The sequence below is a fragment of the Microbacterium sp. genome, assembly GCF_047606385.1.
GTDB lineage: Bacteria > Actinomycetota > Actinomycetes > Actinomycetales > Microbacteriaceae > Microbacterium.
This window is the reverse complement of record NZ_JASGEL010000008.1, coordinates 1-46,827: the sequence shown is the minus strand read 5'-3', so window position 1 is coordinate 46,827 and position 46,827 is coordinate 1. Positions and strand designations below refer to the sequence as shown.

The 46,827-nt window shown below is 69.8% G+C and carries 44 protein-coding genes and 2 tRNA genes; 20 read left to right on the top strand and 26 right to left on the bottom strand.

All coding sequences use genetic code 11. From position 1 onward, the window contains the following. The 6 genes from QM626_RS00950 to pknB all read left to right on the top strand — a co-directional run. Window positions 1–400 (top strand): FHA domain-containing protein (locus QM626_RS00950; protein WP_415072972.1); only part of this gene is annotated, 400 nt, incomplete at its 5' end. Between the two features lie 9 nt (window positions 401–409). After that, complete coding sequence (locus QM626_RS00945) at window positions 410–1,648, top strand: PP2C family protein-serine/threonine phosphatase (protein WP_415072970.1); 1,239 nt, start codon at window positions 410–412, stop codon at window positions 1,646–1,648. Further along, window positions 1,645–3,027: an FtsW/RodA/SpoVE family cell cycle protein gene (locus tag QM626_RS00940; RefSeq protein ID WP_415072968.1), complete on the top strand. Its 1,383-nt coding sequence runs from the start codon at window positions 1,645–1,647 to the stop codon at window positions 3,025–3,027. The genes QM626_RS00945 and QM626_RS00940 overlap by 4 nt, the downstream gene beginning before the upstream one ends. Further along, entirely contained in the window at window positions 3,024–4,481 is a 1,458-nt protein-coding gene (locus QM626_RS00935) for a peptidoglycan D,D-transpeptidase FtsI family protein (protein ID WP_415072966.1), read from the top strand. The genes QM626_RS00940 and QM626_RS00935 overlap by 4 nt, the downstream gene beginning before the upstream one ends. After that, window positions 4,478–6,190, top strand: a complete 1,713-nt coding sequence (locus QM626_RS00930; RefSeq protein ID WP_415072964.1) for a serine/threonine-protein kinase — start codon at window positions 4,478–4,480, stop codon at window positions 6,188–6,190. The genes QM626_RS00935 and QM626_RS00930 overlap by 4 nt, the downstream gene beginning before the upstream one ends. Before the next feature lie 68 nt (window positions 6,191–6,258). Then, window positions 6,259–7,965 (top strand): Stk1 family PASTA domain-containing Ser/Thr kinase, encoded by a 1,707-nt coding sequence (gene pknB, locus QM626_RS00925; protein ID WP_415072962.1) that lies wholly within the window; start codon window positions 6,259–6,261, stop codon window positions 7,963–7,965. On the opposite strand, the gene QM626_RS00920 is transcribed toward pknB, so the two are convergent. Genes QM626_RS00920 through QM626_RS00910 form a run of 3 tightly spaced genes read right to left on the bottom strand, consistent with a single transcriptional unit; the run spans window position 7,940 to window position 9,545 of the window. Then, window positions 7,940–8,608, bottom strand: coding sequence for an anthranilate synthase component II (locus tag QM626_RS00920; RefSeq protein ID WP_415072960.1), 669 nt, complete (start codon window positions 8,606–8,608; stop codon window positions 7,940–7,942). The two genes, pknB and QM626_RS00920, sit on opposite strands and share 26 nt — an antisense overlap. Further along, entirely contained in the window at window positions 8,605–8,760 is a 156-nt protein-coding gene (locus tag QM626_RS00915; RefSeq protein ID WP_415072958.1) for a hypothetical protein, read from the bottom strand. The genes QM626_RS00920 and QM626_RS00915 overlap by 4 nt, the downstream gene beginning before the upstream one ends. Beyond that, window positions 8,760–9,545, bottom strand: coding sequence for a class E sortase (locus QM626_RS00910; RefSeq protein WP_415072956.1), 786 nt, complete (start codon window positions 9,543–9,545; stop codon window positions 8,760–8,762). Before QM626_RS00910 ends, QM626_RS00915 begins: the two co-directional genes overlap by 1 nt. A gap of 52 nt (window positions 9,546–9,597) precedes the next feature. On the opposite strand from QM626_RS00910, the gene QM626_RS00905 reads away from it, so the two are divergent. After that, complete coding sequence (locus tag QM626_RS00905) at window positions 9,598–9,828, top strand: cell division protein CrgA (RefSeq protein ID WP_415072954.1); 231 nt, start codon at window positions 9,598–9,600, stop codon at window positions 9,826–9,828. Between the two features lie 55 nt (window positions 9,829–9,883). On the opposite strand, the gene QM626_RS00900 is transcribed toward QM626_RS00905, so the two are convergent. Together QM626_RS00900 and QM626_RS00895 are read right to left on the bottom strand one after the other, a co-directional pair. Beyond that, on the bottom strand, window positions 9,884–10,762 hold the full coding sequence (locus QM626_RS00900; protein WP_415072952.1) for a rhomboid family intramembrane serine protease: 879 nt from the start codon (window positions 10,760–10,762) through the stop codon (window positions 9,884–9,886). 13 nt (window positions 10,763–10,775) lie between these two features. Further along, a complete protein-coding gene (locus QM626_RS00895) occupies window positions 10,776–11,333 on the bottom strand; it encodes a peptidylprolyl isomerase (protein ID WP_415072949.1) in 558 nt (185 codons plus the stop codon). Between the two features lie 61 nt (window positions 11,334–11,394). Here QM626_RS00895 and QM626_RS00890 point away from each other — a divergent pair, with 61 nt between their 5' ends. Together QM626_RS00890 and QM626_RS00885 are read left to right on the top strand one after the other, a co-directional pair. After that, window positions 11,395–12,021, top strand: coding sequence for a DNA helicase (locus tag QM626_RS00890; RefSeq protein WP_415072947.1), 627 nt, complete (start codon window positions 11,395–11,397; stop codon window positions 12,019–12,021). 5 nt (window positions 12,022–12,026) lie between these two features. Beyond that, window positions 12,027–12,494: an aminoacyl-tRNA deacylase gene (locus tag QM626_RS00885; RefSeq protein WP_415072945.1), complete on the top strand. Its 468-nt coding sequence runs from the start codon at window positions 12,027–12,029 to the stop codon at window positions 12,492–12,494. A 39-nt stretch (window positions 12,495–12,533) separates the two neighbouring features. Here the strand turns inward: QM626_RS00885 and QM626_RS00880 are convergent, their stop codons facing one another. Together QM626_RS00880 and ilvD are read right to left on the bottom strand one after the other, a co-directional pair. Beyond that, window positions 12,534–12,974, bottom strand: coding sequence for an NUDIX hydrolase (locus QM626_RS00880; protein ID WP_415072943.1), 441 nt, complete (start codon window positions 12,972–12,974; stop codon window positions 12,534–12,536). Window positions 12,975–13,021: 47 nt separating this feature from the next. Continuing rightward, window positions 13,022–14,920, bottom strand: coding sequence for a dihydroxy-acid dehydratase (gene ilvD, locus QM626_RS00875; protein ID WP_415072941.1), 1,899 nt, complete (start codon window positions 14,918–14,920; stop codon window positions 13,022–13,024). Between the two features lie 77 nt (window positions 14,921–14,997). Between ilvD and QM626_RS00870 the strand changes: the two genes are divergently transcribed. Next, window positions 14,998–15,849 carry a helix-turn-helix transcriptional regulator gene (locus QM626_RS00870; RefSeq protein WP_415072939.1) on the top strand — a complete coding sequence of 284 codons (852 nt, stop codon included), beginning with the start codon at window positions 14,998–15,000 and terminating at the stop codon, window positions 15,847–15,849. 33 nt (window positions 15,850–15,882) lie between these two features. Here QM626_RS00870 and QM626_RS00865 read toward each other — a convergent pair whose 3' ends face one another. The 6 genes from QM626_RS00865 to QM626_RS00840 form a co-directional block, all read right to left on the bottom strand. Beyond that, window positions 15,883–16,242, bottom strand: coding sequence for a hypothetical protein (locus QM626_RS00865; RefSeq protein WP_415072937.1), 360 nt, complete (start codon window positions 16,240–16,242; stop codon window positions 15,883–15,885). Window positions 16,243–16,309: 67 nt separating this feature from the next. Continuing rightward, a complete protein-coding gene (locus tag QM626_RS00860; protein WP_415072935.1) occupies window positions 16,310–18,472 on the bottom strand; it encodes an alpha-galactosidase in 2,163 nt (720 codons plus the stop codon). Window positions 18,473–18,588: 116 nt separating this feature from the next. Beyond that, window positions 18,589–20,850: an Ig-like domain repeat protein gene (locus QM626_RS00855; protein ID WP_415072933.1), complete on the bottom strand. Its 2,262-nt coding sequence runs from the start codon at window positions 20,848–20,850 to the stop codon at window positions 18,589–18,591. A gap of 138 nt (window positions 20,851–20,988) precedes the next feature. Continuing rightward, the gene (locus tag QM626_RS00850) at window positions 20,989–22,320 is read right to left on the bottom strand and encodes an ABC transporter substrate-binding protein (RefSeq protein ID WP_415072931.1); all 1,332 of its coding nucleotides are present in this window, start codon (window positions 22,318–22,320) and stop codon (window positions 20,989–20,991) included. 105 nt (window positions 22,321–22,425) lie between these two features. Next, window positions 22,426–23,361, bottom strand: a complete 936-nt coding sequence (locus QM626_RS00845) for a carbohydrate ABC transporter permease (protein WP_415072922.1) — start codon at window positions 23,359–23,361, stop codon at window positions 22,426–22,428. Next, on the bottom strand, window positions 23,358–24,206 hold the full coding sequence (locus tag QM626_RS00840) for a carbohydrate ABC transporter permease (RefSeq protein ID WP_415072916.1): 849 nt from the start codon (window positions 24,204–24,206) through the stop codon (window positions 23,358–23,360). Before QM626_RS00840 ends, QM626_RS00845 begins: the two co-directional genes overlap by 4 nt. A 275-nt stretch (window positions 24,207–24,481) precedes the next feature. Between QM626_RS00840 and QM626_RS00835 the strand changes: the two genes are divergently transcribed. After that, a complete protein-coding gene (locus QM626_RS00835) occupies window positions 24,482–25,702 on the top strand; it encodes an ROK family transcriptional regulator (RefSeq protein ID WP_415072914.1) in 1,221 nt (406 codons plus the stop codon). Here QM626_RS00835 and QM626_RS00830 read toward each other — a convergent pair. The 9 genes from QM626_RS00830 to dnaA all read right to left on the bottom strand — a co-directional run bounded on the left by QM626_RS00830 (window position 25,676) and on the right by dnaA (window position 35,691). Then, window positions 25,676–25,748, bottom strand: a tRNA-Ala gene (locus QM626_RS00830). The genes QM626_RS00835 and QM626_RS00830 overlap by 27 nt on opposite strands. 13 nt (window positions 25,749–25,761) lie before the next feature. Continuing rightward, window positions 25,762–25,835: transfer RNA gene (locus QM626_RS00825), tRNA-Ile, on the bottom strand. A gap of 71 nt (window positions 25,836–25,906) precedes the next feature. Then, window positions 25,907–26,311 (bottom strand): DUF3566 domain-containing protein, encoded by a 405-nt coding sequence (locus QM626_RS00820; RefSeq protein WP_415072912.1) that lies wholly within the window; start codon window positions 26,309–26,311, stop codon window positions 25,907–25,909. Beyond that, window positions 26,308–28,839 (bottom strand): DNA gyrase subunit A, encoded by a 2,532-nt coding sequence (gyrA, locus tag QM626_RS00815; protein ID WP_415072910.1) that lies wholly within the window; start codon window positions 28,837–28,839, stop codon window positions 26,308–26,310. The genes QM626_RS00820 and gyrA overlap by 4 nt, the downstream gene beginning before the upstream one ends. A gap of 30 nt (window positions 28,840–28,869) precedes the next feature. Further along, on the bottom strand, window positions 28,870–30,897 hold the full coding sequence (gyrB, locus tag QM626_RS00810) for a DNA topoisomerase (ATP-hydrolyzing) subunit B (RefSeq protein WP_415072908.1): 2,028 nt from the start codon (window positions 30,895–30,897) through the stop codon (window positions 28,870–28,872). 120 nt (window positions 30,898–31,017) lie between these two features. After that, window positions 31,018–31,500, bottom strand: a complete 483-nt coding sequence (locus QM626_RS00805) for a DUF721 domain-containing protein (RefSeq protein WP_415072906.1) — start codon at window positions 31,498–31,500, stop codon at window positions 31,018–31,020. Next, window positions 31,493–32,647: a DNA replication/repair protein RecF gene (gene recF / locus QM626_RS00800; protein WP_415072904.1), complete on the bottom strand. Its 1,155-nt coding sequence runs from the start codon at window positions 32,645–32,647 to the stop codon at window positions 31,493–31,495. The genes QM626_RS00805 and recF overlap by 8 nt, the downstream gene beginning before the upstream one ends. Window positions 32,648–32,676: 29 nt before the next feature. Next, window positions 32,677–33,819 carry a DNA polymerase III subunit beta gene (gene dnaN / locus QM626_RS00795; protein ID WP_415072902.1) on the bottom strand — a complete coding sequence of 381 codons (1,143 nt, stop codon included), beginning with the start codon at window positions 33,817–33,819 and terminating at the stop codon, window positions 32,677–32,679. Window positions 33,820–34,263: 444 nt separating this feature from the next. Next, on the bottom strand, window positions 34,264–35,691 hold the full coding sequence (dnaA, locus tag QM626_RS00790) for a chromosomal replication initiator protein DnaA (RefSeq protein WP_415072900.1): 1,428 nt from the start codon (window positions 35,689–35,691) through the stop codon (window positions 34,264–34,266). A 275-nt stretch (window positions 35,692–35,966) separates the two neighbouring features. Between dnaA and rpmH the strand changes: the two genes are divergently transcribed. The 9 genes from rpmH to QM626_RS00745 all read left to right on the top strand — a co-directional run bounded on the left by rpmH (window position 35,967) and on the right by QM626_RS00745 (window position 41,457). Further along, window positions 35,967–36,104, top strand: a complete 138-nt coding sequence (rpmH, locus tag QM626_RS00785; RefSeq protein WP_022879826.1) for a 50S ribosomal protein L34 — start codon at window positions 35,967–35,969, stop codon at window positions 36,102–36,104. Between the two features lie 4 nt (window positions 36,105–36,108). Continuing rightward, window positions 36,109–36,444, top strand: a complete 336-nt coding sequence (gene rnpA / locus QM626_RS00780; RefSeq protein ID WP_415072897.1) for a ribonuclease P protein component — start codon at window positions 36,109–36,111, stop codon at window positions 36,442–36,444. A gap of 41 nt (window positions 36,445–36,485) precedes the next feature. Next, a complete protein-coding gene (yidD, locus tag QM626_RS00775) occupies window positions 36,486–36,797 on the top strand; it encodes a membrane protein insertion efficiency factor YidD (protein WP_415072895.1) in 312 nt (103 codons plus the stop codon). A 5-nt stretch (window positions 36,798–36,802) separates the two neighbouring features. After that, window positions 36,803–37,876, top strand: coding sequence for a membrane protein insertase YidC (gene yidC / locus QM626_RS00770; RefSeq protein ID WP_415072893.1), 1,074 nt, complete (start codon window positions 36,803–36,805; stop codon window positions 37,874–37,876). 15 nt (window positions 37,877–37,891) lie between these two features. Further along, a complete protein-coding gene (locus tag QM626_RS00765) occupies window positions 37,892–38,389 on the top strand; it encodes a protein jag (RefSeq protein ID WP_415072891.1) in 498 nt (165 codons plus the stop codon). After that, on the top strand, window positions 38,389–39,030 hold the full coding sequence (gene rsmG / locus QM626_RS00760) for a 16S rRNA (guanine(527)-N(7))-methyltransferase RsmG (RefSeq protein WP_415072974.1): 642 nt from the start codon (window positions 38,389–38,391) through the stop codon (window positions 39,028–39,030). The genes QM626_RS00765 and rsmG overlap by 1 nt, the downstream gene beginning before the upstream one ends. Window positions 39,031–39,142: 112 nt before the next feature. Beyond that, the gene (locus QM626_RS00755) at window positions 39,143–40,063 is read left to right on the top strand and encodes a ParA family protein (protein WP_415072889.1); all 921 of its coding nucleotides are present in this window, start codon (window positions 39,143–39,145) and stop codon (window positions 40,061–40,063) included. Then, window positions 40,063–41,028, top strand: coding sequence for a ParB/RepB/Spo0J family partition protein (locus QM626_RS00750; RefSeq protein ID WP_415072887.1), 966 nt, complete (start codon window positions 40,063–40,065; stop codon window positions 41,026–41,028). Before QM626_RS00755 ends, QM626_RS00750 begins: the two co-directional genes overlap by 1 nt. Window positions 41,029–41,109: 81 nt before the next feature. After that, window positions 41,110–41,457, top strand: a complete 348-nt coding sequence (locus tag QM626_RS00745; protein ID WP_415072885.1) for a tryptophan synthase subunit alpha — start codon at window positions 41,110–41,112, stop codon at window positions 41,455–41,457. A gap of 20 nt (window positions 41,458–41,477) precedes the next feature. Here QM626_RS00745 and trxA read toward each other — a convergent pair whose 3' ends face one another. From trxA to QM626_RS00725, 4 genes are all read right to left on the bottom strand, one after another. Then, window positions 41,478–41,801: a thioredoxin gene (gene trxA, locus QM626_RS00740; RefSeq protein ID WP_415072883.1), complete on the bottom strand. Its 324-nt coding sequence runs from the start codon at window positions 41,799–41,801 to the stop codon at window positions 41,478–41,480. A 64-nt stretch (window positions 41,802–41,865) separates the two neighbouring features. Next, window positions 41,866–42,843 carry a thioredoxin-disulfide reductase gene (gene trxB, locus QM626_RS00735; protein ID WP_415072881.1) on the bottom strand — a complete coding sequence of 326 codons (978 nt, stop codon included), beginning with the start codon at window positions 42,841–42,843 and terminating at the stop codon, window positions 41,866–41,868. A gap of 67 nt (window positions 42,844–42,910) precedes the next feature. Further along, on the bottom strand, window positions 42,911–44,512 hold the full coding sequence (murJ, locus tag QM626_RS00730) for a murein biosynthesis integral membrane protein MurJ (protein ID WP_415072879.1): 1,602 nt from the start codon (window positions 44,510–44,512) through the stop codon (window positions 42,911–42,913). After that, window positions 44,509–46,635, bottom strand: a complete 2,127-nt coding sequence (locus QM626_RS00725) for a DUF6049 family protein (protein ID WP_415072877.1) — start codon at window positions 46,633–46,635, stop codon at window positions 44,509–44,511. The genes murJ and QM626_RS00725 overlap by 4 nt, the downstream gene beginning before the upstream one ends. Between the last annotated feature and the right edge of the window lie 192 nt (window positions 46,636–46,827).

Sequence of the window (46,827 nt, the reverse complement as noted above, 5' to 3'; positions counted from 1 at the left end):
GTCCCCCGCCGCCCCGACCGCTCCGGTCGCCCCGGTGCTCGCCCCGCCGGCGCCCGCGCGCGCGGCCACGAAGGCGAAGCCGGGCAAGGGCGCCAAGGCCACGACCGAGACCGCGCACCGCATCGTCATCACGAGCGGCCCGAAGGCGGGGCTGGAGATCCCGCTCGGCACCGAGCCGCTCACGATCGGCCGGTCCAGCGAGTCGGGCCTCGTGATCCGCGACGACTACACCTCGAGCCATCACGCCCGTCTCATGCTCTGGGGCGAGCAGTGGATGCTGCAGGACCTCGACTCGACCAACGGCACCTGGCACGACGGGCAGCGGGTCGCCGCGCCCGTCCCCGTCGTCATCGGCGCACCGATCAAGGTCGGCGCCACGACCTTCGAGCTGCAGGGCTGACGGCAGCCGATGGTCTTCCAGGGCTCGAGCGCCGCGCTCTCGCACACCGGCAAGGTGCGCTCGAACAACCAGGACTCCGGCTACGCCGGCTCCAACCTGTTCGTCGTGGCCGACGGGATGGGCGGACACGCCGGGGGCGACGTCGCCTCCAGCCTCGCGATCGCGCGCATCGCCCCGCTCGACGAGCCGTTCGGCTCGACCGCCGAGGCCGAGCACGCCCTGCGTCACGCGGTCACCGAGACCGCCGGCGACATCATCGACACCGTGCGCGTGCGCCCCGAGCTCGCCGGCATGGGCACGACCGTGAGCGCGTTGCTGATGGTCGACGACTACGCCGTGATCGCGCACATCGGCGACTCGCGCATCTACCTGTACCGCGACGGCGCCCTCACCCAGATCACCACCGACCACACGTTCGTGCAGCGCCTGGTCGACTCCGGGCGGATCACGCCGGAAGAGGCCCGCTACCACCCGCGCCGCTCGGTGCTCATGCGGGTGCTCGGCGACATGGACCCCGACCCCGAGGTCGACACGTTCATCATGCCGACCCGCCCCGGCGACCGATGGCTGCTGTGCTCCGACGGCCTGTGCGGCGTCATCGACGACGCGCACACCGCGAAGGCGCTCGGCGGGGGCATCGCCCCCGCCCGCGCGGCCGACCATCTGCTGAAGCTGGCGCTGGACGCCGGGGCGCCCGACAACGTCACGATCGTGATCGTCGACGTCGGCGGCCACCACCCGGTCTTCTCCGGCACGCCGACCATCGTCGGCTCGGCGTCCACGCCCTCGGGGATCGAGGTGCCGGCCGCGCGCGCCGGGCGCTCGTCGTGGCTGCACCCCAATCGCCAGGCCGCGAACGAGCCGACGCACTTCGAGCCCGCCCCCGAGTTCCTCGAGGAGCTCATCGAGGAGGACCGTCGCCGAGCCCGACGACGCCGCGTCGGCTGGCTCGTGGGGCTCGTCCTCGTGCTCGCCGCGATCGGCGGCGCGCTGTTCGCCGGCTACAGCTGGACCCAGACGCAGTACTACGTCGGCGTGAACGACGAGTACGTGGTCATCTACCGCGGCATCCAGGCCACCATCGGGCCGATATCGCTCTCCAGCGAGTACGAGGTCACCGACGTCGCCGTCAGCTCCCTCACCCCGTTCGAGCTGCAGACGCTGCAGACGCGGCCGATCACGGCGGGATCCCTCGAGGCCGCCGAGGAGATCGTGTCGCGACTGACCACCGAGGAGAGCACCGGATGACCGCCGCATCGACTCCGGTCTCCACCGACACGGCCGTGCTGCGCGCGCTCAAGCGCATCCGGATGCCGCAGAAGCAGCGCAACCGCGAGCTCGCACTGCTGCTGTTCGCCCTGGTCATCAACGGCGTCGCCGTCGCGCTCGTGCAGCTGGGCGTGGAGGCCGAGATCGACCCGAGCTTCCTCTACTACTGCGGCGTGCTGGCCCTGCTCGCCATCGCCATGCATGTCGTGCTGCGCTTCGTCGCGCCCGCCGCCGACCCGTTCCTGCTGCCGATCGGCACGATCCTCACCGGCGTCGGGCTCGCCATGATCTACCGCATCGACCTCGGGGACGCCGCGACGGGCTGGTCGGCGGCCTCCACCCGCCAGCTCGCGTGGGCCGCCATCGCCTATGCGCTCGCGCTGGCGGTGGTCATCGGCCTGCGCAACTACCGGGTGCTGTTCCGCTACACCTACATCTTCGGCTTCGTCGGCATCCTGCTCCTGCTCCTGCCGCTCGTGCCCGGCCTCGGAACCGATGCGAACGCCGACGTGTGGGTCTCGCTGGGCTTCTTCTCGTTCCAGCCGGGCGAGCTGGCGAAGATCTCGCTGGCGATCTTCTTCGCCGGATACCTGGTGCGCACCCGTGAGAGCCTCACCTCCGTCGGCACGCGCTTCCTGGGCATGACATGGCCGCGCGCCCGCGAGCTCGGCCCGATCCTGGTCATCTGGCTGGTCTCGCTCGCGATCATCGTCCTGCAGCGCGACCTCGGCACCGGACTGCTCATCTTCGGGATGTTCGTGGCGATGCTCTACGTCGCCACCGGGAAGACCAGCTGGGTGCTCCTCGGCGTCGTACTGGCCGTCGGCGGGGCCCTGGCCGCCTCGCAGGTGCTGCCCTACGTCGGTGCCCGCTTCACGAACTGGCTGGACGCGTTCAACCCGGAGCTGATGGACAACAGCAGCTATCAGCTCGTGCAGGGCATCTTCGGCCTCGCGCACGGCGGGCTCATCGGCACCGGTCTCGGTCAGGGCCGGCCCGGGCTGACCCCGCTCGCGCAGAGCGACTACATCTTCCCCAGCCTCGGCGAGGAGCTCGGCCTCATCGGCGTGTTCGCGATCCTCTGCCTGTACCTGGTGTTCACCAGCCGCGGCATCCGCATCGGCGTGGCCGGGCAGGACGACTTCGGCAAGCTGCTGGCCACCGGCATGGCCTTCACGATCGCGCTGCAGGTGTTCATCATGGTCGGCGGCGTCACGCGGGTGATCCCGCTGACCGGGCTCACGACCCCGTTCCTGGCCGCCGGCGGCTCCTCCCTGGTGGCGAACTGGATCATCGTCGCGATCCTGCTGCGCATCTCGGATGCCGTGCGCAACCAGCCCCGGGTGGTGATCGGATGACGACGCAGCTGCGGCGGCTCAGCATCCTGATGCTGGTGATGTTCCTCGTCCTGTTCGCCTCGACGAGCTTCATCCAGGTCGTGGCGGCGGGCTCCCTCGCCGACAACCCGGAGAACAAGCGGGCGCTGTACGACTCGTACGAGGTGCAGCGCGGCTCGATCATCGCGAGCGGCTCCGCGATCGCGACCTCGGTGCCCTCCGACGACGTCTACAGCTGGCAGCGCGTCTACACCGATTCGGAGATGTGGGCGCCCGTCACGGGCTACATCAACGCGGCTCTGGGATCTGCGACCGGCATCGAGCAGGCCATGAACCAGGAGCTCAGCGGCACCGGCTCGTCGCAGTTCCTCTCCCGGGTGCAGCAGATCTTCACCGGGCAGTCGGCGCAGGGCTCCAACGTCGTGCTGTCGCTGGATGCCGACGTGCAGCAGGCCGCGTACGACGCGCTCGGCGACCTGCAGGGCGCGGTCATCGCGATCGAGCCGTCGACCGGCCGGATCCTGGCCATGGTCACCAGCCCCAGCTACGACACCAACCTGCTGGCCTCGCACGACACCGTGGCGGTGAACCAGACCTACGACGAGCTCGTGTCGGCCGCGGTCAACCCGCTCTACAACCGGGCCATCGCCGGCAACCTCAACCCGCCCGGCTCCACGTTCAAGCTCGTGGTGGTCTCGACCGCGCTCGCCTCCGGCGAGTACACCCCGGAGTCCACGCTGCCGAACCTGTCGTCCTACACGCTGCCGGGGACCTCGACCTCGATCCAGAACTTCGGCGGAGGCACCTGCGGCTCGGGGGACACCGTGACGATCGCCGACGCGCTGCGGCTGAGCTGCAACATCCCGATGGCCGAGCTCGCCGCCGAGCTCGGCGACGACGCGATCCGCGCCGAGGCGGAGAAGTACGGGTTCAACAGCTCGTTCTCGACGCCGCTGGAGTCGACGGCCTCCAGCTACCCGACCGGCCTCGACGACGCGCAGACCGCGCTGACGGGCTTCGGCCAGGGTCAGGTGACGGCGACGCCGCTGCAGATGGCGATGGTCTCGGCCGGCATCGCGAACGGCGGCGTCGTGATGAACCCGCAGATGGTGGACGAGGTGATCGGCCCCGACCTGTCGGTGCAGCAGACCTTCGACCCCAGCGAGTACGGCACCGCGCTGGATTCCACGCTGGATGCGGAGCTGGTGGAGATGATGATCGCCAATGTCAGTGATGGCGCAGCGTCCAATGCAAGAATAGACGGCGTCGAGGTGGCGGGTAAGACCGGCACCGCGGAGAACGGTGACAGCGAACCGTACACCCTGTGGTTCACGGGATTCGCGCCCGCCGATGATCCGCAGGTCGCTGTCGCGGTCGTCGTCGAGAACGGCGGAGGCGAAGGGCAGTCCGGGACGGGTAACACCATCGCGGCGCCGATAGCGAAGAAGGTCATGGAGGCGGTGCTGGGCAAATGAGACCGACGCAGGGTGCGACGTTCGGCGGACGGTACGAGCTCGACTCGCGGATCGCGATCGGCGGCATGGGCGAGGTGTGGGAGGCCACCGACCACGTCATCGGCCGCACCGTCGCCATCAAGATCCTCAAGGACGAGTACATGGGGGACCCCGGGTTCCTCGAGCGGTTCCGCGCGGAGGCGCGGCACGCCGCGCTCGTCAACCACGAGGGCATCGCCAGCGTCTTCGACTACGGCGAGGAGAACGGCTCCGCGTTCCTGGTCATGGAGCTCGTGCCCGGCGAGGCGCTGTCGACGATCCTCGAGCGCGAGGGATCGCTGTCCACCGACAAGACCCTGGACATCGTCGCGCAGACGGCGTCCGCCCTTCAGGCCGCCCACGCCGCCGGCCTCGTCCACCGCGACATCAAGCCGGGGAACCTGCTGATCACCCCGGACGGCCGGGTGAAGATCACCGACTTCGGCATCGCCCGCATCGCCGACCAGGTGCCGCTGACGGCGACCGGCCAGGTGATGGGCACGGTGCAGTACCTCTCGCCGGAGCAGGCATCCGGCCATCCGGCATCCCCCGCCACCGACATCTACTCCCTCGGCATCGTCGCCTACGAGTGCCTGGCCGGCAAGCGGCCCTTCACCGGCGAATCGCAGGTCGCGATCGCGATGGCGCAGATCAACGAGCAGCCGCCGCCGCTGCCGCCGACGGTCGCCGAGCCGGTGCAGAACCTCGTGATGGCGATGATCGCGAAGAAGCCGGAGGACCGCCCGGCGTCCGCCGCCGCCGTCGCCCGTGCCGCGAACGCCCTGCGTCGCGGCGACGTCACCGCGGCGACCACGGCCGTGCCCGCGATCGCCGCCGGGCTCGCGACCGATGACGCCACCCAGATCCTGGGCGTGGGCGAGACCGCCGCGGCGACGCAGCTGATGCCCGCGACGGCGACCGCCGCCACGACCACGAAGCCCGAGCCCAAGCGCAAGCGCAGTCCGTGGACCTGGCCGTTGATCGCGCTGATCGTCATCCTGCTGATCGTGCTGGCCGGCACCGTCTGGGCGCTGTTCGGCAATCGCGACAGCTCGAGCGACGCCTCGGGCTCGACGACCACCACCCGCACCACCACGTCGTCGACGCCGACCGCCTCCACGACGACGGTGGCCGTCGCGTCGCTGGGCCTGACCGGCCTCTCCTGCGATGCCGCCGCCGCGAAGGCCGAGGCCGCGGAGCTCGTCGCGAACTGCGTGGCGGGCAACAACGCCTCGAGCTCGTCGCAGGTCGGGCTGGTCTACGACGTCCAGCCGACCGGGAACGTGGCGACGGGCTCCACCATCACGCTCACCTACTACGCGGACCAGGTCTCGCTGGACACCCCGGACGCGCCGTCGATCGCGACCACCACCGTCACGACCGGCTCGACGATCACCTTCACCTGGCCGTCGTACTCCTGCCCCTCGGGCACCGGCTCCGTGACCGCCTACTCGTTCACGATCTCGGGGGGCACGTTCACCACGACGGATTCGACCACGGCGCAGTATGGATCGTCGGAGCGCAGCGGGACGGCGAAGGTCACCGCCAGCTCGGGCGAGACGGTCGTGCTCACGTACTCCGTGACCTGCTCGGGCAGCGGATCCAGCGGCGAGCGCACGACGGACACCTCGGACGCGGCGACCGCGCAGGTCACCTCGACGAGCTCTCCGTCGCCGAGCTCCTCCCACTGACAGCGATGCCCCAGGGTCGGCCGCGACCCGTCGGTTAGTCTGGTTGCCGTTGCATCCAGGGAGTCACCGTGACAGCTGAGCCGCGTATCCTTGCGGGCCGCTACCGGGTCGATGAGCTCATCGGCCGTGGTGGCATGGCCAGCGTCTACCGCGGCTACGACCTGACCCTCGGCCGCGACGTCGCCCTCAAGCTCCTCAAGCGGGAGCTCGCCGAGGACGCCGCGTTCCGCACCCGCTTCCGGCTCGAGGCGCAGGCCGCGTCCCGGATGGCGCACCCCACGATCGTGCGCGTGTACGACGCCGGCGAGGACGCCGAGACCACGCCCGACGGCGTCACCCATCCCGTGCCCTACATCGTCATGGAGCTCGTGCACGGCACGCTGCTCAAGCAGATCATCGCCGAGGGGCCCGTCCCGGCGGAGGATGCCGTCCGCTACGCCGACGGCATCCTCGAGGCGCTCGAGTACTCCCACCGCGCCGGGGTCATCCATCGCGACATCAAGCCGGGCAACGTGATGGTCACCGACGCCGGGCAGGTCAAGGTCATGGACTTCGGCATCGCGCGCGCGGTGTCGGACTCCTCGTCGACCGTCGCCGAGACCACCGCCATCATCGGCACCGCCGCCTACTTCTCGCCGGAGCAGGCCAAGGGCGAGCCGGTCGACGCCCGCACCGACCTCTACTCCGCCGGCGTCGTGCTCTACGAGCTGCTCACCGGGCGTCCGCCGTTCCGGGGCGACACCCCGGTCGCCGTGGCCTACCAGCACGTCAGCGAGGCGCCGGTGCCGCCGTCGGAGGTCATCGAGATCCTGCCGCTCGGACTCGACGCGGTGGTGCTGCGCGCGCTCGCGAAGGACCCGTTCCAGCGGTTCCAGGATGCCGCCTCGTTCCGGCAGGCCCTGGGCGCCGCCCTGACCGGCCGGGCGCCGAGCAAGCGCGAGCTGGGCGCGCTGACCAGCGAGCTCTACGGTCCGAACCCGCGCACCGCCGCGGAGACGGCACGGACGCTGCGGCAGCTCTCGGCCGACACGACCGTGAAGCGCACCCAGCCGGGCCCGCCGGCGGCGTGGATCTGGGCGGGCGTCGCCGTGCTCGCCGTGCTGCTGGTCTCCGTGCTGTTCTGGGTGATCTCGCTGCGCTCGGCAGCGCTGCAGGCCGACTCCGTGCGCACCGTTCCCGACGTGACGACGATGACGTACGACCGCGCCGTCACGCTCCTCCAGCAGGCGGACCTGACCGCTGCGCGCGAGGACATCACCGACGACACCATCGCGGCCGGAAACGTCATCCGGACCGACCCGGCGGTGGGATCCCAGGTGACCAGCGGCCAGACCATCACCGTCTACGTCTCCTCCGGAACGGCGACGGTCGACATGCCGACGGTCGTGGGCACCGACCAGACCACCGCGCAGGCCGCGATCACCGACGCCGGGCTGCTGGTGGGCACGATCACCTCCGTCAACAGCGCGACCCTGGCTGCCGGCACGGTGATCTCCGCGGACGTGGCGGGCGTCACGGTGGACGCGGGGAGCGCCGTCCCCATCGGCGCCACGGTCAACCTGAGGGTCGCCAGCGGGAAGGTCGTGCTCAACGACGTCACCGGCTACACGGTGGACGCCGCGACCCGCGAGCTCCAGTCGCTCGGCCTCACCGCGGCCACGGCCGACGACGCGAACTGCACGGCATCCTCGCCCCCGACCGTCGAGGCCATGTCGGTGGCGCCCGGCGAGATCGCGATCGGGTCGACGGTCACGCTGACCGTGTGCTCGGGCTGAGCGCCCCCCGGTGCGGGGAGAGATGCGCCGCGCGCGCCGGCGCATCCGTCGCGCCGATCGTGCGCAGCCAGTTCGCGAGCAGCCGGTAGCCGCCCTCGGTCAGCACGCTCTCCGGATGGAACTGCACGCCGTGCACCGGTGCGGTGCGGTGCGCGATCGACATCACGGTGCCCTCGGGGGTGCGCGCGGTCACCCGTGCCGCCGACGGCAGGCTCGACTCCTCGACCGCGAGCGAGTGGTACCGGCCGGCGGTGAACGGCGAGCGCAGACCCTCGAACAGCGCGGACCCGTCATGCGTGACCTCGCTGGTCTGCCCGTGCATCAGCTCGGGCGCCTCGACCACGCGGGCGCCGACGGCCACCGCGACGGCCTGATGGCCCAGGCACACGCCGAGCAGCGGCACCTCGAGGTCGACGGCCGCCTGGACCACGCGCACGGACGCTCCGGCGCGCTCCGGGCGACCGGGCCCCGGCGAGACCACGACGCCGTCGTATCCGGCGAGGGCGGGCACGACGGCCTCCGGGTCGATCTCGTCCGCCTCGACGATCTCGACCACCGCGCCGAGCTCGACGAGGTAGCCGACGAGGGTGTGGACGAAGCTGTCATGGTTGTCGACCATGAGCACGCGCACCGCGGCGCTCACTCGACCGTGACGTCCTGCGGGTTGATGTAGGTCGAGGCCCAGGGGAACACGTAGTAGAAGAGCGCATACAGCACGGCGGCGATCAGCGCCAGCAGGATGAGCAGTCGCACCCACCACGGGCCGGGCAGGACCCGCCACAGTGCCGCGTACATCAGGAGACCCCCTCGGTCAGGGATGCCGGCGCCCCGTCGGCGCGCGGCGTGAACGATTCGAACACGCTGTAGGCGACGATGCGCTCGGCCTGCGAGTACATGGGGCTGCAGCTGGTCATCGTCAGGAAGCTCTCGTCGCTGGTCACGTCCACCTCCTGCGGCACCGGCAGCAGCACGTCCACCGAGTCGGGCGTGACGTATTCGAGCGTGCGGAAGCGGTACGTGTACCAGCCGTCGAGCGTCTCGATCACGATCGCGTCGCCCACGTGCAGGTCCGCGATCTGGTTGAACGGCTTGCCGAACGTGGTGCGGTGGCCGGCGACGGCGACGTTGCCCGCCTCGCCCGGCATCTGCGTGTCCATGTAGTGGCCGATGCCGATCGGGTCGAGCGTGGTCGCCTTGGTCACCCCGCCCGCCATCGGGAAGGCGTAGTCGGAGCCGAACCGCGGGATGTACATGGTGGCGAAGACCTCGCCGTCGGCGGGCTGGGCCACCACCGGGACGGTGACGGCGGAGTCGTCATCCGTGTCGTCGGTCGCGGTCGGGTCGGGCGTCGCCGTCTGCGTGGCCTCGTACTCGGCCTGCCACTGCTCGGACAGGCTGTGGGCCTGGTCGGAGCGCTCCGCGCCGTAGATGAGGTCGCCGATCCACAGCTGCCATGACACGTACAGCAGCGCGACCACGCCGAGGGTGATCAGGATCTCGCCGAACACGCCGACGACGCTGGTGCGGCGGCGCGGCCTCCGGGAACGAGAGCGCCGGGTCACGGGTTCGGGCGCGGTCACACCCCGGATTGTAGCGAGCGCAGCCGAGAGTCCGCCCAGGTAGTATTGCCGCATGGCACGTGTGGACAAGGACGACGACATCACCGGCACCGGGGAACCCGCCCCGAACCCGGTGTGGTTCAAGCCCATCATGATCGGCCTGATGCTGATCGGGCTGGCGTGGGTCCTCGTCTTCTACCTGAGCGGGATGGCGTACCCGATCCCGGGCATCGACGCCTGGAACCTCGTCATCGGCTTCGGCATCGCGTTCGTCGGGTTCCTGATGACCACCCGCTGGCGGTAGAACTACACCGGTGTAACTCATCCCCATGTGTGGATGAGGCTGTGGATAACTCCGCTCAGCCGTAGATCACGGGCGGCACGAGCAGGAGCAGCAGCAGCCCGACCGTGAGCACCAGCAGCAGCGCGATCTGAAGGCCGCGCTGCGCCCGGCGCCGGGTGCGCGCGAAGATCAGCCCGCCCAGCGCACCCGCGACGAGTCCGCCGACGTGCGCCTGCCAGGAGATGCCCATCCCGGGGATGAAGCCGATCGCCAGGTTGACGCCGACGACGATCAGGATGCCGGTGAGATTGGCGCCCAGGTGACGCGCGATGATGATGAGAGCTCCGAACAGCCCGAAGATGGCGCCGGAGGCGCCGACCACCACGGACGTCGGCGCCAGCAACGCGACGCACACCGACCCGCCCAGCGCGCTGATCAGGTACAGCGCCAGGAACCGGCCGCGCCCCAGCAGGGGCTCCAGGATGCGGCCGATCATCCACAGCGACAGCATGTTCAGGCCGATGTGCCAGAACGACGAGTGCACGAGCGCGCCGGTGAGCAGCCGCCACGGCTCGAAGCTTCCGGTCCACTGCGGGTACAGCAGCGGGGCGTAGAACGCGAGCCAGCTCTGCACGAGCTGGTCGGGGATCAGCAGCGACAGCACATAGGCCGCGGCCGTGACCAGGATGATCGCGTAGGTGACGACGGGCTGTCCCGGCAGCACCGCGGCCGCCGACCCGCGTCGCCCCCAGCGCCGCCCTGCCCGGCGTTGTGCCGGGGTCTGCTCACGCCGCTGCTCGGCCATGCACTCCGGGCAGATGACGCCCACCGCGGCCTGCGTCTGACACTCGGGGCAGATCGTGCGCAGGCACCGCTGGCAGAGCACGAAGCTCTGCCGGTCGGGATGCCGGTAGCAGTAGTTCTCGCGGTTGCGCGTGAACTCGGGCGTCGTCACGGATGCCGCGGTCTCAGGCGGCCGCGATGTCGATCGAGCTGATGACCACGGGCTCGACCGGGCGGTCACCCGCGCCGGTCGGCACGGCCGCGATGGCGTCGACGACCGCGCGGGAGTCGGCATCCGCCACCTCGCCGAAGATCGTGTGCTTGCCCTGCAGCCACGGGGTCGGGTCGGTGGTGATGAAGAACTGGGACCCGTTCGTGCCCCCCACGGCCCCGGTGATGGCGTTGCGACGCAGGCCCGCGTTGGCCATGGCGAGCAGGTAGGGCTGCTGGAAGGTGAGCTCGGGGTGGATCTCGTCGTCGAAGTTGTAGCCCGGGCCGCCGGTGCCCTGCCCGAGGGGGTCGCCGCCCTGGATCATGAAGCCGGGGATGATGCGGTGGAAGATCACGTCGGTGTACAGCGGGCCCTCGCCCGGCTCGCCCGTGGCGGGGTCCGTCCACTCGCCGGTGCCGTCGGCCAGGCCGACGAAGTTCTTGACCGTGCGGGGCGCGTGGTCGCCGAACAGGTTGACGACGATGTCGCCGTGGTTCGTGTGGAGGGTGGCGGTGCCGGTAGGAGTGACCATGGCTACATTGTCGCAGAGTTCATAACAAGCCCCGGTGTACGGGCGGTGTCGCTCTGGCAAGATGGGGGCACCGGTACACCCATCGAAGGGGAGATCACTCGTGAGCAGCCTCACCCGCAAGCGCAAGAAGGAACTGCGCAAGCTTCAGAACCAGGCCAACAAGCTCTGGGACTCGCAGCAGGTCCTCGTCGGCGAAGCGGCTGATGTCGCCCGCGAGGCGGGTCGTCAGCTGGGCAACTACAATCGCGAGCACGTCGTCCCCGCGGTGCAGGCCGGGTATCAGCGCTACGCCGAGCCCTATGTGACGCGCGGGCTGAGCGCGTCCCGCCGCGTCCTCAGCGACGGGGTCGTCCCGGCGGCGGGCGCGGTCGTGGGCGGCGCCCTGTCGGTGTGGGATGCCGCGGCGGACACGCGCGCGCGCATCGCGGCCGGTCGCGGTCTCACGCTGCCCGACTCGGCGGCGCTGCAGAAGAAGGCGGCCAAGTACTCCGCCGCGACCACCAAGAAGCTGTCCGCCCGGCTGGCCGCACTCGAGCCCAAGCGCAAGGGCATCGGCGCCGGCGGGATCATCGCGCTGATCCTCGGCGGCATCGCCGCGGCCGGCGTGCTCTACGCGGCGTGGCAGACGCTGCGCGCCGACGACGAGCTGTGGGTCGCCGACGACCCGCTGCGCGCCCCCGACGCCTGAGCCGAGTGGGCGACGATCCGACCCGCCGGGTCCGCGACGCGGCGGGCGCGCTCGGTCTCGAGGTCGAGATCCGCGAGCGTCCGGATGCCGGCAGCCTCGAGGAGGCCGCGTCACTGCTGGGGCTGACCCCCGCCGACATCGTCAAGACCCTCGTGATCAAGCGCAGCGATGACACGTACCTGTTCGCGCTGCTGCCCGGTGACCGCACGATCTCCTGGCCGAAGCTGCGCGCCGTGGTCGGGGTGAACCGGCTGCAGCTGCCGGATGCCGAGCGGGCCCTCGCCGCCACCGGCTATGCGCGCGGGACGATCGTCCCGCTGGGCAGCACGACCGCGTGGCCGGTGTTCGCCGACGAGTCGATCCGCGGGCGCCGGGTGGCGATGGGGGCGGGGGCGCGCGGCCACAGCCTGTTCGTCGACGCCGACGCGCTCCTCTCGGCGCTCGGCGCGACCGTCGCCGACATCGTCGTGTAGCGCTCGGGGCTCAGAAGCGGTCGCGCACGGCTCCGCCGGTCAGCGCGCCTTCCGCCGGTCGAGGAGCCCGGCCCATTCCAGGGCGATGTCGACGAGCTTCACCCGGCGCAGCGCGCGGACCTCGGCGAGCGGGAACCAGCGCGCCTCGTCGGTGCTGCCGTCGGTCTCGTTGCGCAGCCCGCCGCCGGTGATCTTCGCGCGGTAGACGATGCGCAGGGTGTGCAGCGGCTCGCTGCTCTCCGCGATGCGGCGGCCGGCGGGGATGACGCGGGAGTGGACGCCGAGCAGGCCGGCGACCGTGGCGCGGTAGCCCGTCTCCTCCCGGACCTCGCGGCGCACGGCGTGCTCCGGGTCCTCGCCCTCCTCGAGACCCCCGCCGGGCAGCGTCCATGCGCTGTGCCGGCCTTCGTTCCAGTGCGCCAGGAGGACATGGCCGGCGTCGTCGGTGATGATCGCGTAGGCCGCGACGCGCATGTCCATCCCGTCACCCTAGTGGAAGTCGTCGATGAGCCCTCGGCAGCGGCGGCTCAGTGCAGCACCGGCTCGCGGACGGAGTGCGCGGCGACGGCCGCCTCGACGGCGTCCACGTCGCGCACGGCACCCTTGTCGGCCGACTGCGCCATGACGGCATAGGCCCGCAGCGCCGGGGAGACGACCCGTTCTCGGGAGCGCGGGCGGTAGCCGCCGGCGGCGAGCAGCCGCGCACGGCGCTCCTCGAGCACGTCCTCCGGCACGTCGAGGGCGATCTCGCGGGTGGGGATGTCGATCCGGACGATGTCGCCGTCCTCGACGAGCGCGATCACTCCGCCCGACGCGGCCTCCGGGGAGACGTGCCCGATCGACAGGCCCGACGTGCCGCCGGAGAAGCGGCCGTCCGTGATCAGCGCGCACAGCTTGCCGAGGCCCCGCCCCTTGAGGAACGACGTCGGATACAGCATCTCCTGCATGCCGGGGCCGCCCTTGGGTCCCTCGTAGCGGATGACGACGACATCGCCGGCCGAGACCTGCCTCGCGAGGATCTTCTCCACCGCCTCCTCCTGCGACTCGCAGACCACGGCGGGGCCCGCGAAGGTCCAGATCGAGGGGTCGACCCCCGCGGTCTTGACCACGGCGCCGTCGACGGCGATGTTGCCGCGGAGGACGGCCAGGCCGCCGTCGACGGAATAGGCGTGAGCGGCGTCGCGGATGCAGCCGGCGGCCGCGTCGGTGTCGAGGTCGGCCCAGCGCTCCGACTGCGAGAAGGCGGTCGAGGAGCGGCGGCCGGCGGGGGCGGCGTGCCACAGCTGCGTCGCCTGTTCGGTCGCGGCGCCGCCGCGCACGTCCCACGTGTCGAGCCATTCGCCCAGCGTCGCGGAATGGACGGCGTGGACGTCCTCGTCGAGGAGTCCCGCCCGGTGCAGTTCGCCGAGGATCGCCGGGATGCCGCCGGCCCGGTGCACGTCCTCCATGTAGTACGTGCGGCTGCCGGCCACGTTCGGCGCCACCTTGGCCAGGCACGGCACCCGCCGCGACACCGCGTCGATGTCGGTGAGGCCGAAGTCGACGCCGGCCTCGTGGGCCGCGGCGAGCAGGTGCAGGATCGTGTTGGTCGAGCCGCCCATGGCGATGTCCAGCGCCATGGCGTTGCCGAACGCGGCACGGGTCGCGATGCTGCGGGGCAGCACCGACGCGTCGTCCTGGTCGTAGTAGCGGTGCGCGAGCGAGACGGCGAGCGAGCCCGCCTCCTCGTAGAGCGCCCGGCGGGCGGTGTGGGTCGCGAGGGTCGAGCCGTTGCCGGGCAGCGACAGCCCGATCGCCTCGGTGAGGCAGTTCATCGAGTTCGCGGTGAACATGCCGGAGCACGACCCGCAGGTGGGACATGCCGACTCCTCGATGCGCTGGATGTCGGCGTCGGAGACGTTCTCGTTCACGGCCTCCGAGATCGCGTCGACCAGGTCGAGGGTGCGCACGGTGCCGCCTGTGAGCGTCGCGCGGCCGGACTCCATGGGTCCGCCGGAGACGAACACGGTGGGGATGTTCAGGCGCAGCGCGGCCATCAGCATCCCCGGGGTGATCTTGTCGCAGTTGGAGATGCACACCAGCGCGTCGGCCTGATGCGCGTTGACCATGTACTCGACCGAGTCCGCGATCAGGTCGCGGGAGGGCAGCGAGTACAGCATCCCGCCGTGGCCCATGGCGATGCCGTCGTCGACAGCGATGGTGTTGAACTCGCGCGGGATGCCGCCGGCCGCCTTCACCGCATCCGAGACGATGCGGCCCACCGGCTGGAGGTGGGTGTGGCCGGGGACGAACTCGGTGAAGCTGTTCGCGACCGCGATGATCGGCTTGCCGAAGTCGGCGGCGTCGACGCCGGCGGCGCGCAGCAGTGCGCGGGCGCCGGCCATGTTGCGGCCGTGGGTCACGGTCCGGGAACGCAGATAGGGCATGATGCCACCCTGCCGCACCGGACGGCGTTCTCGCAGACGTCGCCGGTGCTAGTGCTCGGAGCACTAGCGTGGAGGTCATGCCCGACGAACCGGAGCGCCGCAAGGAGCTCGGCGCCTTCCTGCGCGCGCGCCGCGAGCAGCTCTCCCGCGAGGCGCTCTCGCTGCCGCCGGGCACGCGTGGCGCGCTCGTCGGCCTGCGCCGCGAGGAGGTGTCCGTGGCGTCCGGCGTGAGCATGACCTGGTACACGTGGCTGGAGCAGGGGCGTGACATCACGCCGTCCCGGCAGGTGCTGGGAGCGGTCGCCGACGCGCTCCGGCTGACCGACGCCGAGCGTGCGTACGTGCTGTCGCTGGGGGGATACGCCCCCACGCTCCCCGCGCACGTCGAACCCGCGCCGCCGCACGTGCAGCGGCTGCTCGACGCGCTCGACCATCCCGCGTACGCGCTGACCCCGGACTGGGGCGTCGCCGGCTGGAACGACGCCTACGAGCTGCTGTATCCGCGGATCGCCGAGGTCGCGCCGGTCGAACGCAACCTGCTGTGGCTGCTGTTCACCGACCCGCGGCTGCGAGAGCTGCTGGACGACTGGCAGGTGACCAGCCGGCGATTCCTGGCGGAGTTCCGTGCGGAGACGGCGCACCGGCTGACCGATCCCGCTCTCGCCCAGCTCGTCACGGCGCTGTCCGAACGCAGCGGCGAGTTCCGGGAGTGGTGGCGGAGCTACGACGTCGGCGGGTTCGAGTCCCGGGCGCGGGTCTTCCATCTGGACGTGGGCGCCGTGACCTTCGAGCACCACCAGGTGCGCCCGTCCGACCGCCTCGACCTGCAGCTCGTGCTCTACACCCCCGCCAGCGCGGCCGACGCGGCGCTGTTCCACGCCGCATCCGGTTACTCGCGCGGGGGCTCGCGGCCGAGCGCCGCCGTCTGACGACGCGGACCTCGCGGCGGGCCGCCACCTCGGTCATCCCCGGCCGCGGATCGCCCTGCGTGCTGCGGCCGCCGAGAAACGGCGCTGCGAGTGGTCATATGCCACGTCGGCGGCGGCACCGAGGTTCAGGTACGTTCCACGCTGGTCGACGTCCGGCCCGGGGAAGGCGAAGACGTCGGTCAGGATCACCGGGTAGCGGTCGCAGAAGGCGGCGATGCGCGCCCGGTCCCTCGCCGGGATCCGATTCCCGGGATCGGTGAGCGAGTCGACCTCGATCTGGAAGTAGGCGACGCCCGCGGTCATCAGAGCGTCGAGGTGATCGGAGCGGTCTAGCAGGGAGAGATCGTCTTTCAGGAGGAACAGCCCGTTGATCTGATTCACCTTGACGATCACACGGCCACGGTACCCGCGGACGGGCGGAGGACGTGTTGGCCCGCTCGACCTCTTCGTGAGAGCGCGTTCAGCGGGCAGGCTCGGCGCCGGACGCCGGGGACACCCGGACGACCAGCGCGGTGTCGGGCCGCATCGTCGGGACCGCGAGTCCGTATCGGCCGAGCACCCGCCCGGGAAGCACGATGCCGTCCGGCCGCATCCACTGCGCGCGCTCCGCGCCGTGATCCGTGGCCCGCAGCAGCTCGACCCGGTAATCCCGATCCGGGGACAGGCCGGGGAGCGGGAGCGGCCCGGCCGACCAGGTCGAGTTCGTGTCCGTGGCGGCGATGAGATACAGCGCCTCTGCGCGATCGCGTGCGACGACACCCGACACGCGCCGGTTCTCGCCGCGGGGGAGATCGGCGTGCACGGTGTCGCCGGAGTGCAGCAGCCCGCGGTGGCGCTTGTGCAGATCGATCCAGCCGGCGAGCTCCCGCAGGCCGGCGTCGTCGACCTGCGTGAGATCCCATTCCACGCCCATGTGCCCCCACAGCGCCACCGCGGCGCGGAATCCCAGGTCGGCGATGCGACCGGTCGTGTGCGAGACGGGCGCGCCGACGTGGGTGCCGATCATCTCCGGGGGGATCAGCAGAGCGGTGCCCTCGTAGATGCGGAGGTTCTCGTGGGCGTCGATGCAGTCGGAGGACCAGAAGCGCGACGCGTGACGCGCCATCTCCAGGTCGATACGCCCCCCGCCCGAGGAGCAGGACTCGATCTCGAGGATCGGATGCCGCCGCCGCAGTTCGTCGAACAGGGCGTACACCGCCACGGTCTGCTCATGGACCGCGGGCCGGCCGTCGTCCGAATGCCGCTGACCGACGACGGGAGAGTTGTGGTCCCACTTGAGGTACGCGACGCCGTGATCTCGGATGACGGCGTCGAGCCGATCGAGGATGAGGTCGAAGGCCTCGCGGCGGGTCAGGTCCAAGACACGCTGATGCCGATGCGAGAGCGCGGAGCCCGAGCCGTCGTCGAGGAGCCAAGACGGATGCTCACGGGCCAGATCCGAGTCCGGGTTGACCATCTCCGGCTCCACCCACAGCCCGAACTGCATGCCCAGCGAGCGCACCCTGTCCGCCAGGGGATCGAGGCCGGCCGGCCAGACGCTGGGATCGACCCGCCAGTCGCCGAGACCCGCGCGGTCATGACGACGGTGCAGGAACCAGCCGTCGTCCAGCACGAACCGCTCCGCGCCGATCGCCGCCGCCCGCTCGGCCAGAGCCATCAGCTTGTCGGCGTCCTGCGCGAAGTACACCGCCTCCCAGGTGTTCACGACCACCGGGCGGGGGCTGTGCGGATGCCCCGGCTGGCCGCGCAGCCAGGTGTGGACCCGTCCGGCCAGCTCGTCGAGGCCGTGCCCCCACGAGGCGACGATCCATGGCGTCCGGTACGACTCGCCGGGCGCCAGCACGATCTCTCCCGGCTCGAGCAGCTCGGCTCCGCTCAGCAGCTTCCGCCCGGTGGAGGTGTGCTCGGCAGCCAGCCGGTGGTTCCCGCTCCATGCGACGTGCATCCCGTGCACCAGCCCCGCGCGATAGCCGAAGCCGCGCTCGCCGGCGCACAGCCAGAGCGCGGCGTCGTGGCCCGGTCGGCCCTCCCACGACTCCCGGACGCGTGCGCCGACGGTGAAGTCGGTGCGCTGCGGCGAGCGTTCTCGCAGGTGCCGCCCGTTCATGTCGAACAGCTCGTCGGCCGACGGCGGCACCGGCAGGCAGGGCGCGACCTGATGCACCTGCAGACGTGCGTCCGCCCCGTCCGTTCCGACGTTGCCGATGCGCGCCCCCATCATCACGACGCCGCTCGGGTCGACGCGCAGCCGCACCTCGATCTCCACTCCGGACTCGCGGTCGATGCCCGTGGACACCAGCTGCTGCCCGGCCGCATCCGAGCGCACGTCGTGCGACACCTCGAGGAAGCGCGGCGAGACCGAGCGACCGCTGTCCCGCGTGAGGAGCGTGCCCGGCCGCGCCAGCCACGGATCGGAGGGCTGCGGGAGCACGGGCAGGGCGTGCGAGACGCTCCAGAAGGTGTTCTCGTCGGCGCTCACCGTGCCCGCGCGGGCCATGTCGTGCAGCGCGCGATCCGACAGCTCGCCCAGCGACGGGCCCCAGTAGACCACGGCCGGCAATCGTGCGCTCTCGGCCGTCACGACGAGGCTCGTGGCGGACGACTGCAGGTGGATGAGCGACACGGGTGCTCCGTTTCTGTCGGTGGGTCGCACGCGTGCGACCGGGGGAGAGGTGAGGCCTTCGCTTTGCCGGTGGAGGGCCCTGCAGGGCGCCTCCACCGGCGAAGCGGGAGCGTGCCTCAGAGGTCGAGCCGGCGCCGGCGGATTCCCGCCGCCGTCAGGCCGAGGCCCGCGGCGAGCACGGCGAGCGCCAGCCCGACCGCGAGCGCCGGCGACCACTCCGATCCCGTCGAGGCCAGGCTCGAGCTGCTGCTCGTGCTCGCCGTCGCAGCCACCGTCAGCTCGACCGGGTCCGCGCTGGACGCCGCGGCATCCGCGTCACCGAGGTATTCCGCCGTCAGCTGATAGGTGCCGGCGGCGAGACCGGAGACCGTGAAGCTGACGCCGCCGTCGGTGAGGACCCCGGACTGCGAGCCGGTGTCGCCGGTGCTCGACTCCCAGGCCAGGGTGACGGTGCCGGTCGGGACGTAACCGGTCGCCGCGACGGCGACCTCGACGGTCACGTCATCGCCGACGACGGCGCTGGACGGGTCGACGGTGACCGAGGTCGTGGTCGGCGCCGCCAGCACGGTGAACGACGACGTCGAGGACTCCGACGCTGCGAACGCGGAGGGGTCTGCGGGCTCGAACGTCGCGTACGCGTCGTACTCGCCCACCTCGAAGGTCGACGGCAGCGTGACCGCCGCGACCCCGTCGACGACGGTCGCCGAGGCGAAGGTGCCCGCCGCGGTGCGGAAGGTCACCGTGCCCTCGGGGGTGCCGCCGGTGTCGGCGGAGACATCGGCGCTGAGCGTGATGGTGTCAGCGGCGCCGTAGGTCTGCTCGGCCGCACTCGCCGTGAGGGTCACCGTCGTGGCCGCCGCCGCGGCGGGTGTGACCTCGAACAGCCGGGTGCCGTGGGCGGGGACGGCCGCGGTCAGCGTGGTCGCCGTGCCGAGGTCGTCACCGGCCCAGACGTCGGTGGCAGCGGCGAGACCGGTCAGCCCCAGGTCGTCCTCGTAGTCCACGGTCATCTCCGTGGCCGTGTCGGCGAGGTTGAACAGTGCGACGACCTCCTTGCCGTCGATCTGCGCGACCCACACCTGCTCGTCGTCGTCGGTGGAGCCGAGCGGCGTGGCCGGCACACCCGCCTGGTCGATCGCCAGGACCTCGTCGTTCGTCAGCAGCTCCAGGCCCAGGTCGTCGAGCTCGGTCAGATCGTCGCCCGAGTAGAAGGGTGCGGCGCTGATCGCCCACAGGGTCGCGGCGGTGCGTCGTTCGTCGTCGGTGAGACCGGAGAGCTCCTCCGGATCGCCGACCAGCAGCGAGTCGAGGTCGTTCCAGCCGACGTCCCAGCCCGCGTACTGCGCCCACTCCGCCGCCTGCGAGAAGCGGGAGACGATGCCGCCGACCTGTCCGCCCCAGCCGTTGCTGCGCCAGGTGGTCAGCGTGTCGCCCCAGGCCTCGATGTCGCCGCTGATGCGCCACGAGTCGCCGAGCTGCTGCCAGTCGGAGGCGTCGTCCTCGCTGAGCGACCACGACAGCGCGATCGTGACGTCCGTGCCCGCCTTGTTGAAGCCGATGTTCCATGCGGCCAGGTCGGCGCGGTTGTCGTACTGTCCGGACACGGTCTCGTTGCTGGCGGACCGGCCGGACCCGTAGCCGACTCCGTCGATCTTGAGGAAGTCGATCCCCCAGTCGGCGTATTGGCGGGTCAGCGAGTCTATCCAGGCCTGCGCGCAGCCGTTCTCGTTGTCGAAGTCGAGCGCGTAGGAGGAGTCCCAGCCGTTGGTGGTGCGCAGATCGTCGTAGACCGCATCATGCGTGGTGCAGGTCGCCGAGCCCTCGATCGGGAAGTCGCCGTCGTCGTACGCTCCCTTCTCCATCCCCACCGGCACGTAGATCCCGACCTTCAGCCCGAGGGAGTGGATGTAGTCGATGACCGACTCGATCCCGTCGGGGAAACGGGCCTCGTCCACGGCGTAGCGTCCGTACTCGTCGTACTCCGGGGTCCAGTCCCATTCACGCCACCATCCCGCGTCGATGTTGACGTACTCGTAGCCGTGGCTGGCGAGCTTGTCGGCCATGATGTCGGCGGCCTCGATCACGTGATCGGCGGTCAGCCACGAGTAGGAGTAGGAGGTGCCGTCGACCTCGTTGTAACCGGCAGCCCGCAGCGTCTGCTGCGACCAGCTGCTCCAGCCGAGCAGCGGCGCCTCGGTCACGCCGTTCTCGACGTAGTCGGTCGGGTAGTCGAAGTCCGTCGCGGCGGAGGCCGCCGAGGCGGTCACCAGCGCGGCGGTCGAGGCCACGAGTGCGACGGCCGCCGCGGCCGCGATGGCGCGGCCTGCTCTGCGGACCGTCGTGCGTGCTCTGGGTAGTGTGTGCAATGTCTCATCCATGTGGGTGATTCCCTTCTTCGCGAATCCGGATCATTTGGGTGCGGATGCGTCGTGTGCATCCGCGGGTGAGGCAGGTGGTGCCGTCCTTTTCCGTGGGACGGCACCACCCCGGGAACTGCGGCAGGGGCCGCCGCCCCGTCACTGGAACAGTGCGTTGACCTGGTCGTTGGCGTCATCGAGCGAGCTCACGTCGGCGTCGCCGTTCATGATCGACTCGATGGTCGGATTGATGATGGCCACCACGTCCGCCCAGTGGTCCGCGATCGGCAGCAGGTACGTGTTGCCGGAGTCGACGTAGCTGGTGAACGCGCTCACGTCCATGCCGCTGTCCGAGAACGCCTGCACCGCCTTCTCGGTGGAGCTGGAGATCGCGGGGAAGATGACGGCCTGCTCGGCCATGACGTCCTGGCACGCGGTGGACGCCATGTACGCGACCCAGTCGAACGCCTCGTCGGGATGCTCGGTGCCGGCCCAGATGCCGTCCGACAGCCCGTTGATCACGCTGACGCTCTCGCCGTCGGGACCCGACGGCAACGGGGCGAAGCCGGTGGTGATGCCGTCCGCGCTCGCGTAGGTCTTGGCCTCCCAGTCACCGTCGGGGAGCAGCGCATACTTGCCGGCGGCGTATGCCTCGTACATCGACACCCCCGAGTCGGAGACCGCCAGCGACGGCATGTAGCCCTTGTCGATCAGGCCCGTCCACCAGGCCATGGTGTCCTCGAACGCCGAGTCGGAGTAGTAGAACTCGTCCCCCCACGGGTTGTCGTTGACGTAGTACCAGCCGTCCGAGAGGGCGAAGTGCGCCCACTGCGTGGAGCCGAAGCCCGACCCGGCGTTGTCGTTGCCGAGGCCGTACACGGCCACGTTCGTCGGGTCGAAGCCGGCCTCGTCGCCGCGGACGCCGTTCGCGTCCACGGTCAGGTGGGCGATGAGCTTCTCGAACGTGCCGCCGTCGTCCGGGTTCCAGGTGAGGTTCTGCAGATCCTCGGCGGTGTACCCGGCGTCCTCGATCATCTCGGTGTTGTAGAACAGGGCCACGGTGTCCCAGTCCTTGGGCAGACCATAGCGCGAGGTGCCGTCCTCGCCGACCCACAGGTCTGCGAGGCCCTCCTGGTACTGGGTGAGGTCGATGCCGGCCGCCTCCACGCGGTCGGAGATGTCCAGCAGCTGTCCCGAAGAGGCGAACTGCGGATAGTACGTCACGTGGTCGGTGAACACGTCCGGCGCCGACTCGGTCGCCATCGCGGTCTGCAGCTGCGTCCAGTAGTCGTCCCAGGCGTACTGCTCGATGTTCACCGTGACATCGGGGTTCTGCTCGTGGAAGTCGTCGGCGCACTGCTGGTAACCCGGCAGCTGCGCCGTGTCCCACAGCCAGTAGGTGATCTCGACGTTCGAGTCCGAGTCGGTGCCGGCCGCGGCGCAGCCCGCCGATGCCCCGAGCGCCGCGATCACCAGCGATGCCGCCGCCATTCGATAGCCGTTTCTTCTCATCAGGGACCTTTCTGTTGATTGCAGGGCCGGGCGGCTCTGCGCCGGCCGGGGACGGCGCGACGTCTTTGCCGCGCCTCTTCGGGGCTACTTGAGCCCGGTGAAGCCGATGGAGTTGACGATGCGTTTGCCGAGCACCGCGTAGAGCACGAGCAACGGGATGGTCGAGACGACCGTGGCGGCCATCAGACCGGCCCAGTCCGGCGTCCCGGTGGGCGTCTGCGCTTTGAACACTCCCAGCGCCACCGTGAGAACCCTCACCTGGTCCTTCGAGGCCACCAGCAGCGGCCACATGTAGTCGTTCCACGACGTGATGTAGGTCAGCACCGCCAGCGTCGTGACCGGCGCCCACGACATCGGCAGGATGATGCGGAAGAAGATGGCGATCCGGCCCAGGCCGTCCAGCGTCGCCGCCTCTTCGATCTCACGGTTGACGCTGAGGAAGAACTGGCGCAGGAAGAACAGCGCGAAGGGGGTCATGAACGCCGACGGGAGGATGATCCCCGCGAGCGTCTGCGTCAGTCCCAGCGACTTGATCGTGAGATAGTTCGGCAGGATCGTGAAGATGGGCGGGATCATCAGTGCGGTCAACAGGACGAAGAAGACCTGATCGCGTCCGCGCCAGTTCAGGCGGGCGAAAGCGTAGGCGCCGAGGGCGCAGAAGAACACCTGACAGACGGTGATCGTGGTCGACACGACGACGGAGTTGCCGAGGTACAGCCAGAAGTTCATCGAGGCGCCGGATCCGCCCTGGGCGAGCGCATCGCTGGTGCTGGCCAGGCCGAGCACCCGCGCGAACGCGTCCCAGGTGAAGCCGACCGGGAGCAACGAGGTGGGGTCCGCGGCGAGCGCCTGGGTGTTCGACAGGGCCGTGCGCAGCATCCAGTAGAAGGGGAAGAGTGTCGCGACGATCACGACGAGCATGAACGCCCAGCCGACGATCCTGCCGACGGAGGGCCGGCGCCGTGGCCGACGGGCGGGGAGGGGCGCCGCGACGAGCGCGCTCTCGCTCAAGCCGCTCATGCCAGATCCGATTCGTTGGCCCTCATCAGCTTCAGCTGGAAGGCGGCGACGGCGACGAGCACCACGAACAGGAACACGGACATGGCCGAGGCGTAGCCGAACTTGGACCGCTCGAACGCCATCTCCCAGATGTAGTAGTAGATGACCTGGGTGGCGTGGACGGGACCGCCCTGGGTGGTCACCGCGATCGTGTCGAACACCTGGAACGAGCCGACGACGGTCACGACGAGCACCAGCGCCAGGACCGGGCGCAGCAGCGGGAGCGTGACGCTGCGGAAGGTGCGGATAGGCCCCGCGCCGTCGATCTCCGCCGCCTCGTACACGTCGACGGGAATGGACTGCAGACCGGCGAACACGAGCAACGCCGTGTACCCCGCATGTCGCCACACGTTGACGAACGCGATGGTCGGGATCGCCAGCGCGCTCGAACCGAAGAAGGCCTGTCGATCGATCCCGAGGGCGTCGAGTGCGACGTTGACGATGCCGATCTGATAGTCGAGCATCCAGTACCAGACCAGCGCGACGATCACGTTCGCCACCAGGTACGGCATCAGCACGATCCCTCGCACCCGTATCGACTTCGTGAGCCGGTGCATCAGCACGGCCAGGACCACGGCGACCACCGTCTGCACGCCGATGTTGATGACGACGTATTCGAGGGTCACCACGAGCGCGTTCCAGAACTGGGGGTCCTGCAGCATCTGCGCGTAGTTGTCCGCGCCCACCCAGTTCGGCTCCGACAACAGGTTGTAGTCCGTGAAGCTGTATCCGATGCTGCGCAGCGCCGGATACAGATAGAACACGACGAACCCCAGCACCACGGGAAGGATCAGCAGGTACGCCACGCGCGAGTCACCGCGGCGCCGCCCGCGTGCCGGCGGGCGCGTGACGGCGTCCACGGTTCGCCCGGGACGCCGAGGCGTGCTCAAGACGGCACCGCCGTTCTGCGATCTCATCATCGACATCTCATCTACGCTCCTCTGCGTCCGGAAATATTGTTGAAGTAAAAATAAGTCTTGTCAAGAGTTGCCTGAATGTGGCCCCGTGGGCCGCGATCCGGCAGGATTTGCTACGATTAGTTTTCGCTTGGAAAGCGTGTCCGGGATGAAGGGGGGCCCAGATGAGCGAGGCACCGTCGCATCCGGATTGGCGCGGCCTGAGCGCTCCGGAGCGACGCGTCGCCGTGGAGGTGCTGATCCACGGCCCGGAGCACCGGAGCGCCCTGGCACAGCGTCTCGGGCTGTCGCCGACCAGCCTCACCCGCTTGACCAAGCCGCTGCTGGCGCAGGGGTTCCTGGAAGAGCTGAAGGCGGCGCCGACGTCCCGCCGTTCGCGCGGAAGGCCGACCGAGCCGATCGACGTGCTGCCGGACCCCTATCGCTTCGTCGGGGTCAAGCTGACCGGCGACCACGCATACGCGGTGCTCACCAACCTTCGCGCGGAGATCCTGAAGCAGTCGGATCGCCCCCTCCCCGAGACGGAGCCGCACGCCGTCGTCGACGTGGTCGCGGCGCTCGTCGACGAGGTGCGCGACGGTGCGTCGATCACGGCCGTCGGGGTCGCCGCGTCCGGCCGGATCGTCGACGGGACGAGGATCCCCTACTCCGAGTTCCTCGACTGGCATGACGTCGACCTCGGCCGCCTGGTTCGGGAGGCGACGTCGCTGCCCACGGTCATCGTCAACGACGTCGGCGCCTGCACCGCACGGGAGGCCTGGTTCGGTGCGGGTCGTGAGAGTCCCTCGTTCGCGCTCGTCACGATCGGCGCCGGCATCGGGTACGGCCTCGTCGTGGGCGGCGAGCCGATCTTCGACGAGGACACCGGCATCACCCTGGTGGGGCACATGGTGCTGGACAACACCGGCCCGCTGTGCCCGCTCGGCCATCACGGGTGCGCTGCGGCGATGCTGACCTCGGTCGGGATCGTGTCCACGGTCTCGGCGGCGTTGGGCCGGCCCGTGGGCTACGAGGAGTGCCTGCAGCTCGCGGAGCAGGACGACCCGGTGGCGCGTCACGTCGTGCTGGCCTCGGCGCGCGCCCTCGGGCGGCTCCTGTCGACCATCTCGAACGTCGCGATGGTGCACAACATCCAGGTCACCGGTGACGGCGTCGGCCTGGCGGACCGGTATTGGCAGGAGGTGCGCACGGAGCTGGACCGGAATCGGGATCCGCATGCGCATCGGGTGGAGGTCGACATCCGCCACACCAGCTTCTACGACTGGGCGGAGGGCGCGGCAGCGGCCGCCATCCAGCTCTACGCTCTCGGCCGCATCGACACGGCGACGACATCGGCGCGGCCGATCGCGAAGGAGCTGTGGAGCCTAGGAGATTCGAACTCCTGACATCCTGCTTGCAAAGCAGGCGCTCTACCAACTGAGCTAAGGCCCCCGGGAGTCTCGTGTGGGGCTACCAGGACTTGAACCTGGGACCTCTTCATTATCAGTGAAGCGCTCTAACCGCCTGAGCTATAGCCCCGAAACCATGGGCGGCTCGCGCCGCCAACCTCCAAGACTTTACCGGAGGCGAATCGAAATCTCGAATCGGGGTCAGTTGGAGGTGAACCCGACCAGCAGGCCGCCGGTGACCTTGACCGCGAGGTTGTAGATGCCGGCGACGACCGCGCCGAGCACGGTCACGACGACCAGGTTCAGGATCGCGACGACCGCGGCGAACGCCATCACCTGCGGCAGACCGACGAACTGGCTGAGCGTCACACTGCCGTCGGAGAACGACGAGAACAGGTCGTCGGCCTTGCCGATCAGGCCGGTGGTCTGCACGACCAGGTAGATGAGGAAGTACGACACGAGCGTCACGACCGCGAGCGCGACCGCCGCGAGGAACGACAGCTTGACCGCCGACCAGAAGTCCACGTAGACCAGGCGCAGGCGCACCTGCTTGGCGCTCGTCTTGCTGCTCGACTTCCGGGCGAGCTTGTCGGCTACCGTGCTCATTCCTGCGTACCTTCCTCGGGAATCTCGGTGTCCGGCTCGCTCCCATCGGCGATGGTCCGCTCGCCGTTGCGTGCGATCGCGATGATCCGGTCGTCGTCATCGGGTCGGGCGAACACGACGCCCATGGTGTCGCGGCCCTTGGCGGGCACTTCCGCGACGGCCGAGCGTACCACCTTGCCGCTGGCAAGAACCACCAAGACCTCGTCGTCCTCGCTCACGATGAGCCCGCCGGCGAGATCGCCGCGGTCGTCGGTGAGCTTGGCCACCTTGATGCCCAGGCCGCCGCGTCCCTGCAGCCGGTACTGGTCCACGGCGGTGCGCTTGGCGTACCCGCCCTCGGTGACGACGAACACGTATCCCTCGTCGCGCACGACGGATGCCGACAGCAGGCGGTCGGTGTCGCGGAACGACATGCCCTTCACGCCCTCGGTCGAGCGGCCCATCGGCCGCAGCGAGTCGTCCGTCGCCGTGAAACGCAACGACATGCCGTGCCGGCTCACCAGCAGGATGTCGTCCTCCTCGTTCACCAGCAGCGCGCTGACCAGCTCGTCGTCCTCGCGCAGCTTGATGGCGATGACGCCGCCCTGACGATTGGTGTCGTACTCGCCGAGACGGGTCTTCTTCACGAGTCCGCCGCGGGTGGCGAGCACGAGGTACGCGGCCGCGGTGTAGTCGCGGATGTCGAGGATCTGCCGCACCTGCTCGTCCGGCTGCAGCGCCAGCAGATTGGCGACGTGCTGGCCCTTCGCGTCGCGGCCGGCCTCCGGCACCTCGTACGCCTTCGCCCGGTACACGCGTCCCTTCGTCGTGAAGAACAGCAGCCAGTGATGCGTCGTGGTCACGAAGAAGTGCTCGACCACGTCGTCGGCCCGCAGGCTCGCGCCCTTCACGCCTTTCCCGCCGCGGTGCTGCGAACGGTAGTTGTCGCTGCGGGTGCGCTTGATGTAGCCCTCGCGGGTGATCGTGACGACCATCTCCTCCTCGGGGATCAGGTCTTCGATCGACATGTCCCCGTCGAAGCCGAGCAGGATGTCGGTGCGACGCTCGTCTCCGAACTTCGCGACGATCTCGGTGAGCTCCTCCCGCACGATCGTGCGCTGTCGCGACGGCGTCGCGAGGATCTCCCGGTAGTCGGCGATGAGCGCCTCGAGCTCCGTCGCCTCGTCGACGATCTTCTGCCGTTCGAGGGCCGCCAGCCGACGCAGCTGCATCGCCAGGATCGCGTCGGCCTGCACGTCGTCGATCTCGAGCAACACCTTCAGGCCGTCACGGGCCTCGTCGACGGTGGGCGAACGGCGGATCAGGGCGATGACCTCGTCGAGCGCGTCGAGCGCCTTGAGGTACGCGCGCAGGATGTGCATGCGCTCCTCGGCCTTGCGCAGCCGGAAGGCGGTACGGCGCACGATCACGTCGATCTGATGCGCGACCCAGTGGGTGACGAAGCCGTCGATCGGCAGGGTGCGGGGCACCCCGTCGACGATCGCCAGCATGTTCGCGCCGAAGTTCTCCTGCAGCTGGGTGTGCTTGTACAGGTTGTTCAGCACGACCTTGGCCACGGCGTCCCGCTTGAGCACGATGACCAGGCGCTGACCCGTGCGGTCACTGGTCTCGTCGCGGATGTCGGCGATGCCCGACAGCTTGCCGTCCCGGGCGAGGTCGCGGATCTTGGCCGCCACGTTGTCCGGGTTGACCTGGTACGGGAGCTCGGTGACGACCAGGCTCGTCCGGCCCTGGATCTCCTCGACGTTCACCACCGCGCGCATCGTGATCGAGCCGCGCCCGGTGCGGTAGGCGTCCAGGATGCCGCGGGTGCCGAGGATCTGCGCGCCGGTCGGGAAGTCGGGGCCCTTGATGCGCTGCAGCAGCGCCTCCTGCAGCTCCTCGGGCGTGGCCTCGGGGTGCTCGAGCGCCCACAGCGCACCGGCGGCGACCTCGCGCAGGTTGTGCGGCGGGATGTTGGTGGCCATGCCCACCGCGATGCCCACCGATCCGTTGACGAGCAGGTTCGGGAACCGTGCCGGCAGCACCGACGGCTCCTGGGTGCGCCCGTCGTAGTTGGGCTCGAAGTCGACGGTCTCCTCGTCGATGTCGCGCACCATCTCCAGCGCCAGCAGCGCCATGCGGGTCTCGGTGTACCGGGGGGCGGCGGCACCCATGTTCCCGGGAGACCCGAAGTTGCCCTGACCGTCGGCGAGCGGGTAACGCAACGACCACGGCTGCACCAGGCGGACGAGCGCGTCGTAGATGGCCGAGTCGCCGTGCGGGTGGTACTGGCCCATCACCTCGCCGACCACGCGCGCGCACTTCGAGAACGCCTTGTCGGGGCGGTAGCCGCCGTCGTACATGCCGTAGATCACGCGGCGGTGCACCGGCTTGAGACCGTCGCGCACGTCGGGCAGCGCACGGCCGACGATCACGCTCATCGCGTAGTCGAGGTAGCTGCGCTGCATCTCCGACTGCAGATCGACCTGGTCGATCTTGCCGTGGTTGTGCTCAGCGGTGAGGTCGGGGCGTTCTTCGTCGGCCATGTGTACTCAGTTCTCTCGCCGGCTGCGCGATCAGATGTCCAGGAAGCGCACGTCTTTGGCGTTGCGCTGGATGAAGTGGCGCCGCGACTCGACGTCCTCGCCCATGAGGGTGGAGAACACCTCGTCCGCCGCGGCCGCGTCGTCGATGGTCACCTGCAGCAGGGTGCGGGTCGTGGCGTCCATCGTGGTCTCCCACAGCTCCTTCGGGTTCATCTCGCCGAGACCCTTGTAGCGCTGGATGCCGTTGTCCTTCGGGATCCGCTTCCCGCCCGCCAGCCCGTCGGCCAGCAGCGCGTCCCGCTCACGGTCGCTGTACACGTACTCGTGCGGAGCGTTCGACCACTTCAGCCGGTACAGCGGCGGCTGCGCGAGATACACGAAGCCGGCCTCGATGAGTCCGCGCATGTAGCGGAACAGCAGTGTCAGCAGCAGCGTCGTGATGTGCTGGCCGTCCACGTCGGCATCCGCCATCAGCACGATCTTGTGATAGCGGGCCTTCTCGATCGAGAAGTCCTCGCCGATGCCGGTGCCGAAGGCCTGGATCATCGCCTGGATCTCGTTGTTGCCGAGGGCGCGGTCGAGGCGCGCGCGCTCGACGTTGAGGATCTTGCCGCGCAGCGCGAGGATCGCCTGCGTGTGGGGATCGCGACCCTGCACCGCCGAGCCGCCGGCGGAGTCGCCCTCGACGAGGAAGATCTCGCTGATCGCGGGATCCTTGCTGGTGCAGTCCTTGAGCTTGTCGGGCATGGATGCCGACTCGAAGACGCTCTTGCGCCTGGCGGTCTCGCGAGCCTTGCGCGCCGCCATGCGCGCGGTCGACGCGTCGATCGCCTTGCGGACGACGTTCTTGGCCTGCGCCGGGTTGCGGTCGAACCAGTCGCCCAGCTGGTCGCCGACGACCTTCTGCACGAAGGCCTTCGCCTCGGTGTTGCCGAGCTTCGTCTTGGTCTGCCCCTCGAACTGCGGCTCGGACAGCTTGACCGAGATGACGGCGGTGAGGCCCTCACGCACATCCTCGCCGGAGAGGTTGTCGTCCTTCTCCTTGAGCAGGTTGTTGGCCCGTGCGTACTTGTTGACGAGCGTCGTCAGCGCCGCTCGGAACCCCTCCTCGTGCGTGCCGCCCTCGTGCGTGTTGATGACGTTCGCGTACGTGAAGACGTTCTCGGTGTACGAGGTGGTCCACTGCAGCGCGATCTCGGCCGAGATCTTGCGCACCGGGTCCTCGGCCTCGAAGTCGATGACGTCGGCATGCACCGGCTCGGCCTTCCGGCCGCGGTTCAGGTACTCGACGTAGTCCACCAGGCCGCGCTCGTAGAGGAAGCGATCGCTCAGCTGGAGCAGCTCGGGCTTGCCGTCGACCTCCTCCTCGGTGAGCGCGTCGGGCCGCTCGTCGCGCAGCGCGATGGTCAGCCCCTTGTTCAGGAACGCCATCTGCTGGAAGCGGGTGCGCAGCGTGTCGTAGTCGAAGTCGACGGTCTCGAAGATCTCCGGATCCGGCCAGAACGTGATCGTCGTTCCGGTCTCGGAGCTCTCCTCGCCTCTGGCGAGCGGCGCCTGCGGCACGCCGCCGTCCCGGTACGACTGGCGCCAGACGTGTCCCTGCTGCCGGACCTCGACCTCGAGGCGCGTCGACAGGGCGTTCACGACGGACGAGCCGACGCCGTGCAGGCCGCCGGAGACGGCGTAGGCGCCGCCGCCGAACTTCCCGCCGGCGTGCAGGATCGTCAGCACCACCTGCACTGTCGACACGCCCTGGGCGGTGTTGATCCCCACCGGGATGCCGCGGCCGTTGTCGACGACGCGCACTGCGCCGTCGGCGAGGATCGTCACCTCGATCGTGTCGCAATACCCGGCCAGCGCCTCATCGACCGAGTTGTCCACGATCTCGTACACGAGGTGGTGGAGACCGCGCGGGCCGGTCGATCCGATGTACATGCCGGGGCGCTTGCGCACGGCCTCGAGGCCTTCGAGCACCTGGATGGCGTCGGCCCCGTAGTCGTTTCCGGAGGTATTCGCGGGGTGAGAGTCCGGAACGTCGGCGGGGTTGTCAGTCGTCATAGGTTTCGAGCGCTCCGGTGATGTAGACGGGGTACATCGATCCTATCGAATCGCGACCGTCAGCGGGGCTGTATGGCCGTGTGGCGTCACGAAATCCGCCGCCCCATCTACGGAGATGTCTCAGCCGTAGGTATCCCGCGGACCCCGCCCTGGAACGGCTCTCGGCCCCTTTTTCCAGGAGGGGACGTCCGGGCCGATGAATCGCACGTCCTCCACGCCCGCCTCCGGGAACCGCTCGCCGATGCGCGTGACGATCTGGGCGCGCATCAGCCGCAGCTGCTTGGCCCACGCCGTGGAGTCGCACGCGACCGTGAGGATGCCGCGCTCCAGGCCGGTCGGGCGCGTGTGCGCCGCGGTCCCCTCGCCGGCCACCTCGCCCCACTGCCGGATGAGGTCCTCGCGGGAGAGCTCCGGCTCCCACCCCGCCTGCGCGGTCCAGCCGATGAGCACGTCGCCCAGGCCCTGCGGGTCCCGACCGGGCGTGAACGGTGCGTTCTCGTCGTCCTCGACGCGACGTCGGCGGCGCTTCCCCCGTCCGGTGGGCTCGAGGCCGCGCAGGCGCAGATAGATCGCGACCGTCTCCGGAACCTCGGGGTCAGTCATCCTCGACGCTCCGGATCACGCCCGCCTCGATCCGAACCGTCCGCCCTCGCAGCGCGTCCGGCACATCGGCCTCGACCGCCGCGGTCACGATGACCTGCTCGTAGCCGGCGACGAGATCACCGAGCCGGGCGCGCCGGTCGGCGTCGAGCTCGGCGAACACGTCGTCGAGGATCACGACCGGGTCGCCGATCGGCGAGTCCGCCCGGAGCATCTCGGCGGAGGCGAGCCGCAGCGCGAGAGCGACAGACCACGACTCGCCGTGGGAGGCGTAGCCCCTCACCGGAAGTCCCCGGATGCGCAGCAGCAGGTCGTCGCGATGCGGCCCGACAAGGGTGAGTCCCCGGTCGAGCTCGGCGGAGCGCCGGGCTCCGAGCGCGGCGCGGAAGAGCTCTTCGGTGGAACCGGCGGTCGCGGCAGCGGCCGTCGCGGCATCCTCGTCGGGGTCGAAACCGCGGATCGAGTTCGCCCATTCGAGCTCGGGACGATGATCTGCGCCGGCGATCTGCGCATAGGCGGTGATCGCCGGCGGGGTGAGGACCGCCGTCAGGGCCGCACGGGCGTCGATGATCTGGGCGCCGAGCGCGACGAGCTTGTCGTCCCACACGTCGAGCGTCGACAGTGCGTCGCCGCGGATGCCGCGCGCCCGGGCCGACTTCAGGAGGGCGCCCCGCTGCTTGAGGACGCGATCGTAGTCGGCGAGCACGGCCGCCATGCGGGGGCTGCGCTGGACCAGGAGCTGGTCGACGAACCGCCGACGCGCGGACGGGTCGCCGCGGACGATCTGCAGGTCCTCCGGCGCGAACAGGACGACCTGCGCGTAGCGCGGCAGCTCGGCGGTGCGCACCGGGGAGCCGCCGATACGCGCCTTGTTCGACCCCTGCTTGGAGATCTGGAGCTCGAGCGTCACGCGCCGCCCGCCGTGGGCGAGCCGTGCGCGCACGAACGCGGCATCCGCACCGGCCCGCACGAGCGGGGCGTCCGCGGACACCCGGTGCGAGCCGAGCGTGGCGAGGTAGGCGATCGCCTCGGCGAGATTCGTCTTGCCCTGCCCGTTGCGGCCCACGAACAGGTTCGTCCCCGCCGTGAGGGCGATGTCGGCGCTCGTGTAGTTGCGGAAGTCGGCGAGACTCAGCTGCTCCACGATCACCGGGGAAGCCTACCCACGGGCGACGACGTTCAGCGCAGCAGCAGGTTCGGCTGCAGCAGGTACTTGAACGTGTCCTCGCCGCCCCGCTCGACGGAGGTCTGCGGCGTGACCAGGATCGGGCTCAGCTTGTTCGCGTTGTCGCTCGAGGTGAACGTCACACGGGTGAACTCGCTGCGCACGGCCGTGAGGGCCTCCAGCAGGTACTGCGGGTTGAGGCCGAGGGTCACCTCGTCGCCGGTCAGGGTCGCATCGACGGACTCGGTCGCGCGCGCCTGCTCGGTGCCGGACGCCTCCATGGCCACCCCGTCGGGACCGAAGGTGAACCGCAGCGGCGCGGAGCGGTCGAGAACGAGCGCGACGCGACGAACCGCCTCGGTCAGCTCACCGGTGTTCACGACCGCGTAGTGGTCGGTCTGATCCGGGAACAGCCGTCGCACCGGCGGGAAGTTGCCCTTGATCAGCAGCGAGGTGACCGTCTTGTTGCCGGAGCTGAACGCGATGATCTCGCGATCGCCGGAGCCCGAGAACGCGATCTGGATGTTCTCGCCGTGGGCGAAGGTCTTGCCGACCTCCTGCAGCGTGCGCGCCGGCACGAGGGCGGTCGCGTCCTCGATCGCTCCGTCGGCGTCCCATGGCACGTCGCGCAGCGCCACGCGGTAGCGGTCGGTGGCGACCAGGCTCAGCCGGGTGCCCGAGACCTCGAGCTGCACGCCGGTGAGCACCGGGGTGACGTCGTCGCGGGATGCCGCGAACGCGACCTGCGCGATCGCGGTGGCGAAGACCTCGGCCGGCACGAGCCCCGACTCTCCCGAGACCTCGGGGATCGCCGGATATTCCTGCACCGGCATCGATGCGAGGGTGAATCGGGCGGAGCCGCAGGTGAGAACGATGCCGTCGTCGTCGACGGCGATCTCGACCGGCGCGTTCGGGAGCCGGCTGGCGATGTCGGACAGGAGCCGGCCGTGCACCAGGATCGTGCCCGGCTCGTCGATGGTCGCCTCGATCGTGGTGCGTGCGGACGCCTCGTAGTCGAACGCCGAGAGCGAGAGCCCGGCATCCGAGGCGTCGATCAGGACACCGGCGAGGATCGGCTGCGGATTGCGCTGCGGCAGAAGCTTGACGACGAACGACACCGCTTCGCTGAACACATCGCGGTTGACCTGGAATCTCACGGACGCTCCCTCGTCATCGAACTTGATCTCCCATGCTAGTGGCGCCGCGGCATGCGTCGAAGCGCACCCCGTCATGGGCCTCGACGCCGGTCGGGGTGATCGGATGACCCTCTTCGGAATAGGTATCTGTCATATTCATCACCGTTGTGGACAGTGTGGATAAGTCGGTGGATCGTGCTGAGGCCATGGGAACTACATCCTTGTGAGATGTGGACCGGCTGCGGACAGCCGCGATGCCGTCGACGTGCAGGTCTGCGGGCGTCGACGGGCTCTTCCACAGGGCGTCACCGCCTGTTCACATCGTGAGGTCGACGATCCCCAGTTATCCACATCTTTTCCACACTGTGCAGAAGCAGATGATGACGATCTCTTGCCGATCTGTCAACAGCGCCGACGCAGAAGCCGGTTATGTTGCGTCGGCCCGGGGGCGAGTGCGCGCCCGACTCAGCGGCCGGCGCGGCCGAGCAGCGACGTGATCTCGGTGACCTGGTTGTAGATCGACCGGCGTTCCTTCATGAGATCGCTGATCTTGCGCGTGGCATACATGACGGTGGTGTGATCCCGGCCGCCGAAGAGCTGGCCGATCTTCGGCAGGGACAGGTTCGTGCGCTCCCGGCACAGGTACATGGCGATCTGGCGCGCCGTGGCGACGGCTTGCGACCTGCTGGAGCCGTAGAGATCGTCGACCGAGAGCTTGAAGTACTGCGCGGTCGCGGTGATGATGTCGGTCGGCGAGATGACGTTCGCATCGTTCTGGTCGACGATGTCGCGCAGCACGGTCTGCGCGAGGGAGATGTCGAGCGCCGAACGGTTCAGGCTCGCGAACGCGGAGACCCGGATGAGCGCGCCCTCGAGCTCACGGATGTTGCTGGAGACGACGGTGGCGATGTACTCCAGCACCTCGTCCGGGATCTGCAGCCGCTCGTTCTGCGCCTTCTTGCGCAGGATCGCGATGCGCGTCTCCAGGTCGGGCGCCTGCACATCGGTGATGAGGCCCCACTCGAAGCGGCTGCGCATGCGGTCCTCGAAGCCGGTGAGGTGCTTCGGCGGCACGTCGCTGGTGATCACCACCTGCTTGTCGTGGTCGTGCAGCGTGTTGAAGGTGTGGAAGAAGGCCTCTTGCGTCTCTGCCCGGCCCTGCAGGAACTGGATGTCGTCGATCAGCAGGATGTCGACCTCGCGGTAGCGGGCCTGGAAGGCCGCTCCGCGGTTGTTCGCGATCGAGTTGATGAAGTCGTTCGTGAACTCCTCGCTGGAGACGTAGCGCACTCGCACGCCGGGATACATCGTCAGGGCGTAGTCGCCGATCGCATGGAGCAGATGCGTCTTGCCGAGGCCCGAGTCGCCGTAGACGAACAACGGGTTGTACGCCTTCGCGGGCGCCTCGGCGACCGCGACCGCCGCGGCATGGGCGAAGCGATTGGACTGACCGATGACGAATCGTTCGAAGGTGTACTTCGGGTTCAGCCGGGTGTCGGCGCGAGGCGGGGCGGATGTCGTCGCCGCCGGCCGCGTGACGGCCTCGGGCTCTGCGTCCGGGGCGCCGTCGCGCGGATCGTCGGAGACCGCCGCCGGTTCCGGCACGACCGGCGTCTGATCGGCGAGCTCGGGCTCGACGATCACCCGGAACGCGGTCACCGACTCGTCGCCGCTCCGGGCGATCGCCTCGAGGATGGGCATCCGGAGTCGCTTGTTCAGCTGCGCGAGGGTCAGCTCGTTCGGAACGTCCAGATACAGCGTGCCGGCCATGACCCCGCGTGGGACCGCGAGGTTGAGGAAGCCCTGCATCTGCGGGGAGACGCGGTCGTCCGTCGCGAGGATGCGCAGGACGGCCGACCACACCGCGACCTCCGATGCGTCCTGCACTGACATGCGCCCCCTGATCGTCGTGCGTCGAGGCTTTGTGAGAACCTGTGGATAACTGACTGTGCCACGCTAGTCAGGCGGGGGCGCGAGGGCAAACCGCATCCGGGCTCGTCGCGTGTCGGTGCACCGGTGTCGACGATGCGCGTGGATAATTGCTCTTTCGTCTCGGTTTGAGTTCTCTGCGCCGACGTCGTAGCCTTAATCGGTTGACTTCTGCCTTCCCGGCAGTCCCTTCCCGCCCCGGCCGAGCGTTCCGGTGGCATCCGATCCGGAGTGATCCCATGAGCAAGCGCACGTTCCAGCCCAACAACCGCCGTCGTGCCAAGAAGCACGGCTTCCGCGCCCGCATGCGCACCCGTGCGGGGCGTGCCATCCTGTCGGCACGCCGCGCCAAGGGCCGCACCGAGCTCTCGGCCTGACCGAGTGCTCCCGCGCGCGAACCGACTGACTGACGGCGCCGAGTACAAGGCCGTCGTCCGTCGCGGCGCGCGATGCTCCGGTCCGCATGCGATCACCTACGTCGTCGCGCCCGCGCAGTCGGGCGCGACGCGTTTCGGTTTCATCGTCAGCAAGCAGGTCGGCGGCGCGGTCGTGCGCAACACCGTGCGGCGACGGCTCAAAGCGATCTGCGCACAGGAGATGCCGCGCGTGGCCGCCGGATCCCGGATCGTGATCCGCGCGCTGCCGGCAGCGGCGTCCGCGGACTTCGGCGTGCTGCGTGCCGAGATCGGTCGATGCCTGGAACGGCGGGCGGCATGAGCTCGGCGACGTTGCCGGCGTCCGCTCGAGGCGAGGCGAGGATGGATGCGGCGCAGTGGCTGCGGTCCGTGCCGTTGCTGCCGCGCAACATGCTGCTGATGATTCTCCACGGTTATCGCGCGACCATCTCCCACGCCTATGGCGACGTGTGTCGCTACTACCCGTCGTGTTCCGCCTACGCGGTCGGCGCGGTGCAGCAGCACGGTGCCGTGAAGGGCGCGGCGCTGGCCGCCGCGCGCATCGGGCGTTGTCATCCCTGGGCTGCGGGTGGCGTGGACGACCCGCCGCCGCATCCGGATTTCGCCCATGATCTCACCCGGCACGGGTTCGTCGTGCCCTCCCGAAAGGACTGATCCCGTTGGATCTTCTCGGCACGGTTCTGTGGCCGCTGAAATGGCTCGTCGAGCTCGTTCTCGTCGCATGGCACGCGATCTGGAGCTTCGTCGGACTCGACCCGGCCTCCGGCCTGACGTGGGTGCTGTCGATCATCGGTCTGGTGATCGTGGTGCGCGCAGCACTCATCCCGCTGTTCGTCAAGCAGATCAAGAGCCAGCGGAAGATGATGGAGATCGCGCCGCAGCTGCGCAAGATCCAGGAGAAGTACAAGGGCAAGAAGGATCAGCTCTCGCGCGAGGCCATGAGTCGCGAGACGATGGCGCTGTACAAGAAGAACGGCACGTCTCCGGTCTCCGGGTGTCTGCCGCTGCTCGTGCAGATGCCGATCTTCTTCTCGTTGTACTCGGTGCTGCACGATGTGGCCTCTCATGCGCAGAGCGGGATCGGCGGCGTCGGTCCGCTCACCGTCGAGCTGACGACGCAGTTCAACGACGCGAAGCTCTTCGGCGTCGCGTCCCTGCATGAGACGCTCGCCGACTCGGTGCAGAACCAGCAGGACGGCTGGCAGGCGACGGTCACGATCCTCGTCATCCTCGTCGTCCTGATGATCGGCTCGCAGTTCTTCACGCAGCTCCAGATCATCTCGAAGAACCTGTCGCCGGAGGCCAAGACCGGCCAGGCGTATCAGATGCAGCGGATCATGATGTTCATCATCCCGCTCGGCATGATCTTCTCCGGCGTCTTCTTCCCGCTCGGCGTCGTCGTCTACTGGTTCATCAGCAACCTGTGGACCATGGTCCAGCAGTTCATGGTCATCCGGAACATGCCGACTCCCGGCTCCGAGGCGGCCAAGATCCGTGAGGAGCGGCTGGCCCGGCGCGGCAAGGCGATCGATTCGAACGGGCGCATCGTCACCATGGAGAAGTACAACGCGGAGCAGCAGCGGATGCTGGCGGACGCCGAGCGGTTGCGCGAGGCTGCCCCCAAGCGTCAGCAGCCGGTCAGCAAGCAGCGTGCCAAGAAGCAGGCCGCCAAGCAGACCGGTCAGCAGCCGAAGACCGACGGGGTGAAAGACTCCCCCGCAGCCGATTCCTGAGCGGGGAGACCACCCATGAGCACCGAGACCGAACATCCCGCTGAGCAGTCGCTGTCCGAGCTGGAGGGCGAGGGCGACGCTGCAGCCGACTTCCTCGAAGGGCTGCTGGACATCGCCGACATCGACGGTGACCTCGACCTCGACGTCCGCAACGGCCGCGCCTACGTCTCGGTACAGTCCGACGGCGCGAATCCGTCATTGGACCGGCTGGCCGACCCGGACACCGTCACGGCGCTGCAGGAGCTCACCCGCCTGGCGGTGCAGAGCCGCACCGGTCACTACTCACGCCTGATCCTGGACATCGGCGGCTCGCGCGATGCGCGTCGCCGCGAGCTCGAGATCCTCGTCGATCGGGCGGTCGCCCGTCTCGACGAGGGAGCATCCCAGGCGTCGTTGCCGTCGATGTCGAGCTACGAGCGCAAGCTCGTCCACGACATCGTCGCCGACCGCGGTCTCGTGTCGGAGTCGTACGGCGAAGGGCCCCAGCGGCACACGGTGATCCGTCGCTCGTGATGGATGTTTCACGTGAAACATCGGTCGAGCCGGAGCCGGCTGCCGCGGCACGGATCTTCGGGGATCGACTGGACCTCGCCCGTGCCTTCACCGCGAACCTGGCGCGGGAGGGTGAGCTCCGCGGTCTGATCGGACCACAGGAGCTGCCGCGTCTCTGGTCCCGGCACGTCCTGAACAGCGCGGTCGTCGCGCCGTTGTTCGGCGGTCGCGCCGCCGATGTCGGATCCGGCGCGGGGCTGCCCGGTCTGGTGTGCGCCATCGCCGCGCCGGACGTCGAGTGGACGCTGATCGAGCCGATGGAGCGCCGGGTGGCCTGGCTCGAGGAGCAGGTCGCCGAGCTCGCGATCGACAACGTGCGCGTCGTGCGGGCACGCAGCGAGGAGTGGGCCGGCGGCGCGGTCTTCGACGCGGTCACGGCGCGAGCGGTCTCGGCACTGCGGACGCTCATCCCGCTGACCGCTCCCCTGGTGCGTGACGGCGGCGAGCTCATCCTGCTGAAGGGCGCGAACGTGGAGGCGGAGATCGGGAAGGCGGCCACGCAGATGAAGGGCGCCCGTCTCAGCGACGTGCGCGTCGAGCTCGTCGGCGCGGACTGGCTGGGCGAGCCGACGCGGGTCCTGCGCGCGAGGGTGCGCGCGTGATGTTTCACGTGAAACATCGCCGCGATCGCGTGCGTCCCGCATTCGACGACTCGCGCCGCGTAGGTACAGTGGATGCGGTGTCCGACCGCAGTCGAGAGGTGTTGTGTTTCACGTGAAACATTCCGAGGAGCAGTCGGCGGCATCCATCGACGACACCCCCCTGGCCCGCGAGCTCGCCGATCTGAGCGCGCGCCGGCGCGCGCTGGCGGACGTCTCGGTCGTGCTGCCCACGTCGCCGCGGGTGATGACCGTGTCGAACCAGAAGGGCGGTGTCGGCAAGACGACCACGACCGTCAACCTGGCCGCCGCCCTCGCCTCGGTCGGAGCGCGCGTGCTGGTCATCGATCTCGACCCGCAGGGGAACGCCTCGACCGCACTCGGCGTCCCGCACACCGCGGACGTGCCGAGCGTCTACGACGTCCTCATCGACGAGGTCCCGCTGGCGGATGTCGTGCAGACCAGCCCGGAGTCGGCGCTGCTGACGTGTGCGCCGAGCACGATCCACCTCGCCGGCGCCGAGATCGAGCTCGTCTCGCAGGTGGCGCGCGAGCATCGCCTCGCCAGGGCGCTCGAGGAGTACCTGCGCACCGCGTCGGAGCCGCCGCACGTCGTGCTCGTCGACTGCCCGCCATCGCTCGGGCTGCTCACCATCAATGCGTTCACGGCGGCGGCGGAAGTGCTGATCCCGATCCAGTGCGAGTATTACGCACTCGAGGGTCTCAGCCAGCTGCTCGGCAGCGTGCAGATGATCCAGAAGCATCTGAATCCGCCGTTGCGCGTCTCCACGATCCTGCTCACGATGTACGACGGTCGCACGCGACTCGCGCAGCAGGTCGCGGATGAGGTGCGGAACCACTTCCGCGACGAGGTGCTCAGCACCGTCATCCCGCGGTCCGTGCGGGTCTCCGAGGCTCCGAGCTTCGGGCAGACCGTCATCGCCTACGACGGCAACTCGGCGGGCGCGATCGCTTACCGGGAAGCCGCGGTCGAACTGTTGGCCCGTGATGCGGCGGGCGAGGGAGAGGAATCCTGATGGCCAAGAGGACTGGACTCGGACGAGGGATCGGCGCGCTCATCCCGACGGCGGCGACGGAGTCGCGCCCCGTCGACGTGTTCTTCCCCGGCACGACGGATGCCGGCGATGCTCCGGCCGACACGACTCCCGCCGAGGCGGCACCTGCCGATGATCTGCTGGTCGTGCCGGGGGCTCGTCTGATCGAGGTCGACCCGCGTCTGGTCGTGCCCAACCCCAAGCAGCCGCGCAGCGTGTTCGACGAGGACGACCTCGCCGAGCTCGTGCACAGCGTGCGGGAGTTCGGCGTGCTGCAGCCCATCGTGGTGCGTGCGCGTGAAGACGGCGTGTACGAGCTCATCATGGGCGAGCGGCGTACGCGCGCGGCTCGGGAGGCCGGTCTGGAGAAGATCCCCGCGATCGTGCGGGACACCGCCGACGAGGACCTGCTGCGCGATGCCCTGCTCGAGAACCTGCACCGCTCACAGCTGAACCCGCTGGAAGAGGCGTCGGCGTACCAGCAGCTCCTCGAGGACTTCGGCATCACGCAGGACGAGCTCTCCACCCGCATCGGCCGGTCGCGCCCGCAGATCTCGAACACCATCCGGTTGCTGCGGCTGCCGGTGCCGGTGCAGCAGCGCGTCGCGTCGGGCGTGCTCAGCGCCGGTCACGCCCGGGCGATCCTGTCCGTGGCGGACGCCGACGCGATGCAGCGCCTGGCCGACAAGATCGTGAACGAGGACCTGTCGGTCCGCGCAGCCGAGGCGGCGGCGAAGGGCGTACCGGCGCCGAAGCGGCCCGCGCCCAAGGCGGGCGCCCGGCGGGCTCACCTCGACGAGGTCGCCGATCGCCTGGGAGATCGCCTCGACACCCGCGTCCGAATCACCCTCGGAGCACGAAAAGGCCAGATCAACATAGATTTCGCGACGATCCAGGATCTCAACCGAATCCTCACGGTCCTGGGCGAGGACTCCCTCGGCCGGTGACCCGAAGATCCGAAGGACCTTCGCTCCAGACGGTGCCACCGCTGCGGCGGCGGGGAGTCCGCTGACGCGTAGGCTGGGAGGGTGAGCCACCCCGACCCCTCCCCGCGCCGCCGCGCGAGCCTGGAGCTGTTGCGGGCCGAGGCGAGCGACGAGCTGTCGGCACTGATCGCCGAGCGACTGCGCGCCGGCGAGGACCCCTGGGAGTTCATGGAGGATCTGCCCACGGTCGACGAGCTCGTGGTGTTCCTGCTGCGCGCCGAGAACATCGCCGAGTCCGGCGGGGTCAAGCCGACCGAGGCGCGCCATTACCGGGTGCTCCGCCAGATCGCGTTGGACTACCCCCCGCTCACACGCGCGGTGTGGCGGCTGTTGGGAAGGACCAACACGAGCCGTCGGTGGGACGCGACGGTGCGCACCGAGGCATCCTGAGCCGGGACGCGGAGGGGTCTTCAGCCGAGGTACGGCGCGAGGTCCTGCTCCAGCGCGAACTTCGGCTTGGCGCCGACGATCGTCGTCTTGACCTCGCCGCCCTGGAACACCTTCATCGCGGGGATGGAGGTGATCTGGTACTTCATCGCGAGGTCGGGGTTCTCGTCGACGTTGAGCTTCAGGATCGTGATCTTGCCGGTGTTCTCGGCTTGGATCTCGTCGAGGACGGGCGCGACCATGCGGCACGGCCCGCACCACGCGGCCCAGAAGTCGACGAGGACGGGCCCGTCGGCTTCCAGCACGTCCTCGGTCCAGGTGCGGGAACTGGTGGCCTTCGCGGTCATGGGGTCTCCTTCGGTGGAAGTCGTATGGATGCACAAACGCGGCGGGATGCGGCGTTGTTCCCGGTCAGAGCGCGGGCAGGCCTTCGATCTGGTCCGCCGTGGCATCCGGCTCGCCGGCCTCGCCGAGGGCGGCGAGATAGTGCTCGACGTCGAGTGCCGCCACCGTGCCGCTGCCGGCGGCGGTGACCGCCTGGCGGTAGATGGGGTCGATCACATCGCCGGCGGCGAAGACGCCCGGGACCGACGTGCGCGAGGAGCGGCCGTCCACCCACACCGTGCCGGCGCTGGTGGTCTCGAGCACCCCGGTCACGAGACGCGTGCGCGGGTCGTTGCCGATCGCGACGAAGACGCCCTCCAGCGCCAGCTCCCGCCGGCTGCCGTCCACGGTGTCCTCCAGCACCACACCGGTCACCGCGTCCTGACCGAGGATGTCGGCCACCGCGCTGTTCCAGACGAACTCGATCTTCTCGTTCGCGAACGCACGCTCCTGCATGATCTTCGACGCGCGCAGCTCGTCTCGGCGGTGGATGACGTACACCTTCGACGCGAACTTGGTGAGGAATGTCGCCTCCTCCAGCGCGGAGTCGCCGCCGCCGACGACCGCGATCACGCGCTCGCGGAAGAAGAAGCCGTCGCAGGTGGCGCAGTACGAGACGCCGCGGCCGGACAGCCGCGACTCGCCGTCGAGCCCGAGCTTTCGAGGGGCGGAGCCGGTCGCGTAGATGAGGGCGTCGGCCTCGTACTCCTTGCCGCTGCCGAGCACGACCTTCTTGACCATCCCGCCCAGGTCGACGCCCACGACGTCGTCGTAGACGATCTCGGCCCCGAACCTCTCGGCCTGCTCCTGCATCTTCGTCATGAGCTCGGGACCCTGGATGCCCTCGGGGAAGCCGGGGAAGTTCTCGACCTCGGTGGTGTTCATCAGCTCGCCGCCCGCTTCGACCGAGCTGGCGATCACGAGCGGGGCGAGGCCGCCACGGGCCGCGTAGATGGCGGCGGTGTATCCGGCCGGCCCGGAACCGACGATGATCAGCTTGCGCACGTATGTCTCCTTGTCCGAGGTGCTCAACACATGGTAGCCGTGGGTCATTCCACGGCGGTGTCCCCGGTTACCGGCGTATGAGAACCCGGCGCACCATCGCGATCGCCGGGCCCACCTCCGGCGCGCGGAACAGCACCAGGACGCCGAGATACACGACTCCCACGACGGCGCCGATCACGGCGGTGCCGGCCGCTCCGTAGACCTTGTCCGACACGGTCCAGCCGGACTCGCCCCCCAGCAGCAGGAAGGTCAGCCAGCCGGCGGCGGCGGCGGGGACCGCGGCGCCGACGAAGCGGGCGAGCGAGCGCATCCACGCCCCCGCCCGGATGCCGCCGATGCGGCGGCTGAGCAGGATCGACGCGATGATCAGCTGCGCCAGGCTCGCCAGCGACTGCCCGAGCGCGATGCCCGCCGCGAGCCACTCGAGCGGCAGGGTCATGGCGGCGGCGACGGCGGTTCCGACCACCAGGGCGCCCTGGATCAGGGTGAAGACGAAGGGTGTGCGCGTGTCGTCGTAGGCGTAGAAGGTGCGCTGCACGATGAAGATGGCGGCCAACGGCACGAGGCCGACGAGATAGGCCAGCAGCACCGGGGCGGCGGCGGCGGCATCCTGGGCGGAGTTGACGAACACGCGCGTGGCGGGCACCGCGGCGACCGCCAGGGCGGCCGTGGCCACGACGACGAACAGGCCCATGATGCGGATGCTGGCCAGGATGTCGTCCCGGACGGCATCCGTCCGTCGCGCCGCGGCGTGCTCGCTGAGCTGGGTGAAGTAGGGCGTGCCGATGGAGAGGACGATGACCGAGTACGGCAGCATGAACACGAGCCAGGCGTTCTGCATCACCGCGACGGCGGGACCCTGACCGGAGGCTGCGCCTACCAGGAGCGTCTGCACGTACCCGGCCACCTGGCCGACGATGACCATGAGCGCGGTCCAGCCGGCGAGGCGCGCCATGCTGCGGAAGCCGAGCCCTCGCCAGTGGAAGTCGGGGCGCAGCCGCAGCCCGGTGCGACGCCAGAACAGCAGGAGCACGACCGCCTGCAGCATGATGCCCGCGGTGGCGGTGCCGCCGAGGGCGGCGATCATGCCCGGCGTCCATTCGGAGACGGCGGTCAGGTCGGAGCCGAAGACCAGCATGAGGCCGATGAATCCGAGGATCGAGACGATGTTGTTGACCACCGGGGCCCAGGTGAACGGACCGAACACGCGGCGGGCGTTGAGCGCCTCGCCGAGCAGCGCGTACAACCCGTAGAAGAACAGCTGCGGCAGGCACCAGTAGGCGAAGGCGGTGGCGAGCGCCTGCTGCTCAGGAGTGAACTTCGCGCCGTACAGGGCGATCAGCAGCGGCGCGCACACGGTCGCCACGAGCGTCACGACCAGCAGCACGACCGTGCCGGCCGTGAACAGTGCCGACAGGAACCGCCTGCCGCCGTCGGACCGCGCCGACTCGCGCACGATCTGCGGCACGATCACCGCGGTGAGCACCCCCGCCGAGATGACCGCATAGATGTTGTTCGGCAGCTGATTGGCCAGCATGAACGCGTCCGCCACACGCGACAGGTTCGAGCCGATGACCGCCACCAGCACGATGGAGCGGATCAGTCCGGTCAGCCGCGAGACGAGCGTGCCCGCGCCCAGCAGCACGCTGGCGCGTGCGAGCCCGCTCATGCGTCCGCCTTCCTCGCCGCGGCGCGCCGGCGCCGGCGCACCGTGCGGATGATGCCGATCGTCAGGAACGCGCCGACGAGCACCACCAGGATGGCGACGCCGACGTTCTCCCAGTCGGCGCGCACGTTCACGTCGACGACCTGCGGGCCGCCGATCGGCTCCATGGTGGGGCTGCGCAGCGTCAGGGTGATGCTCACCTCGCCGTTGGCGATGCGCGCGCGCACCGGCACCTCGACCGGCGTGTTGCTCGCTGCGTCGGCGGAGGCGGCGGCCGCGGTGACGTCGGTCTGGTGGTCGACGGTGAGCCGCAGATCGTCCGGCGACGCGAACAGGGTCACGTGGACGGCGTACGGCAGGGCGTTGTGGATCCAGAACTTGAGGTTGGTGCCCGCGGTGAGCAGGTTGATGGAGGTCGGCGGCACGATCGACACCGACGCCAGCGTGTCCGCGGTCTGGGCCGCGTGGTCGGTCAGAGCCTGCTGCCAGTCGGCGGACCGGGTCAGCCAGGCCGCGCCGAGCAGCTGCAGGATCTCGGCGTCCTCCGCCGCGGTCAGCAGCGCGGGATCGTCCAGGATCGTGGCGAAGCGGGCGATGCTGTCGGCGCCGGACTCGAGCGCCGCGAGTGCATCGGTGCGGGTCTGGTCGACGGTCTCGTCGACCAGCGACAGCGTGCTCTGCGCGGCCGCCGTGAGGGCGTCCAGGCCGGCGGCCGTGACCCCCGTGGCGTCGGTGACGGCGGTGATCGCGGCGCGCAGGCTCGTCTCGGACACGCTGGCGCTGCGGTCGACGGCGACCAGCAGCGGAGTGCCGGCGGCGTCGGCCGAGGCGAAGGCGAGATAGGCGGACGCCGTGGCCAGCGCCGCGCTGCGAGCGGTGGCGTCCGTCATGTTCGCAGCGGTGCCGAGCGCCGTGGAGACGGCAGCGTCGTACACGAGTATGCCGCTGCCGGCATCCGTCCTCCCGCTCGCGGCGACGGTCGCGCCGCCGGCCCCCGCCGTCGTCGCGGTCGAGGCCACCAGAGTCACCGCGCCCGGCGTCGCGGCCGCCAGCGTGTCCACGATCGACGTGGACGTCGTGCCCGTGGGGGGCCAGTATGCGTCCGCCGTGCTCGCCCCGATCCCGAGGAGGGTCGTCAGATCGGGGACCGTGCTCTCGGTGCCGGTCGTCGCCGTCGCACTCGGGGTGGGCTCCGGCTCGGCGGGGAAATCCGTCTCGTCGATGTAGGACACGAGGGAGGTGGGCTGCAACGGCGAGGTCAGCCCCGCGGCGAGCTGCGTCGACACGTCGGCATCCCCGAACTGCAACGCGAAGCGGGTGTTCGGCAACTCCTCCAGCCGCGTCAGCCAGTCCTGTGCGGTCGTGGGCGCCGCGGTGCCGAGCACGCGGATGGATGCCGGGATGGCCGGGTCGACGGCGAGGATCGCGGAGGTGCCGGTGACGGCGTCGAGCTGCTGCGTCAAGGCACCGTCCTCGGCGGTGAGGGTGCTCAGCTCGTCGGTGGTGAGCAGGCCGGTCGACAGCGCACCCGCGGTGATCGGGACCACCACGCCCACGGTCGCGCTCTCGCCGCTCGGGACGACGATCACGCTGCGGGCCGTCACGGTGTCGATCGTGACCCATAGCGGATAGACGCCCGCGGCACGCGAGGTCAGCGCCTCCGCGTCGCCGGCGACCAGGAAGCTCGCGGCCGCGCTGGCGCCGCCGGCGATGGTGCCCAGCTCCGCGGTCGCGACCGCGGTCCCCGCCGGGGCGTCGCCGCCGTCGAGCCAGGACGCCAGGTCGGCACGGCCGGCGAGCGCCTGGTCGGCCAGCATGAGGGTGACGGTGCCCGCCGAGACGGCGTCCGCCGTGCCGTTGTCGACGGCCAGCGTCGCCGGCAGGGTGTCGCCGGCGGCGACCTCGCCGTCGCCGAGAGCGGCCAGCGTCGCGGTGAGCTCGCCGCTCGCGGTCGGCGTGGGCGTCGGTGTCGCCGCGGCGGCCGGGAGCGCCCCGACGACGAGGACGAGCATCGCGATGAGCATGCCCACGAGGACAGCTCGCCGACGGCGCGTCGCGGTCATGCCCGCGTGGGCGAAGGGGACGGTCATGTTCTCGGGGCGGGCGGGCCGTCTCGGACCACGCATCCGGGGAGATTCTACGGGGCGCACCTGCGTGGACACGGTTGAATTGGGTCGGTGGACCTGGATGCTGCGCCCGACGTTGCCGACGATCTTCGCGCCGCCGGGTACACGGTCGCCGGACTCGCGCGCCTCTGGGGTGCGGCGGCGGATGCGGCGGTGCGCGGCGGCGACGGCGCGCCGGCCCGATGGGCGATC

Excerpts from the sequence above, each read along its gene's own strand:
- QM626_RS00895 (WP_415072949.1), bottom strand. The coding sequence starts at position 11,333 with ATGGTCACTCCTACCGGCACCGCCACCCTCCACACGAACCACGGCGAC.
- rpmH (WP_022879826.1), top strand. The coding sequence starts at position 35,967 with ATGAGCAAGCGCACGTTCCAGCCCAACAACCGCCGTCGTGCCAAGAAG.
- QM626_RS00725 (WP_415072877.1), bottom strand. The coding sequence starts at position 46,635 with ATGCGTGGTCCGAGACGGCCCGCCCGCCCCGAGAACATGACCGTCCCC.
- QM626_RS00850 (WP_415072931.1), bottom strand. The coding sequence starts at position 22,320 with ATGGCGGCGGCATCGCTGGTGATCGCGGCGCTCGGGGCATCGGCGGGC.
- yidD (WP_415072895.1), top strand. The coding sequence starts at position 36,486 with ATGGATGCGGCGCAGTGGCTGCGGTCCGTGCCGTTGCTGCCGCGCAAC.
- QM626_RS00855 (WP_415072933.1), bottom strand. The coding sequence starts at position 20,850 with ATGGATGAGACATTGCACACACTACCCAGAGCACGCACGACGGTCCGC.
- QM626_RS00935 (WP_415072966.1), top strand. The coding sequence starts at position 3,024 with ATGACGACGCAGCTGCGGCGGCTCAGCATCCTGATGCTGGTGATGTTC.
- QM626_RS00835 (WP_415072914.1), top strand. The coding sequence starts at position 24,482 with ATGAGCGAGGCACCGTCGCATCCGGATTGGCGCGGCCTGAGCGCTCCG.
- QM626_RS00890 (WP_415072947.1), top strand. The coding sequence starts at position 11,395 with ATGGGGGCACCGGTACACCCATCGAAGGGGAGATCACTCGTGAGCAGC.
- dnaA (WP_415072900.1), bottom strand. The coding sequence starts at position 35,691 with ATGTCAGTGCAGGACGCATCGGAGGTCGCGGTGTGGTCGGCCGTCCTG.
- QM626_RS00905 (WP_415072954.1), top strand. The coding sequence starts at position 9,598 with ATGGCACGTGTGGACAAGGACGACGACATCACCGGCACCGGGGAACCC.
- gyrA (WP_415072910.1), bottom strand. The coding sequence starts at position 28,839 with ATGGCCGACGAAGAACGCCCCGACCTCACCGCTGAGCACAACCACGGC.
- QM626_RS00880 (WP_415072943.1), bottom strand. The coding sequence starts at position 12,974 with ATGGACATGCGCGTCGCGGCCTACGCGATCATCACCGACGACGCCGGC.
- QM626_RS00805 (WP_415072906.1), bottom strand. The coding sequence starts at position 31,500 with ATGACTGACCCCGAGGTTCCGGAGACGGTCGCGATCTATCTGCGCCTG.
- QM626_RS00845 (WP_415072922.1), bottom strand. The coding sequence starts at position 23,361 with ATGAGCGGCTTGAGCGAGAGCGCGCTCGTCGCGGCGCCCCTCCCCGCC.
- QM626_RS00930 (WP_415072964.1), top strand. The coding sequence starts at position 4,478 with ATGAGACCGACGCAGGGTGCGACGTTCGGCGGACGGTACGAGCTCGAC.
- ilvD (WP_415072941.1), bottom strand. The coding sequence starts at position 14,920 with ATGCCCTATCTGCGTTCCCGGACCGTGACCCACGGCCGCAACATGGCC.
- QM626_RS00915 (WP_415072958.1), bottom strand. The coding sequence starts at position 8,760 with ATGTACGCGGCACTGTGGCGGGTCCTGCCCGGCCCGTGGTGGGTGCGA.
- murJ (WP_415072879.1), bottom strand. The coding sequence starts at position 44,512 with ATGAGCGGGCTCGCACGCGCCAGCGTGCTGCTGGGCGCGGGCACGCTC.
- trxA (WP_415072883.1), bottom strand. The coding sequence starts at position 41,801 with ATGACCGCGAAGGCCACCAGTTCCCGCACCTGGACCGAGGACGTGCTG.
- QM626_RS00820 (WP_415072912.1), bottom strand. The coding sequence starts at position 26,311 with ATGAGCACGGTAGCCGACAAGCTCGCCCGGAAGTCGAGCAGCAAGACG.
- QM626_RS00750 (WP_415072887.1), top strand. The coding sequence starts at position 40,063 with ATGGCCAAGAGGACTGGACTCGGACGAGGGATCGGCGCGCTCATCCCG.
- QM626_RS00940 (WP_415072968.1), top strand. The coding sequence starts at position 1,645 with ATGACCGCCGCATCGACTCCGGTCTCCACCGACACGGCCGTGCTGCGC.
- rsmG (WP_415072974.1), top strand. The coding sequence starts at position 38,389 with ATGGATGTTTCACGTGAAACATCGGTCGAGCCGGAGCCGGCTGCCGCG.
- gyrB (WP_415072908.1), bottom strand. The coding sequence starts at position 30,897 with ATGACGACTGACAACCCCGCCGACGTTCCGGACTCTCACCCCGCGAAT.
- QM626_RS00870 (WP_415072939.1), top strand. The coding sequence starts at position 14,998 with ATGCCCGACGAACCGGAGCGCCGCAAGGAGCTCGGCGCCTTCCTGCGC.
- QM626_RS00945 (WP_415072970.1), top strand. The coding sequence starts at position 410 with ATGGTCTTCCAGGGCTCGAGCGCCGCGCTCTCGCACACCGGCAAGGTG.
- QM626_RS00765 (WP_415072891.1), top strand. The coding sequence starts at position 37,892 with ATGAGCACCGAGACCGAACATCCCGCTGAGCAGTCGCTGTCCGAGCTG.